Genomic DNA, 57,671 nt, shown 5'->3' with positions numbered 1-57,671 from the left:
GGACGCTTAGGCCTTCCTTGGGGCCGCTCTGTCCCCCGCCTGTCAATCAGGTAAAGCGCTGCTCAAGAAACCTTGCTGACCTGGGAGTTCACCTCCGCCGACCGGTCGTCGCGCCGGTACAGCTCCGTGACAGAAGCCCCGGCGCGCCGGGGCTCAGGCGAGCCGGACCCGCGCCAACTGCCGCGACTGGGCGACCAGTCGGTCCGCGCTGTCCCAGACCTCGGCGTCCTCCTCCAGGAAACCGCCCGCGAGATTGCGGGTGGTGATGGAGACCCGCAGCGGACCCGGCGCCGGACGGCAGCGGACGTGGACCGTCAGCTCGACCGTGGGGACCCAGCCGCGCAGGCCGATCTCGAAGGCGGTGGGCGGCAGCGCGTCCACCGCGAGGAGCAGGGAGAGCGGGTCGGGGTCACGGCCGTCCTTCAGGCCGAACCAGGCCCGCATCTCGCCCTTGCCGGAAGGCTGCCCGAGCGCCCAGCCGAGGGTCGACGGGTCGAGCTTGAGCATCAGACGGTCGGCGATCGCGGAGCTGCCGTCGACCGGCGCCGGTCCGTCCTCGGGTCCGAAGCACTGGTCCATCGGCGGGATCGCGGGCGGCTTCGCCGTCGTGCGGACGTCGTCCGGCAGGGCGTCCAGGTCGCCGTAGGAGGCGAGGACGCGGATCCGCTCGACCTCGGCGCCGTTCTCGTCGTACTGGAAGAGCGAGGCCTGGCCGGTGGAGAGGGTGCGGCCGGTGCGCACGACGTCCGTACGGACGACCGCGGGTCCGGGCTGGGACGCCGTGAGGTAGTGCGCCGAGATCGTGAACGGGTCGCGGTGCGGCAGGGCGTCCGCGAGCGCGCGGCCGAGGACGGCGAGAAGGTAGCCGCCGTTGACGGCGCTGATGATCGTCCAGCCGGCCGAGAGGTCGATGTCGTAGACGCCGGGCGCGCGTCGGGTGAGCGCGGTGTCCCGGTCGAACTCGAACGCGGACGCGCTGTCTGCGGCCGGGGCCGTGACGAGGGCGGTGGAGGCAGATCCGGCCGCCGCGGTAGCTGCTTCTGGCATGCCTGAACCGTACAACAGCCTATTACTAAGCGGTAGCTTTGGATGCTGCGGTCGGATGGCGGCCGCACTACGGCCGGATGAACGTACCGTGCCCGAACATGACCGATTCGGGGTACATCGACGACCGGTTCGGGTGAGCGGTCGGCAATTTCTTGGTAAGTGTCCGAACTCGTCCGTAACCTCGACGCCCGCTTTACCCTCTGCAAGGACATGAGCCTCACCGGGACTCCGTTCCTCTACACCCTGATCGCGCTGTCCGTGGCCGCCGTCGTGCTGCCGCTGCTGTTGTGGTCACGGCTGCGCGGGCCGCGGGTCCTGCGCGCCGCGGCCCGGATGGTGATGCTGCTGTTCGCCCAGGGCACCGCCGTCGCCCTGGTCTTCGTCCTGGTCAACAACGCCAACGGGCTGTACGACACCTGGGACGATCTGCTGGGCACCGGCACCCATGTGCAGCAGGCCGCCGACCTCGGCGCCGACGGCACCGGCGGGATCGCGCTGGACCGGCTGCCCAAGGTGCGCCAGACCTTCACCCAGGCCGAGGGGCCGGGCATGCACGCGGCGGGCGGGGTGCGCGTCACCCAGCTCGAGGGCCGGATCTCCGGCGTCGACGCCGAGGTCTACGTCTGGCTGCCCCCGCAGTACGACGAGCCCGCGTACGCGCACCGCGCCTTCCCCGTGGTGGAGCTGCTGCCGGGCTACCCGGGCTCCGCGAAGTCCTGGTACGGGACGCTGCACGTGCACGAGCAACTGGCGCCGCTGATGCGGGCGGGCAAGATCGCGCCGTTCATCCTGGTCGCGCCGCGCACCACGCTGCTGCCGGGCGTGGACACCGGGTGCGCCAACGTCGCCGGCACCGTCAACGCCGACAGCTGGCTCAGCCTCGACGTGCCGAAGATGGTCAGGGACAACTTCCGGGCCCAGCCCGCGCCCAAGGGCTGGGCGGTCGCCGGGTACTCCGCCGGGGGCCACTGCGCGGCCAAGCTCGCCGTCGCCCACCCGGACCGCTACCGGGCGGCGGTGAGCCTGTCCGGGTACAGCGACCCGATCGTCGAGCACAACTCCCTCGCCGCGCAGAGCCCCGCCCTGCGCCGGGCCAACAACCCCTTCCTGCTGCTGCGCAAGGCCACCGTGCCGCCGCCCGTGGCCCTCTACCTCTCGGGCCAGCCGAAGGACGGCTACGAGGCGGCCCTGGCCCTGCGCCGGGCGGCCAAGGCGCCGACGGCCGTGCACGTCGTCTACATCCCGACCAGCGCGGGCGGCCACACCATGGCGCTGTGGCGGCCGCAGGTCGTGCCGGCGTTCCGATGGCTGACCACCCAGCTGGACCAGCGCCCGGTGGCCGCCGACGGGAAGGGGGACGGCAAGGCGAAGGCGAAGGGAACTACTCCTCGCGCACCGTCGAGCGCCGATTCCAGGCGCGCGGCGCTCGCCAGTGGAACCGCATCGCGAGAAGCCGCAGCACGAACGCGGTGACCGCGGCCACCCCGCTGGCCAGCGGGGTGAGCACGTCGTAGTGGATGCAGAGCACCACCATGGTGGCGCCGACGATCGCCGGGACCGCGTAGAGGTCGCGGTCCCAGCGCAGCAGGGAGGGCACCTCGTTGGCCAGCACGTCGCGCAGCACACCGCCGCCGACGGCGGTGGCGAGGCCCAGCGCGGCCGACGCGGTCAGGTTGAGTCCGTAGTCGTACGCCTTCGTCGTCCCGGTCACGCAGAACAGTCCGAGACCCGCCGCGTCGAAGACGTTGACGCCCGTCTGGATGCGCTCCACCTGGGGGTGCAGGAAGACGACCAGGAGAGCCGCCAGCAGCGGCGTGAGGAAGTACCCCAGGTCCGTGAAGGCGGCGGGCGGCACGGCCCCGATGACCAGGTCCCGGAAGACTCCGCCGCCGAGCGCGGTGACCTCGGCGAGCATGGCGATGCCGAACACGTCGAAGTTCTTGCGGACGGCCAGCAGCGCGCCCGAGATGGCGAAGACGAAGATGCCGATCAAGTCGAGCGTGTGCTGGACGGAGGGGCTGAAGATTTGCTGGAGCACCCCTATATTCTCACCCAGCACGGAGCCCCCGCCTTACATTGCAAGGCGGGGGCTCCGTGTTACTTACTTCTCTTTGGCCGGAGTGTCGTCACCGGACGCGTCCGGCGTGGCCTCGCCGGCCGCCTCGGCGGTCGCGGTCGGCGTCGGCTCGGCGGTCGCGGTCGGCTCGACGGCCGGGGCAGCCGCTTCGGCCGCCACTTCCGCCGCCACCGCGGCCGAGGTCTCCGCCGACTCCGCGAGCACCTCGTCGGCCACCAGCTCCGCGGCCTCCTTCGCGACGGTCAGCAGGACGGTGTCCTGCGGAGCCTGGTCCTCGAAGTTCTCCGGGTGGTGGCAGGCGACCTGCTGGCCGGTCCGCAGCTCGACGAGGGCCGGCTCGGTGGTCTTGCAGACCTGCGTCGCCTTCCAGCACCGGGTGTGGAACCGGCAGCCGCTCGGCGGCGAGATCGGCGAGGGCACGTCACCCTTGAGCAGGATCCGCTCGCTCTTGGCGTTCTTGCGCCGCGGGTCCGGGATCGGCACCGCCGACATCAGCGCCTTGGTGTACGGGTGCATCGGCGACTTGTAGAGCAGGTCGCGGTCGGCCAGCTCCACGATCTTGCCGAGGTACATCACCGCGATGCGGTCCGAGACGTGCCGGACGACCGAGAGGTCGTGCGCGATGATCACATAGGTGAGGCCGAGCTCCTGCTGGAGGTCGTCGAGCAGGTTGACGACCTGTGCCTGGATCGACACGTCCAGCGCCGAGACCGGCTCGTCCGCCACGACCAGCTTCGGGTTCAGCGCGAGCGCGCGGGCGATGCCGATGCGCTGGCGCTGACCGCCGGAGAACTCGTGCGGGTAGCGGTTGTAGTGCTCGGGGTTGAGACCCACGACCGACAGCAGCCGCTGCACTTCCTTCTTGATGCCGCCCTCGGGCTCGACGCCCTGGAGCTTGAAGGGTGCGCCGACGATCGTGCCGATGGTGTGGCGCGGGTTCAGCGACGAGTACGGGTCCTGGAAGATCATCTGCACATCGCGGCGCAGCGGACGCATGCCGCTCACCCCGAGGTGCGTGATGTCCTTGCCCTGGAACTCGACCTTGCCCGCGGTCGGTTCGAGCAGCCGGGTGATCAGCCGGCCCATCGTGGACTTGCCGCAGCCGGACTCGCCGACGACGCCGAGCGTCTCGCCGGAGCGGACCTCGAAGTCGATGCCGTCGACCGCGTGCACCGCCCCGACCTGCCGCTGGAGCAGGCCCTTCTTGATCGGGAAGTGCTTCTGGAGCCCGGTCACCTTCAGCAGGACCTCGCCGGGGGCGGGGTCCTTGGTGAGGGTGGCGCCCTCCACCGTCGGCCCGTCGGCCTGCGCGGGGATCTTCACCGCTTTCTCGTCGTCACTCACAGCTTCGGCGCAATCTCTTCGGTCCAGATACGCTCCCGCTGCTCCGTGCCCAGGTGGCAGGCGGCCCAGTGGCGGCTGCCGACCTCGGCCAGTTCGGGCCGGACGGTGCGGGTGACGTTGTCCTTCGGGAGGTCCGCGTAGGGGCAGCGCGGGTTGAAGGCGCAGCCCGACGGGATGTTGATCAGCGAGGGCGGGGAGCCCTTGACCGGGATCAGGCGCTCCTGCTGCTCACGGTCCAGCCGCGGCATCGAGCCGAGCAGACCCCAGGTGTAGGGGTGCCGGGGCTCGTAGAACACCTTGTCGGCCGGGCCCCGCTCGACGCAGCGGCCGCCGTACATCACCAGGATGTCGTCGGCCAGTTCGGCGACGACGCCCAGGTCGTGGGTGATGACGATGACCGCGGAGCCGAACTCCTTCTGGAGGTCGCGGATGAGGTCGAGGATCTGCGCCTGGACGGTCACGTCCAGGGCGGTCGTCGGCTCGTCCGCGATCAGCAGCTCGGGGTTGTTGACCAGCGACATCGCGATCATCGCGCGCTGCCGCATACCGCCGGAGAACTCGTGCGGGTAGCTGTCGACCCGCTTGTCCGGCTGCGGGATGCCCACGCGGTCGAGCATCTCGACCGCGCGGCGCTTGGCGGTCTTCTTGTCGACGTCGTGGTGGATCCGGTACGCCTCCACGATCTGCTGACCGATCGTGTAGTACGGGTGCAGCGCCGACAGCGGATCCTGGAAGATCATCGCCATCTCGCGGCCGCGCAGCTTGCGCACGTGGTCCGGGTCGGCGGACAGCAGCTCGGTGCCGTCCAGCCAGATCTCGCCCGAGATCTGGGCCTTGCGCTTGCCGTACTGGCCGGCCGTGTGCAGACCCATGATGCCGAGCGAGGTCACCGACTTGCCGGAACCGGACTCGCCCACGATGCCGAGGGTCTTGCCCTTCTCCAGCTGGAAGCTGAGCCCGTCGACGGACTTGACCAGACCGTCGTCGGTCGGGAAGTGCACCTTGAGGTCACGCACTTCGAGGAAGGCGGTCGGCGCGGGCGAGGCGGGGGTGGGCTCGCCCACGGCCGCTCCGCTCTTGCTGAGTTCGGTCATGACAGCCTCACTCGGGGGTCGATCACGGCGTACAGGATGTCCACCACGAGGTTGGCGACGAGCACCGCCAGGGAAGTGATCAGGGTGACGCCCAGGATGATGGGCAGGTCCTGGTTCTTGATGGCGTTGAGCACCGCCTGGCCGAGGCCGGGCAGGTTGAACGCCGTCTCGGTCAGGATCGCACCGCCGATGAGGGCGCCGAGGTCCATGCCGAGCATCGTCAGCAGCGGGGTCATCGTGGAGCGCATCGCGTGCTTGCCGATGACGGTGTGCTCCTTGAGGCCCTTGGCGCGGGCGGTGCGGATGTAGTCCTCGCCCAGGATCTCCAGCATGGTGGCCCGGGTGATGCGGGCGTACATGGCCGCGTACAGGAACGCGAGGGTGACCCACGGCAGGATCATGCCGCCGAACCAGCCGCTGAAACTGTCCTCCAGGGGCACGAACTGACCGTCGAACAGGTCCAGTCCGTACACGAAGATCGACAGGGCGACCATGCCGGTGAAGTAGATGGGGAGGGAGACGCCCGAGAGCGCGACCACCATGGCGCCGCGGTCCCACAGGCTGCCCCGCTTGAGCGCGGAGAGCACACCCGCCGAGACGCCGAAGATCAGCCACAGCACGGCGGCACCGAGCGCGAGCGCCAGGGTCACCGGGAAGCGGTCGGTCAGCACCGGCCAGACGGCCTGCTCACTGCGGAAGGAGTAGCCGAAGCACGGGGCGGCGCAGTGGATGGAATCGCCACCACCCGTGTAGGTCCGGCCGGCGAAGATGCCCTTGAAGAATTCCCAGACCTGGGCGTAGATCGGGTCGCCCAGGCCCAGCTTCTCGCGCACACCCTCGACGGCGGCAGGGTCGGCCTGCTTGCCCACGAAGCTCAAGGCGATGTCTACGCCAGCCCACTTGGGGATGAGGAAGAAGATGCCGAAGACCACCATGACGATGACCACGAGCATCACTAGGGCGGCGAACAACCGCCTGATGAGGTAAGCGAGCACAGCTCTCGGCCCGCCGCGGACCGCGGGCCACCGGAGATCGTCCGATGGCCCGCGATCACGCCGCGCCGGCCTTCACCTGCCTTTCGTGCCGTTCGGCGGGTGTGCCGGGACTACTTCTTCGGGTTCTTCAGACCGAGGTTGACGAAGTCGTACTGACCGCTGTAACCGTCGGTGGTGTAGACGTTCGCCAGGTTGTCCGAGCGCCAGTTGATGAACCGCTCGAAGACGAAGGGCAGGTAGTACGCGCCCTCCATCACCTTGTGGTTGATCTCCGTGGCGATCTTGGTCTTGCCGGCGTCGTCCAGGGTGGTGACGTACGACGAGAACAGACCGTCGATCGTCTTGTCGTTGATGAGCGCGTAGTTGTTGTTACCGCTCTCCGCGATGTACTTGCTGCTCCACAGCGGCAGACCGAAGCCCTGCACGGACGGGAAGTCCGGACCCCAGCCCATGATGATGATGCCGTAGCCCTTCTTCTTCACGTTCGAGGGGCTGCCGATGATGCCGGCGGTCTGCGAGCCGTCGTACTGGTCGATCTCGGCGGTGATGCCGATCTTCTTCAGCGACGCCTGGAGGGACTGGGCGGTGGCCACCTCGACCGGCTTGTTGTTACGCACCGCGATGGTGGTCTTGAAGCCGTTCGGCTGACCGCAGGCCTTCAGGGCCTCCTTGGCCTTGGCCTCGTTGCCGCTCTTGTTGGCGCCGGCGATCTCGTACGGGTCGTACTTCTGACCCTCGGCACCCGGGACGGACGGCGGCAGCATGTTGGTGCCGATGTCGCCACCGGCGACCGGACCGCCGCGGGCGGTCTGGAGCGACACGTGGTCGGCGCCGAGGATGACGGCCTTGCGGCACTCGATGTTGTTGAACGGCGCGACGCTCTGCGGGAAGACCGCGTAACGGACGTAGCCGGAGACCGGGTTGTCCAGGTTGGCCTTGTGCTCCTTCAGGGCGGTGGTGCGGCCCTGCGGGGACATGCCGGTCTGGTTCAGGTCCAGGTCCAGGTCACCGCTCAGCAGACGCTGGTCGAGCTGGTTGGCGTCCGAGAAGAACTGGATGGTGATCTGGTCCGGGTAGGCCTTGCGGATCGGGTCCGAGGCCTGCTTCCAGCTGGTGTTGCGGACCAGCTTGAGGTCCTTGCCGGGGCTGTAGGACGCGAACTTGTACGGGCCCGAGGAGAACGGCTTCAGGCCGTACTTGGACTTGGTGTCCATGTCCTGGCGGACCGGCGAGGCCGAGACCAGGGCGAGCATCTCCTCGAAGTCCGAGTTGGCCTGCGGGAGGTGGAAGACGATGGTCTTGTCGTCCGGCGTGTCGATCGCCTTCAGACCCAGCTTGTCCGCCGAGGTGTCCTTGTAGGGACCCTTGTACTCGCCCTTGGGGTCGAGGACGTCCTTGAGGTACGTCGGACCGCCGGACAGCACGTCCTGCGCCCACACGCGCTCGATGCCGTACTTCACGTCCTTGGACGTGATCGGCTTGCCGTCCTCCCACGTGACGCCGTCACGCAGGGTGTACGTGTAGGTCTTGCCGTCGTCCGTGACCTTCGCGGTCTCGGTGGCGAGGTCCGGAGTGACCTCGGCGCCCGCGGCGCCCGGCTCGGCCTTGTTCGTGACGAGCTGACGGCTGTAGTAGCGGGCGAAGTTCCACATCATGCCGTAGTAGCCACGCGTGGTGTCCCACGAGTCGGCGTCCTGCGCGGCACCGAACTTCAGCGTGCCGCCCTTCTTGGCGGCGGAGGCCTGGGCGACCTTGTTGTTCGCGGCGTCGAAGCCGGCGGCACCGGAGCTCGAGCCCTTGTCGCCGTCGTCTCCACCGCCGCCGCACGCCGCCGTGGTCAGCAGCGCGGCGACCGCGGCAGCAGCGGCAAATGCCTGCTTCCGCCGCCCTGAGGTGCGTTGGGTAGTCACGATCTCGGATCCTCCGGATAGATGAGAGATACCCCGTGTGAAGACCACGGGACGGTTGGGGCGCCGTGTTCCGGCGGTTCTGCGGCTCGCTGATGTCGCGGATCCCCGACGGGGCGGATCAGCGGGAGGCCTTCGGGTCCAGGGCGTCCCGGACGCCGTCACCGAAGAGATTGAAGGCCAGCACGGTGATGAAGATCGCCACACCCGGGACCACCATGTACATCGGGTCCGACTCGTAGTAGTCGATCGCGCTCGAGAGCATCTGTCCCCACGAGGCGGTGGGCGGCTTGACGCCGACGCCCAGGAAGCTGAGCGCCGCCTCGGTGAGGATGTTGGTGGGGATCATCATCGTCGTGTAGACGACGATCGGGGCGACCAGGTTGGGCAGCAGCTCCTTGAACAGGATGTACAGCCGCCCGGCGCCCAGCGATCGGGCGGCCTCCACGTACTCGCGCTCGCGCAGCGAGAGCGTCTGGCCGCGCACCACACGTCCGATGTAGGGCCAGCCGAAGAAGCCGATGACCAGGATCATCACGAAGACACGCACGCTCGAACCGGAGAGGCCGAGCAGGTCGTTCGGCATGACGGAGACCAGCGCGATGATGAAGAGCAGCTGCGGGAAGGCGAGCAGACCGTCCATCACCCGGCTGATGAAGGAGTCGACCCAGCCGCCGAAGAAGCCGGCGAGGATGCCCAGCACCGTGCCGAGGATCACCGCGACGACGGCCGACAGGAAGCCGACCAGCAGCGAGATCCGGGCCCCGTAGAGGATGCGGGCGAAGATGTCGCGGCCGTTGACCGGCTCGACACCGAGCAGGTGGTCGCCGCTGAGACCGCCCAGGGAGCCCGTGGGCGTTCCGAAGAGCGGGTCGATGAGGTTCTCGTGGTACTCGTTCGGGTCCTGCCCGAGCAGCCCGGTGATGACCGGCGCGAGAAGCGCGACCACGACCAGGACGAGCACGACGACGCCGCCCGTCAGGGCGAGCTTGTCCCGCTTGAGGCGCTCCCAGGCGATCCGGCCCAGGGAACGGCCCTGAACGGCCTTGGCGCCGCTGGTGGCGACCGACGCTTCCTCGGCCGCGCTCGGGGCCGCTTCCGCGGTCGGCTCGTGCAATGGTGCCGTCATCTGGCAGGGACCCCTCTCAACCGGCGGTAGCCGGCCCGCACTTGCCGCTGTAGCGGCGTGATCAGTCCGTAATACGCAGGGGATAAGTCCCCTGGAGCCGGAGTCTTCAACGCTTTGGCGATCTGTTGCCAGACTTGGCAGTGAATGGATGCGTAAACGTGATCCGGGTAGAGGGGTTCCGTTATCCGGACGGCGGGTAACGCCCCCCGGACACTGCCTTATTGGGGCAGATCGGACAAAAACGGTCTATATCGTCGCCATCTACGCGCGAAGACATTCGGTCCCCACCTCGCGGCGGGACCCGCTGCGGACGTCAGTAGCGTCCGGTGGGCGGATAGCCGTAGCCGCCGGCCGGAGCCTGCGCCGGAGCCGGGGCATGGGCCTCGCGGTCGTAGAAGGGCCGGGCGGTGGCGCGCATCCACATCACGACGGGGTCGTACTCGTCCGTCATGGCGACCGTCGACACCGGCAGCCCGTCCGGCACGGCCCCGATGGACTGCTGCATCATGGCCCGTACGGCGTCCACGGCCGACGGGGAGGAGTCGTACACGTCGAGCCCGATGGCCAGATAGGGCGCGCCCAGCGCCGGCTGCACCCAGGCGCGGCGCAACGCGCGCACCGCCGGGGTACGGTGGGCGTTCTGCGCGAGCAGGGCGTAGAACTGCGGAATCTCGATGCCCGGTTCGGACAGCCGCAGTGGCCCGGCCGGCTGGCGCTCCAGTCCGGTGGCGATGCGGCGCAGATCCAGCCACGGGATGCCCACCCCGCCGCCGGGGGCGTGCGGGTTCAGCCAGAGGCCGTAGTGGTCGGGGTAGAGGGTGCGGGCCACGTCCAGCCCGTCCACCACCTCGTAGGACCTGTTCCAGCCACTCGCGCTGAGCTCCTGGGCGGAGGTGACGCAGGGCGCGTAGCCGTGCCCTTCGACCTCCATGTTCCCGTACTGGGCGTCAGGAGAGCCGGCCTGGCCGTGCCACAGCAGCATCCAGACCTGGCCGGAGGAGGGGGTCGCGAGCGCGCGCAGGAGCGCCTCGTAGGCGTCGTAGCGCCCGGGCGTGACCTGGCGCAGCATGTGCTCGACCGAGCCGGTCGCGGCAGTGCCAGCGCTCACTTTTTATCGCCCCTTCGAGAAGTTGCCCCGCGTCGGAGTCCAGCTTAGGCGCTCCGCTGGTCGAGCCGTTGAGAGCTCGGGGCTTGCCGTGCTCTTCGGACTGCGGATCGTGCGCCGCCGGCCCCGCCCCGCGACGGGCCGTGCGGGGACCGGGCCCCGGGCGGGCCGCCCTAGCGTGAGTAGAAGGGGCGGACCCGCTCCCTCATCCAGTCGCCCACCGGGTCCTGGGTCACGTCCAGGAGGATCAGGTTGACCGGCCAGGGGGCCGAGGTCCTGCCCAGCGCCCTGCCCAGGGCCTCCAGGGGAAGGGCCCTCAGGTCGCCTTCCGGCCGGGAGAGTTCCACGCCCACGAACATCACCGGGTCCGCCGTCTCGATGACGGCCAGGCAGCGGCGGGCCGTGCGGACCACGCCCGTGGCCTCGAACTCCGCCGAGGCCGCGGCCAGGAAGTCCACCGGGTCGTCCTGCCAGTCGGGCTCGTACAGCCGGACCCGGCCGCCCGCCGCGCCGCCGTCCAGCGGGGTGCGGCCGGCCCGGCAGAGCTCGGCCACGGCGGGCGGGGGCAGCGGGACGCCGACCACGCCGTCCGGATTCACCAGGATGCCCACCTGCGGGGGCAGCCCCCGGGCGAACTCGACGGCCGGCGCGATCGTGAACGACATGTGCGAGCCGACGACCTGCCGGAACTGCTCCTCGGAGCTGAAGACCGGCACGTACACCTGGCCCTCGATCTCCATCGTGGGCAAGTCGAGGGGGCCGCTGTGCGGGCCGCCGCCGCCGGGCAGCGGCACCCAGACGAAGCTGCGTCCGAGCACCTCGACGATCCGGCCGCCGGCCCCCGGCACGCCGAGGGAGACGGAGAGCACCTCCTCCAGCTCGTTGCCGGGCCATCCGCCGTGCGGATGGGGGTGCGCCTGCGCCGGAAAGTCCGCGGAGAAGTCCGTCGGAAAGTTCGCCGGGGGGAAATCCATCTGCCTACCGCCTGCTGAGAACCACTCACTTCGCTGTGCCGGAAAGGCTAGCGGGTACCGGGGGTCGCGCCGGAGCCCTCAGTCCCTGAACCCGATGCGCCGCAGCGTGTCGGCCGCCGCGCGGTCGAGCAGCACCGCCGAGCCGCAGCCCGCGGGCAGCCGGCCCTTCTCCACCGAGCGCGCGAGCCGGGCGGCCGCGTGGCGGTGACGCAGGAACGCGTACCGGGAGACGCCCCGGCCGCGCTCGCGCTGCCCTTCCAGCGCCGTGTCCGCGCCGACGTCCAGCAGCAGCAGGTGGAGGGTGCCGCCGCGGCGGCGGGCCTCGCGGGCCAGCCAGTCGCGGACCCAGGCCTGCGTGCCGCAGTCGTGCACGACGACGCCCTCGCCGCCGCGCAGCGCCCGGCGCAGTCCGGCGTAGTGGGCGAGCCGGACGAGGGGGCGGTAGAGGCCGTAGGGCAGGAAACGCGGGGTACGGGCGTCCCAGCGGTCCCGGGTGTCCTGGGAGTCGATGCGGACGCCCCGCACGGTCCGCCGCATGAGCGTGGACTTGCCGCTGCCGGGCAGGCCGGTGACCACGACCAGGTCCCGGGGGCCGAAGAGCAGGCCGTGCGGGCTGCGGCCGGCCCGCTCGCGCAGGTCGCGGACGACGGGCGCCGGCCGGGGGCCGCGCGCCTCCCGGGCCGGGGCGACGGGCTGCGCGGGCAGCGCGAGCCCCGAGCCGGTCGCGAATGCCGTGGACCTCGCCCTGGTCGTCCTGTTCACCGTGATCGTCCTCCCCTGGGGTCAGATGGTGTCCTCATCCCCACCGAGCGTAAAGAGAAGGTAATGCGCCGCGCCCGGCGATTTCGTGCGCGTACCGACACAAGCCGGTTACAGATGCGGCCTGCCGTGATCGGGGCGAGCCGTGCAATGATGGCCGCGCCAACTGCATACCGGCCGTTTGAATCCGCGCGGGAGAGTCCTCAGCAGCAGCTTCGCTGGGGCGCCGAAGGAGCAAGTCCCTCCCTTGAATCTCTCAGGCCCCGTTACCGCGCGGGCGAGGCACATCTGAAAAGCGGGCCGCTGTCTCCAGCGGTCCCACCCAAGGTGCAAGTCATGGTCGATCCCCTCGCGGATCGTCATGGCGAACCTCTCAGGTTCCGATGACAGATGGGGAGGAACGACCTCGCCTTCCCCCGTGCCTGCCCGCCCCGCTGCGCGCGCACCGGGGGGATCCCGTCGCCTTGGGAGACGAACGCCCGATGAGCAGTACCGACCCCGCATCCGACCAGAACGCCGGGCAGCGCCACACCGCCCTCGACGCGGTGCACCGCGCGCTCGGCGCGACGATGACCGACTTCGCCGGCTGGGACATGCCCCTGCGCTACGGCTCCGAACGCGACGAGCACCACGCCGTCCGCACCCGGGCCGGGCTCTTCGACCTGTCGCACATGGGTGAGATCACCGTCACCGGCCCGCAGGCCGCCGCCCTCCTCGACTTCGCCCTGGTGGGCAACATCGGGGCGGTCAAGGCCGGCCGCGCCCGCTACACGATGATCTGCCGCGCGGACGGCGGCATCCTGGACGACCTGATCGTCTACCGGCTCGCCGAGACCGAGTTCATGGTGGTGGCCAACGCCTCCAACGCGCAGGTCGTGCTGGACGCGCTGACCGAGCGCGCCGACGGCTTCGACGCCGAGGTCCGCGACGACCGCGACGCCTACGCGCTGATCGCCGTGCAGGGCCCCGAGTCCCCCGGCATCCTCGCGGCCGTCACCGACGCCGACCTGGACGGCCTGAAGTACTACGCGGGCCTGCCCGGCACCGTCGCCGGCGTCCCGGCCCTCATCGCGCGCACCGGCTACACCGGCGAGGACGGCTTCGAGCTGTTCGTGCGGCCGGAGCACGCCGTCGAGCTGTGGCAGGCGCTGACCAAGGCCGGCGAGGGCGCCGGGCTGGTGCCCTGCGGCCTGTCCTGCCGGGACACGCTCCGCCTGGAGGCGGGCATGCCGCTGTACGGGCACGAGCTGAGCACCTCCCTCACCCCGTTCGACGCGGGACTGGGCCGGGTGGTGAAGTTCGAGAAGGAAGGCGACTTCGTCGGGCGCACGGCGCTGGAGGCCGCCGCCGGGCGCGCCGCGTCGCAGCCCCCGCGCGTCCTCGTCGGCCTGGTCGCCGAGGGCCGCCGGGTCCCGCGCGCCGGGTTCGCCGTCGTCGCGGGCGGCGAGGTGATCGGCGAGGTCACCTCCGGCGCCCCCTCCCCCACCCTCGGCAAGCCGATCGCGATGGCGTACGTCGACGCCGCCCACGCCGCGCCGGGCACCACGGGCGTCGGCGTGGACATCCGGGGCAGCCACGAGCCGTACGAGGTCGTGGCGCTGCCGTTCTACAAGCGCCAGAAGTAGACACTGGGCGCGTCGACGCCCGCCCGCGCGTGACGCTGCGCACACTTCCGCCGCTCACGTGCGTTTCCGCAGTCCCCTATTCACCAGCACCCTCCCGCGTACAGGAGAATTCAAGCCATGAGCAACCCCCAGCAGCTGCGCTACAGCAAGGAGCACGAGTGGCTGTCGGTCGCCGAGGACGGCGTCTCGACGGTCGGCATCACGGAGCACGCGGCCAACGCGCTCGGTGACGTGGTCTTCGTACAGCTCCCGGAGGTCGGTGACACGGTGACCGCGGGCGAGACCTGCGGCGAGCTGGAGTCGACCAAGTCGGTCAGCGAGCTGTACGCGCCGGTCTCCGGCGAGATCGTCGAGGTCAACCAGGACGTCGTCGACGACCCGGCGCTGGTGAACTCCGCTCCCTTCGAGGGCGGATGGCTGTTCAAGGTACGCACGGCGGGCGAGCAGGACGACCTGCTCTCCGCCGACGAGTACACCGCCTTCACCGCCGGCTGAGGAGTCGTAGACGCATGTCCGTCCTGAACACGCCCCTGCACGAGCTCGACCCGGAGATCGCCGCCGCGGTCGACGCCGAGCTGAACCGTCAGCAGTCCACGCTCGAGATGATCGCCTCGGAGAACTTCGCTCCGCTCGCGGTGATGGAGGCGCAGGGCTCGGTCCTGACCAACAAGTACGCCGAGGGCTACCCGGGCCGCCGCTACTACGGCGGCTGCGAGCACGTCGACGTGGCCGAGCAGATCGCGATCGACCGGATCAAGGAGCTGTTCGGCGCCGAGTACGCCAACGTGCAGCCCCACTCGGGCGCCTCCGCCAACCAGGCCGCCCTGTTCGCCATGGCCCGGCCCGGCGACACGATCCTCGGCCTGGACCTGGCGCACGGCGGTCACCTGACCCACGGCATGCGGCTGAACTTCTCCGGCAAGCAGTTCGACGTGGTCGCCTACCACGTGGACGACGCCGGTCTGGTCGACATGGCCGAGGTCGAGCGCCTCGCCAAGGAGCACCGCCCGAAGGTGATCATCGCCGGCTGGTCGGCGTACCCGCGGCAGCTGGACTTCGCGGAGTTCCGCCGCATCGCGGACGAGGTCGAGGCCTTCCTGTGGGTGGACATGGCGCACTTCGCGGGCCTGGTCGCGGCCGGTCTCCACCCGAACCCGGTGGAGTACGCGGACGTGGTCACGTCCACCACCCACAAGACGCTGGGCGGACCCCGCGGCGGCGTCATCCTCGCGAAGAAGGAGTTCGCGAAGAAGCTGAACTCCTCCGTCTTCCCGGGCTTCCAGGGCGGCCCCCTGGAGCACGTGATCGCGGCCAAGGCGGTCTCCTTCAAGGTCGCCGCGAGCGAGGAGTTCAAGGAGCGTCAGGCCCGCACGGTCGAGGGCGCGAAGATCCTCGCCGAGCGCCTGACCGCGCCGGACGCCCGCGCGGCCGGGGTGAACGTCCTGTCCGGCGGCACCGACGTGCACCTGATCCTGGTCGACCTGCGCGAGTCCGAGCTGGACGGCCAGCAGGCCGAGGACCGGCTCCACGAGGTCGGCATCACGGTCAACCGCAACGCGGTCCCGAACGACCCGCGCCCGCCGATGGTCACCTCCGGACTGCGCATCGGCACGCCCGCCCTCGCGACCCGCGGCTTCACCGCCGAGGACTTCGCCGAGGTCGCGGACGTGATCGCCGAGACGCTGAAGGCGCCGTCCCCGTTCGCGGAGGCCGACGCGGCGGCGCTGAAGGCCCGGGTCACGGCCCTGGCCGACAAGCACCCGCTGTATCCGGGTCTGAGCAAGTAGTTCCCTTTCCCGGGTGCCGCGCACACTGAGAGGTGTGCGCGGCACCCCGCACCACCCTGCATTGAGGAGTTCCCCCGTGGCCATCTCGGTCTTCGACCTGTTCTCGATCGGTATCGGCCCGTCCAGCTCCCACACGGTCGGCCCGATGCGCGCGGCCCGCATGTTCGCGCGGCGGCTGCGGGGCGAGGGCCTGCTGGACTCCGTCGCGTCGGTGCGCTGCGAGCTGTACGGCTCGCTGGGCGCCACCGGCCACGGCCACGGCACGCCGAAGGCGGTGCTGCTGGGCCTGGAGGGCTCCTCGCCGCGCACGGTGGACGTGGAGGGCGCGGACGACCGGGTGGCGCAGATCAAGGACTCCGGCCGGCTGCGGCTGCTGGGCTCGCACGAGGTGCCGTTCTCCTTCGACGACGACCTGGTCCTGCACCGCCGCAAGGCCCTGCCGTACCACGCCAACGGCATGACGATATGGGCCCACGACGCCCAGGGCGCGGAGCTGCTGGCGAAGACGTACTACTCGGTCGGCGGCGGCTTCGTCGTGGACGAGGACGCGGTCGGCGCGGACCGCATCAAGCTCGACGACACGGTCCTGAAGTACCCCTTCCGCACGGGCGACGAGCTGCTGCGCCTGGCGAAGGAGACCGGCCTGTCGATCTCCTCGCTGATGCTGGAGAACGAGCGCGCCTGGCGCACCGAGGACGAGATCCGGGACGGGCTGCTGGAGATCTGGCGCGTGATGCAGGCCTGCGTGGCCCGGGGCATGTCCCGCGAGGGCATCCTGCCGGGCGGCCTGCGGGTCCGTCGCCGGGCCGCCATGACGGCGCGTCAGCTCCGGGCGGAGGGCGACCCGCTGGCGCTCTCCATGGAGTGGATCACGCTGTACGCGATGGCGGTGAACGAGGAGAACGCGGCCGGCGGCAGGGTGGTGACCGCCCCCACGAACGGCGCGGCCGGCATCATCCCGGCGGTCCTGCACTACTACGTGAACTTCGTGCCCGGCGCCGACGAGGACGGCGTGGTCCGCTTCCTGCTCGCGGCCGGCGCGATCGGCATGCTCTTCAAGGAGAACGCCTCGATCTCCGGCGCCGAGGTCGGCTGCCAGGGCGAGGTCGGCTCGGCCTGCTCGATGGCGGCGGGCGCGCTGGCCGAGGTCCTCGGCGGTTCCCCCGAGCAGGTCGAGAACGCGGCCGAGATCGGCATGGAGCACAACCTCGGCCTGACCTGCGACCCCGTGGGCGGCCTGGTCCAGATCCCGTGCATCGAGCGCAACGGCATGGCCTCGGTGAAGGCGGTCACGGCGGCCCGGATGGCTATGCGCGGCGACGGTTCGCACAAGGTGTCCCTGGACAAGGTCATCAAGACGATGAAGGACACGGGCGCGGACATGAGCGTCAAGTACAAGGAGACGGCCCGGGGCGGGCTGGCGGTGAACATCATCGAGTGCTGACCCGGCAGCGGCGGGTCGCGGGACCAGGGGAGGTTCGCCGGATGAGCGGGTCGGTCAGCGCTGTCAGCAGCAGCGGAACGTACTCCTTCACCAAGCCAAACCGGGAGAGCGTCACGCTCGTCGCCGGGCTGGGGGTGGCGGGGGACGTGCACGCCGGGGCCACGGTGAAACACCGGTTCCGGATGGAGAAGGACCCCTCGCAGCCGAATCTGCGGCAGGTGCACCTGATACACGAGGAACTGTTCGACGAGGTGCGGACGGCCGGGTTCGAGGTGGCCGCCGGCCAGCTCGGGGAGAACGTGACCACGCGCGGGATCGACCTGCTCGGGCTGCCCACCGGGACGCTGCTGCGGCTCGGCGGACAGGCCGTGGTCGAGGTGACCGGGCTGCGGAATCCCTGCAAGCAGATCGACGGCTTCCGCAAGGGCCTCATGAAGCAGGTCGTCGGACGCGGTCCGGACGGCCGGCCGTCCTTCAGGTCCGGGATCATGGGCGTGGTGCTCAGCGGCGGCGTGGTGCGGCCCGGGGACCCGATCACGGTCGAGCTGCCGGACGGGCCGCACCACCCGCTGCGGATCGTCTAGGGCGGGTCCTAGCCGCGGAAGGCCGCCGGGCGTTCCGGGCTCGCCCCGGCCAGGGCCTCGGCGACCGCCTCGGCGCCGGCCCGCAGCCCGTAGACGGGGGTGTCGGGCTGCTGGCGCCAGGAGTCGTCGATGCCGCCCGCGTCGACGGTGTCGAACCCGAGCTCGTCGATCAGGGCGCGGACCTTCGCCTTCGCCGCCTCGTCGTCGCCGGCCACCGGGAGCGCCATGCGGTCGGGGTCGCCCGCGGCGCGCGGGCGCTCCAGGATGTCCTGGGCGTAGGTGCCGTTGAAGGCCTTGATCACGGGGTGGCCGAGGTGGCGTTCCGTCCAGCGGCTCTCGGTGAGGCCCTGGTCCTCGATCTCCGCGATCCGGCCGTCCCGCTGCTGCGGGTAGTAGTTGTTGGTGTCGATGACGGCCACTCCGTCGGCCGCGCCGTCCAGGACGCCGGCCGGCAGGCTCGGGATCGCCTTGAGCGGGATCGTGACCACCACGACCTCGGCACCGCGCGCCGCCCCCTCGACGGTGACGGGGGTCGCTCCCGTCTCCTCGGCGAGTTCCCCGAGCGTCGCCGGCCCGCGGGAGTTCGCGACGGAGACGTCGTGTCCGAGTGCGCTGAGGCGCCGGGTGAGGTTGCCGCCGATGTTGCCCGCGCCGATGATGCCGATCTTCATGAGAGGCCTTGCCTTCCGGGACCTGGACGAATCTTGTTCGATGCACATGCATGCATCTGTCGAGGCCAACCCCGTGCGGCGGCGGGCTATTCCGGCTCCGCGGCGCACTTCGCGGAATTCTCCGCGGGCGCGACCCGTCACCGGCCGCCGAACGGATCCTCCGGCTCCGCCGTGAGGACGGCCGCCGCAGCCTCCGGGTACCCGTCCTCGACGGCCCGGACCAGCGCCTCGCGGGCCTCGTCGGCGGTGTCGGGCTCCGCCACGCGCAGGCAGGTCGGGGCCAGGAGCTCGACCGGGCCCGTGCGCAGCACCGGGACGAACTCCGTGGAGAGGTCGGCCGGCACGGGATTGCGCGCGGCGGCGACCACGGCCGCGTGAAAGGCGACGTCGGCGTCGACGAAGACCTCGTCGTTCCCCGCCGAGGCGGCCCTGCGCCCCTGCAGCGCCGGCCGCATCGCGGTGACGTGCTCGGGCGGGTCGGCAAGTGCGTCGACCTGCCGCCGGCGCTGGAACGGCACGGCGGCCGCTGGACCGTGCGCATCGAGCGCCGGTCATGAGGAGGGGGCGCCCCGCAACGCGAGGCGCCCCCTTTCCGCTCGTCTCACTTGTTCAGGTGCGCCCAGAACTCGTCGAACGAGAGGAGCTTGTCACCGTCGAGGTCGCGGCTCTTGATGATGACCTCGGCGACCGACTCGGTGACGTTCCAGTCACCCCCCTGGGCCAGGGCGGTCCTGAACTCGGCCGCGGTGACGTAGCCGTCACCGTCCGTGTCGATCCGCTGGAACTCCTTGCGCGCTTCTTCGATGTCGGCCACCGATCCGCCCCTCTTCGTCATGCCTTGCGGTCATACTCGCTGTTCTACTGACGCAGGTCAGGTTAACGGCCCTGGTGAGCGCGGAGTGAGGCGACCACCCAGGAGAACTCCTCCTCGTACGAGGGCCGGCATCCGACGCCGTTCACGATCGCCGACAGGTGGCGGTACCGGGCGACCCGTACGTTCGAGGCGGCGGTCAGCCGGTCCAGGACGGCGGTCCGGTCGGCGTCGCCCAGCAGGTCCCGCAGCAGGGTCTCGGCCGCCGGGTCGCCGGGGGCGACGCCCTGCCGCAGCGCCTCGCCGCCCAGGTGCACGAGACGGCTCATGAACCACAGGGACGTGCCCGCGGGGACGTCCGGCCCGCGGTCCGCCGCGTTGAACTCGACCATCGTCCGCATCAGCGCCCGGAACTCCGGGTCCTGGATCAGCTCGGCGAGCTCCACCCAGGCGTCGACCTGCTCGGGAGCGGGATCGTCCGGCAGGTCCGCCGCGGCGAACCGCAGCCGGGTGCGGATGTCGGGGTCTGCGGTGTCGAGACCGTCGAAGATCTCCGCCAGGAAGTCGTCGAGGAGCCGCTTGCGTTCGGCCGCCGACAGCCGGGCCAGTCTGTTCATCAGGGTCATCTCCTCCGCGGTCGAACCGCGTCGCGCCACGGACGACAGCACGGCCCGGGTCACCTTCAGCGAGGCGATCTGCGCGTCCAGCGCCGCCACGTGCGCCGCCGCGACCTCCGCGACGGTGCGCTCCCCGGCCAGCACCCGGCGCACGTCGGCCAGACCGAGGCCCAGTTCGCGCAGGGTGCGGATCAGTTCGAGACGGGCGGCGGACCCGGCGTCGTAGAGGCGGTAGCCGCCGGCCGAGCGGGTCACCGGGGCCAGGACGCCCTCGTCGGACCAGTAGCGGATGGTGCGCACGGTCAGTCCGGTGGAGCGGGCCAGCTCTCCGATGGTGAAAAGTCCGGTGCCGTCGTCGATCATGTGTGTGAGTGTGGGCCTTCCAGTGGGTGGAGACTCAAGGAGCGCGAAGGGAACCGGTGCGGTGGGGGACCTGCGGGACATTCTCGACGCGGCCGCGCGCGGCGTCTTCCCTCCCCCCGACGGCCGCACGACCGTCCTGCCCCAGCCCTCCCCCCGGGACGCGGGCGTCCTCTCCTTCACCGCGCACTCGGTGGTCTTCACCGACGAGGACCCCGCGTGGGTGCACGAGACGCTCGGCGCCGCCGACTGCGACGCTCTCGCCGCGTCGATGAGCCCCCGCTTCCTGACGGCCCTGCTGGACCGCACGGGCCGGGTCGCGGAGACGGTCGACGCGCTGGTCGTCGGCTCCCCGCTGCCGGGCCCGCCGCCGCTCGCCCTGACGGAGATCGCGGATCCGGACCATCCCCGGGTGGTCAGTTCGCGCAGACGGCGCGACGACGTGCGGGTGTGGGCCGCGCAGGGGGGCGTGGTCGTCCTCGGGCGCGGGGTCGCGGGGCGGCTGGAGGTCGCCGTGGAGGTCGAGGAGGGCGTACGCCACCGGGGGCTGGGCCGGGCCCTCGTGGGCGCGGCACGGCACCTGGGCGGGGGCGAGCCGGTGTGGGCGCAGATCTCGCCGGGGAACGCCCGCAGCACACGGGCGTTCCAGGCGGCGGGCTATCTCCCGGTCGGGGCGGAGGCGCTGCTCACCGTCCGGCGGGAGCCGGGCGCCGGGGCGGTCGGCGCCACGGCACATGGTTCAGGTCGCCCGCACGGCCGCTGAGCGGCTCGGTCTCCGTGGCCCCGCCGACGGGTGCCGGAGCACCGGCGGACGCGGTCTAGCGGAAGATGCCGGTGTGGCCGAGCGAGTAGCGGCCCGGCTGCGGGTAGACGGCCAGGCCGTGCGGGCCCCTGCCGACCTTGATGCGGGCGAGCTGCTCCCCGGTGCGGGTGTCGATGGCGTACACCTCGGAGTTGTACCGCCCGGACAGCCACAGCACCTTGCCGTCCGCCGAGACGCCGCCCATGTCGGGGCTGCCGCCGTGCGGGAGGCGCCACTTCGCGGTGAGCGCGTTCTTGTGGAAGTCGAAGACGGAGACGGTGCCCTCGCCGCGGTTGGAGACGTACATCTCGCGGGAGTCGCGGCCGATGTAGAGCCCGTGGCAGCCCTTGCCGGTGTGCAGGAACTCCGGCTTGCCGAAGGTGTCGCCGTCGACGATCCACATCCCGTCGGCCATCATGTCCGCGATGTAGAACCGCTTCCCGTCGGGCGAGACCTTCACGTCCTGCGGCATGGCGCCCTTGAAGGGCAGTCTCTGCTGTCCGACGACCTTCATCTTCCGGGTGTCGACCTTCAGCAGTTCACCGCTGAACTCGCAGGACACGATGAAGTACTTGCCGTCGAGGGAGAAGTCGGCGTGGTTGACGCCGTAGCAGGTGACCGGTTCCGTCCTGATCCGCCGCATGGTGTGCGGGTCGCGGAAGACGAGTTCGCGGTCGAGGGAGGCCATGACGACGGCGTACTTGCCGTCGGGCGTGAAGTAGAGGTTGTACGGGTCGTGCACCTCGACGGGCTTGCCCGCCCTGCCGGTCTTCGGGTCGATGGGGGTGAGGGTGTGCCCCCGGTTGTTGTTGACCCACAGCGTCTTCATGTCCCAGGAGGGGACGACGTGCTGCGGCTGCCGCCCCACCCGGAGGGTCTCGATCACCTCGTACGTCTTCGGGTCGATGACCGAGACGGTGTCGGACTCGGTGTTGGGGACGTAGACCCGGGACGGGAAGTCCTTGACCACCGGGGAGAGCCTGCCGGGGCGGTCGGCGGCGTAGACGTCCTTCGGGTCGAGCACCGGCGGCATGCCGGGCAGGCCGTCCACGACGGGCTTGCGGGCCTTCTTCGCCGGTGCGGGAGCGGCCGCCTTCGTGGCGCCGCCCCCTCCTTCCCTGGCCGTTCCGCCCCCGGCGCCGGTGCCGCAGGCGGCGAGAACGGTGAGCGCGGCACACGCGAGCAGGGCGCTTTTCACGAGGTTGCGGTGCATCAGCCGATCAGCTCCGTGGTGGTGACCGCGCGCAGCCCGCGGCGGTCGAGTTCGTCGAGTACGGCGGGGAGTGCGGCGACCGTGTCCGCGTACCCGAGGTGCAGGCTCACGACGGATCCGTCCCGGACCCCGCCGAGGATGTTGCGGGCGACGGCGGTGGCACCGGGCGAGGTGAAGTCGAGGGAGTCGACGTCGTAGGAGAGGACGTGCGGATAGCCCGCGTGGCGGGCCAGCCGTTCCACGAGCGGGGAGGCGCGGGTGGCGCGGGAGGGCCGGAACCAGGTGCCGATGGATCCGGTGAGCCTGCGCAGCCGCTCGGCGCAGCCGGTGATCTCGGCCGCCGCCTCGGCCTCCGGCATGGCGTTGATGTCCAGGTGGCGCTGGGTGTGGTTGCCGAGGTCGTGGCCGCCGTCGAGGATCCGGCGGGCGAGGTCGGGGTGTGCGTCGAGCCAGGACCCGACGGCCAGCACGGTGACGCGCGCGCCGTGCCGCTCGGCCTCCCCGAGCACGGCCCGGGCGACGGAGGGCTCGCCCTGCCCGTGGAAGGTGAGCGCGACCCGGGAACGACCGCGCGGACCGTGACTGATCTGAGCGGGCTGGCGGGGGAAGGCCCGGGGCGCGGGGGCGGCGAGGGGACGGGCGGTGGCCCCGGGGGTGCGGGTGGGGGACGCGGAGCCCGGGGAGGCGGAGGCGGGGGCGTGCGGGGCGACGGCGCCGGAGGAGGACGTGAAGGGCGAGCACGCGGCCGCGAACGCACCCCCGGCGACGAGCCCGGTGCCCGCCCGCAGCACGGAACGACGGTCGGATGTGGTCACCCGCACCATTTAAGGCCGGACGTGGGGCAATTCCGGCCATTGACGCATCCTGGCCCGCCAACCGGGGGCACGCGCTCCCGGCCCGCCCCGGGGATCCCTCCCCGGGCGCCCGGCCGGCCTGCCGTCGCGCGCTAGCGGTCGGCGACCCGCATCTCGAACCACGTCGTCTTGCCCCGGGGCAGCAGATCCACGCCCCAGCGGTCGGAGAGCTTGTCGACGAGGAACAGCCCCCGGCCGCTGACGTCCAGCTCCTGGACCGGCATCAGACAGGGCAGCCCCCGGGAGGGATCGCGGACCTCGACCCGGATCCAGCCGCGCCGGCGTCGCATCCGCAGACCGAAGACCCGGGCGCCGGTGTGCCGTACGGCGTTGCCGACGAGCTCGGAGACGAGAAGGACCGTGTCCTCGGTCATCTTGGGGGTCAGCCCCCACTGGCGCAGGACGACGACCTGGGCCAGCCGGCGGGCCGTGGCGGCGGACTCGGGGCGGGACGGGAGCGGAACCTCGCCGTCCGTCGGGTTGCCGAACAACTCCAGCGCTTTCAACGCCCGTTCGTCCTCGACCGCAGGCGACCAGCGCGCCGCGATCGCACGGCCCGGTCCCCGCGGCTGTTCGATGCCCTCCAGCCCCGCCATGCCCCCATCATGGCCGCCCGGAGCCCCCTCCGGGGCCGTTCCGACGGAATGCACCCCCCGGAATCGACCGTTCCGGATCACGCCTTCGGCATATGCCAGGGACAGGTCAAAGGCCGACAAACCGGGACTGACCTGCGACGACAACGCACCGCAGGGCAATCGCCGGGTCCACTCGACAAGGCAGGCTTAAGGCTGCCTTAAGGCTCCCATAAACCGCCCCATCGAGGGACCCGGGATGAGACACCCCGTCAATTGCAAGTGATTCCGGGGAGTCGGAAGGAGACCTCTCTCACAGGAACTTGGCCTTGCCGGGGCCTTCCTCGACGAAGCTGCGCATGCCGGTCTCGCGGTCGGCGGTCGCGAACAGACCCGCGAACCAGTTCCGTTCGATCGCCAGGCCCGTCTCGATGTCGGTCTCCAGACCGGCGTCGATCGACTCCTTCGCGGCGCGCAGCGCGAGCGCCGGCCCCTGCGCCAGCTTGGCAGCCCAGCGGTGCGCCTCCGTGTACACGTCGGCCGCCGGGACGACCCGGTCCACCAGGCCGAGGGTCAGCGCCTCGTCGGCCTTGACCATCCGGCCGGTGAAGATCAGGTCCTTCGCCTTGGAGGGGCCGACCAGCCGGGAGAGACGCTGGGTGCCGCCGGCGCCGGGGATCAGCCCGAGCAGGATCTCCGGCTGGCCCAGCTTGGCGTTGTCCCCGGCGATCCTGAAGTCCGCGCACAGCGCGAGCTCGCAGCCGCCGCCCAGCGCGTATCCGGTCACGGCCGCGACGACGGGCTTGGGGATGCGGGCCACCGCCGTGAAGGAGTCCTGGAGGGCGCGGGCGCGCAGGACCATCGCGGTGTGGTCCATCTCCTGCATCTCCTTGATGTCCGCGCCCGCGGCGAACACCTTCTCCCCGCCGTACACGACGACCGCGCGCACGTCGTCACGACGGGTCGCCTCCTCGGCGAGCTCCTTGAGCCGGTCCTGGGTGGCCACGTCCAGCGCGTTCATGGGCGGACGGTCGAGACGCAGCGTGCCGACGCCGTCGGCGACTTCGAGATTCACGGTCATGCCAGCAGGTTAACGCTGACTAACGGGAGCGGGGCCGGTGCGGTCGGTCACATCGGGCCGGGGGTCCGGGGGTCGCCCCCGGGCAGGCACAGCACGCTGACCCACAGGGGTGGGGACGGCGAGGGGCCCGGTGCCGTGTGTCGCGGCGCCGGGCCCCTCGTGCGGTCGTCGAGCGGGTGTTACTTCGTCCACTCCGCCCACGGGATGTTCCAGCCGTTGAGGCCGTTGGCCGGGTCGACCGTCGGGTCGGTGGAGTTCTTCACGACCACCACGTCGCCGACCATCGAGTGGTTGAAGAACCACGCGGCCGGCACGCCGCTGTCGTAGCCGCCGCGCACGTCCCGCAGGCCGATGCAGCCGTGGCTGGCGTTGTAGTTGCCGAAGGCGTCGCCGCCCCAGTAGTTGCCGTGCACGAAGGTGCCGGAGTCGGTGAGGCGGATGGCGTGCGGCACGTCCTTGATGTCGTACTCGCCGTCGTAGCCGACCGTGTCGCCGTTCATCCGCGTCACGGTGAACTTCTCGCTCATCACCATCTGGCCGTTCCAGGTGGCGTAGCCGGGCTTGCCGGTGGTGACCGGGATGGTCTTGACGACCTTGCCCTCCTGCGTGATCTTCATCGTGTGCTTCTTGGCGTCCACGACGGACACCTGGTCACGGCCGATGGTGAAGGAGACCGTCTTGGCCTGCTTGCCGTAGACGCCCTTGCGGCCCTCGACGCCGTCGAGGTTCAGCTTCACGGTGACCTTGGTGCCGGCCTTCCAGTACTTCTCGGGACGGAAGTCGAGACGGTCGTTGCCGAACCAGTGGCCCTGGACGTCGACGGCCGGCACCGTCGTGACGGTGATGGCCTTCTCCACGTCGTCCGGGTGGGTGATGCCCCGGGTGAACCGCACCGAGAACGGCATGCCGACGCCGACCGTGGAACCGTCCTCGGGCGTGAAGTTGCCGGTGAAGGTGTTCTGCGGGCTCAGCGTGGTGAAGGACGAGTCCTCGGCGGCCGTACGGCCCTCGGAGTCCTTCGCGACCGCGTGCACCTGGTACTTGGTGGACCCGGCGAGGTGCGTGGCGGGCGTCCAGCCGGCGCCGTCCGCGGAGATCTCGCCGGCGACCGCGGTGCCCTTGTCGTCCTTGACGACGACCTCGGTCAGCTTGCCCTTGGCGGCCGTGACCTTCAGGGCGCCGCTGGTGTCGACGTCCTTGGCGCCGGTCTTCGGGGCGATGGTCACGACCGCCTCGGACTGCTTGCTCTCCGCCGCGGCTGTGGCGTCCTTGCCGCCGGAGCCGTTCTTCGCACCGGACCCGGAGTCCGAGCCCCCGCCCCCGCAGGCCGTGACGGCCAGCAGCAGGCCGCCGACGATCAGCGCCAGCCGCTTGTCGCGGCCGCGCGCACGTCCGCCAACCGACGCCCCCGATATCGGTCGCACGTTCACAGTCGTTCTCCCCACTCCCCCGGGCCCTCCCCGGGCCCGCACCGCGACGCGTCCCCCGCGTTCGCCGCATATTAACCACAAGGTCAACGGGCTGGACGGGCCGAGATTGTCACCGTTCAGTCCCAACTAGGACCGTGCGAACGCGGGGAAGGTTGCACCGGGGAGCGAGGTCATTTCAGGACGCCGCCGGCGATCCACTCCTTCCAGCTCATGTTCCAGCCGCCGAGCCCGTTGTCCGGGGCGACCTGCTTGTCCTTGCTGTGCACGACCTCGATGACGTCGCCGACGAGCGAACGGTCGAAGAACCAGCCTGCGGGCGTGTCCGACGAGCCGCCCTTGACGTCCCTGAGGCCCACGCAGCCGTGGCTCACGTTGGCCCGGCCGAAGACGTCCTCGGCCCAGTAGTTGCCGTGCAGGAAGGTGCCGGAGCTCGTCAGCCGCATGGCGTGCGGCACGTCCGGGATGTCGTACTCGCCCTTGCCGTTCGCCTTCTTGAAGCCGACCGTGGCGCCGTTCATCCGGGTCAGCTCCAGCATCTCGGTCACCACCATCTTCCCGTTGTAGGTGGTGTTCTTCGGGGCCCCGGCCGTGATCGGCACGGTGGCCAGCAGTTCGTCGTCGCGCCGCACCTCCATGGTGTGCTTCGCCGCGTCCACCAGGGACACCTGGCTGCGGCCGACGGTGAAGGAGAACGACTTGTCCTGGAGCCCGTAGACGCCGGGCGCCCCCTCGACGTCCCGCAGCGCGAGCGTGACGGTGACCCGGGTGCCGGGCTTCCAGTACTCCTCGGGCCGGAAGTCGAGCCGGGTGTCGCCGAACCAGTGCGGCCGGACGTCCACCACGGGTTCTGCCGTGACCCGCACGGCGCGCTGGACCGCGGCGCGGTTGTCGATCTCCCGGTTGAACTCCAGCGAGACGATCATCCCGGTGCCCACGGTGGAGCGGTTCTCCGGGGTGACATAGCCGATGAAGCGCTCCTCGGGGACGTAGGTGGTGAAGGTGGTGTGCCGGGCCGAGCGGTTGCCCTCGGCGTCCAGCGCCACCGCGTCGACGGTGTAGCGGGCGGCGAGCCCGAGCCGGTCGTCGTCCGGCCGCCAGCTCGATCCGTCCGCGGCGATCCGGCCCGCGACCGGCGTCTCCTGGGCGTCCTGCGACCTGACGACCTTCACCGACTCCAGCCGCCCGCCCGGCACCCGCACCAGCAGCGGCTCCTCCGGCCGCACCCCCTTCGTCCCGTCCGCCGGGGTGACGCGGATGACGTCCTCGGGGGCCGGGGGTTTGCCGAGCACCCGGTCGAGTCCGCTCCGGCTGTCCTCGCCGGTGCATCCGGCGGCCCCGGCCAGTAGTCCTGCCCATGTCAGTACGGCGGCCAGTGCGACCCCCGCGCGCCGTGCGCGCCCTTGTACGTGCCTCACATCGTGCCCAACGATCGGGCACGCTCCGGGGAAACGTGAGTGCGAGGGCCGCTCTGGGCAGAAATGGGAGGAGGACGACGCGACGGGGAGCCGCGGCCGGGACACCGCGCGCTCTTTTCCCACGTCGTTCCACGAGCCGCGGGAGGCTGAACGGTGTCCAGCGCAGCCGAGCAGGAGGCGGTGGCGGAGCGCGCCACGCCGGACACCGTCGTGAACGGTGCGTCACGCAAGGTGCCGGGACCACCCGTGTGGCCGGGCGCGTCCACACCACTGGGCGCCCGGTTCCGGGTCGGCCCGGACGGGGTCGCGGGAACCAACTTCGCCCTGTGGGCGGGTGGGGCGGAGGCGGTCGACCTGTGTCTGTTCGACGAGGCCGGCCGGGAGACCCGGGCCCGCCTCACCGAGCTCACGCACGAGATCTGGCACGGCTTCGTGCCGGGGATCATGCCGGGCCAGCGCTACGGCTACCGGGTGCACGGCCGCTGGGACCCGTGGACCGGCGGCCGCTGGAACCCGGCGAAGCTGCTCCTGGACCCGTACGCCCGGGCGGTGGACGGCGAGTTCAGCCTGCCGCCGGAGGTCTACGGGCATGTCCGCGACTGGCCCCAGCAGCAGGTCGCCGACACCGTGCGCGACGAACGGGACTCGGCGCCGCACGTCCCCAAGGGCGTCGTCGTGCACGATGACGACGACTGGGCCGACGACCGCCGCCCCAAGACGCCCTGGGCGGACTCGGTGATCTACGAGCTGCATGTGCGCGGCTTCACCCGGCTGCACCCCGGGATCCCCGAGGAACTGCGCGGCACCTACGCCGGTCTGGCGCACCCGGCGGCCGTGGAACACCTGGTGAAGCTGGGCGTCACGGCGGTGGAGCTGCTGCCGGTCCACCAGTTCGCGCACGAGGACCATCTGCTGCGCAGGGGGCTGAAGAACTACTGGGGCTACAACTCCATCGGCTACTTCGCCCCGCACGCCGCGTACGCCTCCGCCGGGACGACGGGCGGGCAGGTGGGCGAGTTCAAGCGGATGGTGCGCGCCCTGCACGCGGCCGGCATCGAGGTGATCCTCGACGTCGTCTACAACCACACGGCGGAGGCCGGCGAACTGGGGCCGACGCTGTCGCTGAAGGGCATCGACAACCGGGGCTACTACCGGGTGCAGTCGGACGCGCGCCGGTACGCCGACTACACCGGCTGCGGGAACACCCTGCACGTCGTCCAGCCGCACGTGCTGAGGCTGATCACCGACTCGCTGCGCTACTGGGTGACGGAGATGGGCGTCGACGGCTTCCGCTTCGACCTGGCGGCGGCGCTGGCCCGCTCCATGCACGACGTCGACATGCTGTCCCCGTTTCTCGCGGTGATCGCGCAGGACCCGGTGCTGCGCCGGGTCAAGCTGATCGCCGAGCCCTGGGACGTGGGGTCGGGCGGCTACCAGGTGGGCGCCTTCCCGCCCCTGTGGACGGAGTGGAACGACCGCTACCGCGACGCCGTACGGGATTTCTGGCGGCACGCGCTGCCGGACGTGCGGGAGATGGGCTACCGGCTGTCGGGGTCGAGCGACCTGTACGCGTGGGGCGGACGCCGGCCCTACGCGTCGGTCAACTTCGTGACCGCGCACGACGGTTTCACCCTGCGCGACCTGGTGTCGTACGACCGCAAGCACAACGAGGCCAACGGCGAGGGCAACCGGGACGGCACGAACGACAACCGCTCCTGGAACGGCGGCACGGAGGGCGAGACGGCCGACGAGCGGGTGCTGGCCCTGCGGCGCAGGCAGCTGCGGAACCTGCTCACGACGCTGCTGCTGTCGACGGGCGTGCCGATGCTGGTCGCGGGCGACGAGCTGGGGCGCACCCAGCGGGGCAACAACAACGCCTACTGCCAGGACAACGAGATCAGCTGGGTGGACTGGGGGCTGCTCGAGGAGCCGGGGTGGCGGGCCCTGTTCGACCTCACGGCACGGCTGATCGCGCTGCGCCACCGCCACCCCGTGCTGCGCCGCCGCGCCTTCTTCTCCGGGCGGGCGCACTCGGCGGACGGGCTGCGCGACCTCGCCTGGTTCACCGAGCGGGGCACGGAGATGACCGAAGGCGACTGGTACGCGCCCGCGGCGACGCTCGGGATGTACCTGTCCGGACGGGACATTCCCGGCCGGGACGAGCGGGGCGTGCCGATCGTCGACGACAGCTTCCTCGCCGTGCTGCACGCCGGGGACCGGCCGGTGAGCTTCGTCCTGCCGGGGGCGCCGTGGGCGGAGCGGTACGAGGTGGTCGTCGACACGTCGAGCGAGGAACAGGGGGAGGCGCCGGGGGTGACACACCCGGCGGGGATGCCGGTGACCGTGCCGGGGCGGGCGGTCCTGCTGCTGCGGGTGGTGGGGTGGGACAACGTTTCAGGCCCGTGAACTCCCCCGCGGATTCCTGGTCCTGAGGCCGGGCGGCTGATCACACTGAGGTCACGCCCTGTCTCCTCCTCCGCCCCCCCTTCGCCCACTCCCCCGCTGCGAGGATCCCGCATGCCCGAAATATCCCGTCGTGCGTTCGGCGGACTGGTCGGCGGCGGCGCGGTCACGGCCGTCGCCGCCGGTACCGGCGCCGCCGAGGCAGCCCCCGCCGAGCGCCCGTTCCGCGCCCGGACCTCCGCCGCGTCGGGCCGCCGCCCCAACCTCCTGGTCGTCCTCGGCGACGACCTGGGCTGGGCCGACCTGTCCTCCTACGGCGCCCCGCACATCCGAACGCCGCACCTGGACCGGCTGGCCCGCCAGGGGGTGCGCTTCACCGACGCCTACTCGGGCTCGGCGACCTGCTCCCCCACCCGGTTCAGCCTGTACACCGGGCGGTACCCCGGACGGACGAAGGGCGGGCTGGCCGAGCCGATCGCCGGCCGGACGCAGGGCCTGGACCCGAACCACCCCACCCTCGCCTCCCTGCTGAAGAAGGCGGGCTACTCGACCGCGCTGATCGGCAAGTGGCACTGCGGCTGGCTGCCGGACTACAGCCCCACCAGGTCCGGCTGGGACGAGTTCTTCGGCAACCACGGAGGGGTGCTGGAGTACTTCTCCAAGCTGGGCCAGCTCGGCGAGTACGACCTCTACGAGGGGGACGCCGAGTACAAGGACCTGCGCTACTACACCGAGGTCCTCACCGAGCGGGCGGTCGAGTACGTCGGCCGGGACCACGACCGGCCGTGGCTGCTGAACCTCAACTTCACCACCCCGCACTGGCCCTGGCTGGCGGAGGACGACGCCGGGACGGGCGCCGAGATCGAGGCGCGGATCCGGGCCGCGAAGACCCAGGCCGAGGTCGGCAGGGCCCTCAACCACTACGACGGCGGCTCGGTCGAGAAGTACGCGCAGATGGTCGAGAGCCTGGACGCGGCGGTCGGCGAGGTCATCGCCGCGCTGCGCCGCTCCGGCCAGGAGGAGAACACCCTGGTGCTGTTCGCCAGCGACAACGGCGGTGAGCGCTACTCCTACAACTGGCCGCTCAGCGGACAGAAGTTCGTGCTGCTGGAGGGCGGGATCCGGGTCCCGACGATCGTCCGCTGGCCCGCCCGCATCGACGGCCACCAGGTCAGTCACGCGCCGAACGTCTCCCCCGACTGGACGGCGACCCTGCTGGAACTGGCGGGCGCCCGCCCCGATCCGGCGTACCCGCTGGACGGCAGGAGCCTCGCCGGCTACCTGCTGCGCGGCGAGCGGCCGCCGGAGCACGACCTGTTCTGGCGGGTCCGGGCCAACCGGGCGCTGCGCCGCGGGGACTGGAAGTACTACCAGGACGCCGCGAAGACCGACCACCTCTACCACCTGGCCGCCGACTCCCGCGAACAGGCCGACCTGTCCACGGACCGGCCCGAGCTGCTCGCCGAGCTGAAGGCGGCCTGGGAGCGGACCGCGGCCGGACTGCTGCCGTACACCGACTGAGCGAAGACCCCGCTCCCGTACCCGGCCTGCCCGGGATACCCCGTCCGGATCCCCCGTCCGGATCCTTCCTCTGATCCCCCGTCCGGATCCTTCCTCTGATCCCCCGTCGAGCCGGTACGACCCCTCGAACACGCAGGTCGTAGGACCGGCGACCGAGCCCGGTCCGGCCAAAACTCGGTGGGCGTCGCCGGTGCCGGTCCGTAGGCTCGCGGTGATGCCCAGAACACCTGCAACCGCTTCCCAGGACCGCTCCGCCGTACGCTCCCTGCTGCGTCTGTGGCCGTACGTCCGCCCCGTGCGGACACGGCTGTTCGCGGCCGCCTTCGTCGCCGTGCTCGCCTCCTGTACGGGGCTGGTCATCCCGCTCGTCCTGAAGTGGATGGTGGACGGTCCCGTGGCCGGCCGGGACACGTCCGGGGTCTGGCTGGGCGCGCTCTGCCTGCTGCTGCTCGGGCTCGCGGAGGCGCTGCTGTTCGGGCTGCGGCGCTGGCTGGTGGCGCGTCCGCTGTCGCATGTCGAGGCGGAGATGCGGGCGGATCTCTACGGGCGGCTCCAGCGGCTGCCGGTGGCCTTCCACGACCGGTGGGCCTCGGGGCAGTTGCTGTCCCGGGCGACCTCCGACCTGGGACTGCTGCGCATGTTCCTCGCCTTCCCACTGACGTTCCTGCTGGTCAACTCGGTGACGATCCTCCTCGGGGTGGTCATCATGCTGCTCCAGGACTGGACGCTCGGGCTGGTCATCCTCGGGCCGGCCGTCCCCGTCGTCGTGATGTGCGTGTACTTCGAGAACCGGTACGCCGACGTGGCGCGGCGCGCCCAGGACCAGGCCGGGGACCTGACGACGGTGGTCGAGGAGAGCGTCCTCGGGATCAGGATCATCAAGGGCTTCGGGCAGCACCGGAGCCAGGCGCGGGCCTTCCGTGCACTGTCGTCGAAGCTGCGCGGCACGGAGCTGCACAAGGCACGGCTGCTGGCCACGATCTGGGCCGTCATCGTGACGCTCCCGGAGGTGGCGATCGGCGCGGCCCTGGTGCTCGGTTCGGTGCAGGTGGCGGACGGCGAGCTGTCCGCGGGCACCCTGGTCGCCTTCCTGTCCACGGCGCTCGCGCTGCGCTGGCCGGTGGACTCGATCGGGTTCCTGCTGGCGATGAGCCAGGAGGCGGCGACGGCGACGGAGCGCTACTTCGAGGTGATGGACGAGGCGCCCGAGGAGCCCGGCGGCCGCGAGGGGCGGACCGTCACGTCCGAGGGCGGTCTCCGGTTCCACGGCGTCACCTTCCGCTATCCCGACGCCGCCCCCGGCTCCCCGCCCACCCTCGACGGCGTCGACCTGCACATCCGGCCGGGCGAGTCCATGGCGCTGGTCGGCGCGACCGGCAGCGGGAAGACCACGCTCACGGCGCTCGTCCCCCGGCTGCACGAGGTGACCGCAGGCCGCATCACGCTGGACGGCGAGGACATCACCGCGATGTCCCGCGAGGAGCTGCGCTCGCGGGTCGCCGTCGCCTTCGAGGAGCCGACGCTGTTCTCCGCGAGCGTCGGGGAGAACGTGCTCATGGGCGCCACGGACGGGGCGGGCGCCGCCGAGCTGGAGCGGGCGCTGGGCGTGGCGCAGGCGGACTTCGCGCACGCCCTGCCGCAGGGCGTCGGGACCCGGGTCGGGGAGCAGGGGCTCAGTCTGTCCGGCGGGCAGCGCCAGCGCCTCGCACTGGCCAGAGCGGTCGTCGGACAGCCCGGGTTCCTCGTCCTGGACGACCCGCTGTCCGCGCTGGACGTGCACACCGAGGCCGCCGTCGAGGCGGCGCTGCGGCAGGTCCTCGCCGACACCACCGCGCTGATCGTGGCGCACCGGCCGTCCACCGTGCTCCTCGCCGACCGCGTCGCCCTGCTGTCCGGCGGGCGGGTCACCGCCGTGGGCACCCACCACGAACTGCTGCGCAGCAGCGCCGAGTACGCCCACCTCATGTCCGGAGAGCCGACCGGAGAGCTGTTCGGAGAGCCGACGGCAACGCCGTCCGGGACACCGTCCGCAGCCCGCTCCGGGGAACAGGAGGCCGACCGCCGATGACCGCCCCCACCACCGCTTCCCCCGTCACCGACGACGACCCCGGGATCCCGAAGCGGGCCGCCGACGACCCCTTCGACAAGGACGTCCTGCCCACCCCGCCCGGCGCCACGGGCGCGCTGCTGCGTTCCCTGCTGGGGCCCATGCGGGCGCGGGTCGCCCTCACCTCGCTCCTGCTGCTGCTCCAGCAGGCGGCCGTGCAGGCCGGCCCGCTGCTGGTGGCGTACGCCATCGACCGCGCCGTGCCGGCCTTCCGGGCCGACGACCGCGGGCCGCTGATCGCGGTGGGCGTCGGCTACCTGCTGTGCGCGCTGGTCTCCGGCGGACTGCAGTACGCGTTCCTGATCGCCTCCGCGCGCGTCAACCAGGACGCGCTGCTCGATCTGCGCGGCCGGATCTTCCGGCACGCGCAGGCGCTCAGCCTCGACTTCCACGAGCGCTACACGTCGGGCCGGCTGATCTCCCGTTCGACCACGGACGTGGAGTCGCTGCGCGAACTCCTCAGCGAGGGTCTCCAGGAACTCGTGACGGTGATCCTCTCCTTCCTCTACATCTCGGCGATGCTGCTCTGGCTCGACCTGGGGCTCGGCGCCGTCGCCGTGGCCTCCTTCGTGCCGCTGTACCTCCTCGTCAGGATCTACCAGCGGCGCGCCGGGGAGGTGTTCCGGGCCCGCTCCACCGCGATCGCGACCGTGATCGTGAAGTTCGTCGAGACGATGAACGGCATCCGGCCGGTGCGCGCGTTCCGCCGCGAGGCCGTCAACGACGCCGACTTCCGCGTCCTGAACCGGCGGCACGAACGGTTCAACGGCAACGCGCTCCTGGAGATGGCCCGGTACGTCGTCGGATCACGGCTGGTCGCCAACACGGCGGTCGCGGTGATCGTGCTGTGGGGCGCCACCCGGGTGGCCGACGGTTCGCTCGAACTGGGGGTGCTCGCGGCGGCGGTGCTGTACCTGCGGCGGCTGTACGACCCGATCGACCGGCTCGCCATGTTCCTCAACTCCTACCAGTCGGCGGCCGCCTCGCTGGAGAAGATCGCGGGGCTGCTCGCGCAGACGCCGTCCGTGCCCGAGCCGTCGGCGCCGCGGGAACTCCCCGCGCGGGAGGGCGGACTGCCCGGCCGGGAGGTCGTCTTCGAGCGGGTCTCGTTCGGCTACCGCACGGGAGGTGAGATCCTCCCCCGCTTCGACCTGACCCTGCCCGCGGGACAGACCGTCGCGGTGGTCGGCTCCACCGGGGCGGGCAAGTCCACGCTGGCGAAGCTGCTCGCCAGGTTCTACGACCCGTCCGACGGGCGGGTGCTGCTGGACGGGGTCGACCTGCGCGAGCTGGCCGTGCCCGAACTGCGGCGCGGGGTGGTCATGGTGACGCAGGAGGCGTTCCTGTTCTCCGGCACGGTCGCCGAGAACATCGCCATCGGGCGGCCGGACGCGAGCCGGGAGGACATCGAGCGGGCGGCGAAGGCGATCGGCGCGCACGAGTTCATCAGCGCCCTGCCCGACGGCTACGACACGGACGTCCGCAAGCGGGGTGGCCGCATCTCCGCCGGACAGCGGCAACTCGTCGCTTTCGCACGGGCGTTGCTGGCCGACCCGGCGGTGCTGATCCTCGACGAGGCGACCAGCTCGCTGGACATCCCGGGCGAGCGGGCCGTGCAGGCGGCGATGGCGACGGTGCTGAAGGGCCGTACGGCGGTCGTGATCGCGCACCGGCTGTCGACCGTGGAGATCGCCGACCGGGTCCTGGTCATGGAGCACGGCCGGATCGTCGAGGACGGCAGCCCGGCCGGGCTGATCGCGGGCACCGGCCGGTTCGCGGACCTGCACCGGGCCTGGCGGGACAGTCTGGCGTGAGCGTCCAGAGGGGATCACGGGGGCCGGAAGGACGAGCGGATGATCGACGCGTACGAGGATCCCGGCACGCCGGACCGCCGCGGCGGCTGGGCGTACCTGGCGTGGCTGGTGCGCTGCCAGCCGGGGCGGGCGCTGGCCGGGGCGGTGCTGGCCAGCGTCTGGATGGTGCTGATGGCGGTGGCGCCGTACCTGCTGTCGAAGGCGGTGGACGACGGCCTCGAACCCGGTGACACGACGGCGCTGGCCGGCTGGACGGCGGCCCTGTTCGCGGTGGGCGCGTTCAACGCCTGGGTGAGCGTCATGCGGCACCGCACGATGACCCGGGTGCGCATGGACGCGTACGTCCGCACCACGAAGGTGGTCGTCGGGCACACGGTCCGGCTCGGCGCCGCGCTGCCGCGCCGGGCGGGGGCCGCGGAGGTCGTCACCATCGGGGTGAGCGACGTGCACACGATCGCGGGCGCGCTGACGGTGATCGGGCCGGGCGTCGGCTCGGTCGTCGTCTACGTCTTCGTCGCCGGGCTGCTGCTGTCGGTGTCGTCTCTGCTGGCGGCGGTCGTGCTGCTGGGGATGCCGGTGGTCGCGGTGCTGGTCGGGCCCCTGATGGCGCGGTTGCAGGGCACGGAGACCGAGTACCGGGAGCGGCAGGGCGTGCTCACCGCGCGGATCGGCGATCTCGCGGGCGGGCTGCGGGTGCTCAACGGGCTCGGTGGCAAGGAGCTGTTCGCCGCCTCCTTCGACCGTGACTCGCAGCGGCTGCGGGCGCAGGGCTACCGGGTCGGCGCGGTCACCAGCTGGATGCAGGCGCTCGGGGTGGGCCTGCCGACGCTGTTCCTCGCCGTGGTCACCTGGCTGGCGGCCCGGCTGGCCGCCCAGGGGCACATGACGGTCGGTGAGTTGGTGTCGGTGTACGGCTATGTCGCGGTCCTGATCGGTCCGGTGGCGTTCCTCGTCGACATGGGCTACCAGCTCAGCCGGGGTGTGGTGGCCGCCCGGCGCGTCGTACGGCTGCTGCGGCTGGAGCCGGATCCGGACACCGGAACCGGCCCGGGCGCGGGGCCCGGTGCAGCCGACGCGCCCGTCGAACCGTCGGTGCTGCACGACCCCGTCTCGGGGGTGCGGGTGGCGCCGGGCCGGCTGACCGCGCTGGTCGGCGCGCGGCACACGGAGGTGACCGCCGTCGTGGACCGGCTCGGCCGGTACGGTCCCACGGACGCCACCTGGGGCGGGGTGCGGCTGGACGCCGTCCCGCTGGACCAGGTCAGGGAGCGGATCCTGGTCGCCGACAACGAGGCCGACCTGTTCGCCGGGAGTCTGCGCGAGGTGGTGGGCGGACGGCGTGAGCCCTCCTCCGCGGACGTCGGACGGGCGCTGCGGGCGGCCGCGGCCGACGACATCGTGCAGGGCCTGCCGGAGGGGATCGAGTCATCCGTGACCGCGCAGGGCCGCAGCCTGTCCGGAGGTCAGCGGCAACGGGTCCGGCTGGTGCGGGCGTTGCTCGCCGATCCCGGGATCCTGCTGGCCGTCGAGCCGACGTCGGCGCTCGACGCGCACACCGAGGCTGCGGTCGCCCGGCGCCTGCGCGCGGCACGGACCGGCCGGACCACGGTGGTGACCACCACCTCCCCCCTGCTCCTCGCCCAGGCGGACACCGTCCAGTACCTGGTCGACGGCAAGGTGGCGGCGACCGGCCACCACCACGAGCTGCTGGACCGGGAGCCGGGATACCGGGCCCTGGTGGCACGGGACACCGACGACGCCGACGACGCCCCCTGCGGCGTCGCCGCGGACCCGGCTTCGGCCGGCGGCACGGACACCGAGACGGAGACGCAGACGCAGACAGAACCGCAGACGGAGACGGCCAAGAGCACGGACAGGAGCACGGGAGCCGCCGCTGCCGCCGGTACCGGGGCCGACGCCGGGGAGGCCGTGCGATGACGGCGGTCGACGAGAGCCGGGGACGGTTGCCGGTGGCCGAGCCCGGTGACGTGCGCCGGGCTGCGGTCCGGCTGCTGCGGGCCGACCGGCGGGCCTTCACCGGCGCCCTCGCCCTGAACGTGCTCGCCGCCGCGGCCGGTCTGGCCGGTCCGTGGCTGCTGGGCCGGATCATCGACGAGGTGCGGGCCGGGCACGGCACCGGGGCCGTGGACCGGCTGGCGGCGGCCCTCCTGGCCTGCGCGCTCGCGCAGCTGCTGCTGGCCCGCTGGGCCCGGTACGCGGGGCACCGCTTCGGCGAGCGGACGCTGGCGCGGGTGCGGGAGGAGTTCGTCGGGCGGGCGCTCGCGCTGCCCGCGTCGGTCGTGGAGCGGGCCGGCGCCGGCGATCTGACCACACGCGGCACCGCCGACGTGGCGGCGGTGGGCACGACCCTGCGCGACGCCGGCCCCGAGCTGCTGGTCTGCACGGTGCAGGCGGTGTTCACACTCGGCGCGGTGTTCGTGATCGACCCGCTGCTCGGGGCGATCGGGGTACTGGGGCTGACCCCGATCTGGTGCGCGCTGCGCTGGTATCTGCGGCGGGCGCGCGCGGCCTACCTCGCCGAGGGCGCGGCCACCTCCGAGGTCGCCGAGATCGTCGCCGCCACCGCGTCCGGGGCCCGCACGGTCGAGGCGTTCCGGCTCCGGGAGCGGCGGACGGCTGCGAGCCGGGACGCGCTGGAGATCTCCCGCCGCACCCGCTTCCGCACCCTCTACCTGCGGTCGGTGTTCTTCCCGGTGATCGAGGTGTCGTACTCGCTGCCGGTGGCCGGCGTGCTGCTGCTGGGCGGCGCGCTGCACGCGCGGGGCGCGGTGAGTCTGGGCGCGGTGGTGGCGGCCGCGCTGTATCTGCGGCAGTTCACCGAACCGCTCGACCAGATCCTGATGCGCGTCGAACAACTCCAGAGCAGCGGCGCCTCGTTCGCCCGGGTGGAGGGCCTGGCCAGGGCACCGCGCGCCGAGCCGGACGCCGGGGCGCCCGTTCCGGCGCACGACCGGATCGACGTGACGGGCGTGCGGTACGCCTACGAGCGCGGCGGCGAGGTGCTGCGCGGGGTCGACCTGACGGTGCGGCCCGGGGAGCGGCTCGCGGTCGTCGGCCCGTCGGGCGCGGGCAAGACCACGCTGAGCAGGCTGCTCGCGGGCGTGGACGCGCCGAGCGCGGGCACGGTGACGGTCGGCGGGGTGCCGGTCGCGGAGCTGGCTCCCGAGACGCTGCGCCGGCAGGTCGTGCTGGTCACCCAGGAGCACCACGTCTTCCTCGGCACGGTCCGCGACAACCTCCTGATCGCCGAACCGGCGGCGGACGACGACCGGTTGTGGGAGGCGCTGGCGGCGGTCGGCGCCGCCGACTGGGTCCGGGAGCTGCCGGGCGGCCTCGACGCCGCGGTCGGCGCGGGCGGCGCCCGCACGGACGGCTCGCAGGCCCAGCAGCTCGCCCTGGCCCGGGTGGTGCTGGCCGATCCGCACACGCTGATCCTGGACGAGGCGACGGCGCTGCTGGATCCGGCGACCGCCCGGCACACCGAGCGGGCACTGGCCGCGGTGCTCCGGGGGCGGACCGTCATCGCCATCGCCCACCGCCTGCACACCGCGCACGACGCGGACCGGGTCGCCGTGATGGAGAACGGCCGTCTCACCGAACTCGGCACGCACGAGGCGCTGGTGACGGCGGGCGGGGCCTACGCGGCACTCTGGCGCACCTGGCACGGCGATCCCGCCGGTTCCTGACCCGCCGTTCGGGGGGCGGACCGTCATGTCGGGCGGATCGCCGGGTCCGGGGGCGGCGGACCGCCGTGTCGGGCGGCCGGACGCGCATGCCCGGTGGGCGGATCGGCGTGCCCGTGGACCGACGGACATGTCCGGTGGGCCACTCGACCGCATATCGAACATGAACTACCGGACAACGAACTGTTTCCGGCCAACTTCCTGACGCGCTCCTGACAGATAGCGCAATCCACTGCCACTCTTCCCTCTGCTGGTTCACAGCAACCCCACAGCTAAGCCCGCTCCACGTTCCGCCTTTGTTCTGCGTACCGCCTTTGTCGTGCCCGCACGGCTCACCCGCCGTCGGGTCTCCCCTGGCCGCGTGACCCGTGGCCGCGCAGAAGGAGTCAGTGTTGAGCAGCAGTCCCTCTCGCAGACGCACCCCCCACAGCACCTCCCGTCGTGCCGCGGCCGTCGCCCTCGTCGGCGTCTCCGCGCTCATCGCCGCCGCCGTGCAGTCCGGGGCCGCGACCGCCGCCCCGGCGAAGGCGCCGCAGGCGGCCGGTCAGGCCGCCCCGGGCGCCGAGTCGGTGCGCCTCACCCCCGCCCAGCGCGCCGCGCTGATACGCGACGCGGACGCCGGCAAGGCGGCCACCGCCAAGGAGCTGGGCCTCGGCGCCAAGGAGGCGCTCGTCGTCCGTGACGTCGTCAAGGACGCCGACGGCACCCTGCACACCCGCTACGAGCGCACCTACGGCGGACTGCCGGTGCTCGGCGGCGACCTGGTCGTCGAGACCGCCGCGTCCGGCGCCACCGAGGCCGTCACCAAGGCCACCCGGGCGGCCATCAAGGTCGCCTCGCTCTCGCCCGTCGTCAGCGCGGCCAAGGCGCAGAAGCAGGCGCTGAGCCTCGCCACGGCGGCCGGCGCCGAGCAGGCGGACACCGACCGTGCCCCGCGCAAGGTGATCTGGGCGGCGAACGGCACCCCGGTCCTGGCGTACGAGACGGTCGTCGGCGGGCTCCAGGAGGACGGGACCCCGAACGAGCTGCACGTCGTCACCGACGCCACCACCGGTGCGAAGCTGTACGAGTACCAGGGCATCGAGACCGGCACCGGCAACACGATGTACAGCGGCCAGGTGACCCTCGGCACCACGCAGTCGGGGTCGACGTACAACCTGACCGACGGCGCGCGCGGCGGCCACAAGACGTACAACCTCAACCGGGGCACCTCCGGCACCGGCACGCTCTTCTCGGGCTCCGACGACGTCTGGGGCAACGGCGCCGCGTCGAACCTGGAGACCGCGGGCGCCGACGCGCACTACGGCGCGGCCCTGACCTGGGACTACTACAAGAACGTGCACGGGCGCAGCGGCATCAGGGGCGACGGGGTCGGCGCGTACTCGCGCGTGCACTACGGCAACGCGTACGTGAACGCGTTCTGGTCCGACAGCTGCTTCTGCATGACGTACGGCGACGGCTCGGGCAACACCCACCCGCTGACGTCCATCGACGTGGCCGGGCACGAGATGACGCACGGCGTCACGTCCAACACCGCGGGCCTCAACTACAGCGGTGAGTCCGGCGGCCTCAACGAGGCGACCTCGGACATCTTCGGCACCTCGGTCGAGTTCTACGCACAGAACTCCTCGGACGTCGGTGACTACCTCATCGGCGAGGAGATCGACATCAACGGCGACGGCTCGCCGCTGCGCTACATGGACAAGCCGAGCAAGGACGGCGCGTCGAAGGACAGCTGGTACTCGGGGATCGGATCGGTCGACGTCCACTACTCGTCCGGCCCGGCGAACCACTTCTTCTACCTCCTGTCGGAGGGCAGCGGCACCAAGACCATCAACGGCGTCACCTACAACTCGGCCACCGCGGACGGCCTTCCGGTCACCGGCATCGGCCGCGACAAGGCCGAGAAGATCTGGTTCCGCGCGCTGACGACGAAGTTCACCACGACCACCAACTACGCGGCGGCCCGCACCGGCACGCTGGCGGCGGCCGGTGAGCTGTACGGCACCACCTCCACCGAGTACAAGGCGGTGCAGGACGCGTGGGCCGGTGTCGCGGTCGGCGCCCGTTCCGGCGGCGGGGGCGGCGGTGGCACCTCCTTCGAGAACACCGCCGACGTATCGATTCCGGACAACGGAGCGGCGGTCACCTCCTCGGTCACCGTCTCCGGCCGGACCGGCAACGCGCCCTCGAACCTCGCGGTGGCGGTCGACATCGTCCACACCTACATCGGCGACCTCCAGGTGCAGTTGCTCGCGCCCGACGGCACGGCCTACACGCTGAAGGCGTACGGCACCGGCGGCAGCTCGGACAACATCAACACCACGTACACCGTGAACGCTTCCTCCGAGGTCGCCAACGGTGTCTGGAAGTTGCGGGTCCAGGACAACGCGGCTCAGGACACCGGCTACATCAACAGCTGGAAACTGACCTTCCCGTAGGCCACAGGCCCCGCAGGGGCCGGGCACAGCTGACCGACGGGTCTCGCACAGGACGCCGTCCCGGAGTCTCGACTCCTCCGGGGCGGCGTCCCCTTTTTGCCGTCGCCTTACCTACGCCCTGTTGGCCTTTGACCCCGGTCAAGTCCGTTTACATTCCGGCAATGTTCATCCGGCCGTTCATTTTCAGCCAACATCACTTCGGGGTCATGACATGTACGCGCCTGGATGCCAGTCTTCGTGTCACCCGCCGCACAACTTCACAGCAGTCACGGACAGCCACCCCACGCTGCCCGGGCACCCCCACATCCAAGGAGCTTGTGTGACCTCCCTCTACGCGCGTCACCAGCGCACCACTCTGGCCATCGCCACCGCCGTGGCGGCCGGAGCCCTGGTCACCACCGGCCTCACCGCCGGTACCGCCGCCGCCCAGACCCCGGCGGACGCCGCCGCCGCGACACCCCTCGCCGCCCCCACCGCGCTGGCCCCGGCCGCCCGCACCGCGCTCATCCAGGACAAGCAGGCCGACGCGCCGGAGACCGCGCAGGAGATAGGCCTGGGCGCCAAGGAGAAGCTGGTCGTGCGCGACGTCGTGAAGGACGCGGACGGCACGGTCCACACGCGTTACGAGCGGACCTACGCGGGTCTGCCGGTCCTCGGCGGCGACCTGGTCGTCCACGAGTCGGCCGCCGGGGTGAACAAGGGCGTCACCAAGGCGACGAACACCACCATCAAGGTCGCCTCGCTGACCCCCGTCGTCACCGCCGCCAAGGCCGAGAAGCAGGCCCTGACCCTCGCCAAGGACGCCGGCTCCGCCAGCACCGAGGCCAGCGACGCACCCCGCAAGGTGATCTGGGCCGGCAACGGCAGCAAGCCGGTCCTCGCCTACGAGACGGTCGTCGGCGGGCTCCAGGACGACGGCACCCCGAACGAGCTGCACGTCATCACCGACGCGGCCACCGGCAAGAAGCTGTACGAGTACCAGGGCATCGAGACCGGCACCGGCAAGAGCCTCTACTCGGGCACGGTGACCCTCGGCACGACCCTCTCGGGCTCGACGTACCAGCTGTACGACACCACGCGCGGCGGCCACAAGACGTACAACAAGGCGCACGCCACGTCCTCCTCGGCGGGCACGCTGTTCACCGACGCGGACGACACGTGGGGCACCGGCGCCGCCTCCAGCTCGACCACGGACCAGACCGCCGCCGTCGACGCCGCCTACGGCGCGCAGGCGACGTGGGACTTCTACAAGTCGACGTTCGGCCGCAGCGGCATCAAGAACAACGGCGTCGCCGCGTACTCCCGCGTCCACTACGGCAACGCGTATGTGAACGCCTTCTGGGACGACAGCTGCTTCTGCATGACGTACGGCGACGGCTCGGGCAACACCCACCCGCTGACCTCGCTGGACGTGGCCGGCCACGAGATGAGCCACGGCGTCACCTCCAACACCGCGGGCCTGAACTACTCGGGCGAGTCCGGCGGCCTCAACGAGGCGACCTCCGACATCTTCGGCACCGCCGTCGAGTTCTACGCGGCGAACAGCTCGGACGTCGGCGACTACCTCATCGGCGAGAAGATCAACATCAACGGCGACGGCACCCCGCTGCGCTACATGGACCAGCCGAGCAAGGACGGCGGCTCGGCCAACTACTGGTCGTCCTCGCTGAAGAACCTGGACGTGCACTACTCGTCCGGCCCGGCGAACCACTTCTTCTTCCTGCTGAGCGAGGGCAGCGGCAGCCGGACCATCAACGGGGTGAGCTACAACTCCCCGACCTACAACAGCTCCACCCTCACCGGCATCGGACGCGCCAAGGCCGTCCAGATCTGGTACAAGGCGCTGACGACCTACATGACCTCGACGACCACCTACTCGGGCGCCCGCACGGCGACCCTGAGCGCGGCGTCGGCGCTGTACGGCTCGACCAGCACCGAGTACAAGGCGGTCGCGGCGGCCTGGACCGCCGTCAACGTCGCCTGATCCAGCAGTAGTTGATGTGAGGCGGTACCCGGGAGGAAGGCATTCCGGGTACCGCCCTACTCTTGGCTCCCATGTCCTCGAAGGCCTTCACGTACGACGAAGTCGGCGCGACCCGCGACCGCCCCGGCCACTGCCCCCCGGGCTTCCGCCCCCTCCATGTCCGCACCCGCCTCGGCGAGGGCCACGACGTCTTCCGCCGGGCCGCCGAAGCGGTCATGACCTGGGAGATGCACCGCGCCCTCGGCGTGGGCATGGACACGACCGCGGAACGGGCGGCCCCGGGCGTCGACGTCACGGTCATCCTGGGCGGCCTCGTCAAAGCCCCCTGCCGCGTGGTCTGGACGGCGGAGGAACACCGCCGGGCCGGCTGGGCGTACGGCACCCTCCCCGGCCACCCCGAATGCGGCGAGGAATCCTTCGTCGTCGACCGCACCGGGGACGGCACGGTCTGGCTGACCGTGTCCGCCTTCAGCCGCGGCGCGAAGTGGTACGCGAAAGCGGGCGGCCCGGCGGTCCGAGGATTCCAGCAGGCGTACGCGCGGCGCTGCGGGACGGTCCTGCGGGAGCTGTCCGGCGGCGACAAGACGTAGCCGTGGGCGCGGCGCCGAACGTCCCGCGGCGCCGGGTCAGGGCCGGGTCACGGCGCCGCACCCTCCCCCCTCTTCCGGCGCGGCCCTCTTCCGGTGCGGCCCGTGTCAGCCCTGCTCAGGCGTGGCGAGAGGCCTGGTCTCGACCGGGTCGCCGGGCTGCCACTCCTCGGAACTCCACTCCGGCGTGGGCGACGGACGCGGAGGCGCGGGCGGCGGGTCGGACCCCCGGTTGGGATTCTGCTCCACGGAACCCGAACCACCCGAGCCAGCCGAACCACCCGAGCCACCTGTCGTGCCGGACCCGCTCGACCTGCCGGAGCCGCCGCCCCCCTGATCCGACGACTCCTTCGCGGCCCGAGGAGCCGAGCTCTTCGACGGCGAGGGAGCGGCCGACCGGGTCACCGGGCGACTCGGCGCGGGGCTCGGCGACGCGTCCGCGCCCGCCGGACTCACCGACGCGGACACGGCGCTCACGGGCGAACGCTCCCCGTCCGCCGGCTCGTCGGCACCGGCGCCTCCACCGGCCGCGCATCCCACCAGACACAGGCCGGCCAGCACGACGACGGCCCCCAGGGCAGCCGCCTCACGAGAGCGCGGGCCGACCCTCCCGGGTCTCCCTCCGCCCACTCGCCTCATTCTGTTCTTCCCCTGCACGGAAGCCCCCCGCTCGAACGATCACGCTGGGGCAAGTACTAAAGGATCTCCGAACGGAAGCACAAGATCTCCCCACAGCTCGTTCATATGAAGTGAACATGATCACGTGACAATTCCGCTCGCACCGCCCTCGGCCGGTCACCCGATCTCCACCACCCGGGCCCAGGCCGGAGGCGTGTCCGGTACGTAGTCGGGGTCGTCCTCGTCGTACGACGACGGGCCCCGGGGGAACAGGCCCACGACCGTGCGGCAGGGCGGACGGGTGCTCGGCCAGGGGGTCTGACCGTCGGTCAGGGCGACGATGACGTCGGGCCGGGGCCGCGCGCGCAGCGCCTTGGTGAAGCCCGCGCGCAGGTCCGTGCCGCCCCCGCCCATCAGGGGAATGCCCTCGCCCCGGCACAGCGGGTGCACGACACGGGCCGCCGCGTCGCACGGCACCACGGTGACGAGATCGCGCCGGCCGCCCACGGCTGAGGAGATCGCGGCGACCTCCAGGATCGCGCTGCCCAGTTCGGCGTCGCTGACCGATCCGGAGGTGTCGATGACCACGCTCACCCGGGGCGGTCTGCGGCGCAGGCTCGGCAGGACCGCGCCCGGGACGCTCGCCGAGCGGCGGGACGGACGGCCGTAGGAGTAGTCCTCCCCCGCGCCCGGGGCCGAGGCCGCCGAGCGGACCGCCGCGCCCAGCAACTGCCGCCACGGCTGCGGCGGATGGAAGGCCTCGTCCGCCCACCGCCGCCACCCCGCCGGGGCGGTCCCGCGGCGGCCGGCGATGCCCTGTGCCACGCGGAACCGGACGCCGTCCTTCTCCTGTTCGCTCAGGCCGTGCGCGCCGTCCGGGCCGAGGTCCCACTCCCGTTCCCGTCCGTCGGCGCCGCTGCCGCAGTCCAGCCAGACCAGGTTCTGGGTGTGCGGACCGAGCCGGAACTGACGCAGGTAGTCCTCCATCAGCTCGCCCGGCGGCAGCCCGAGGGAACCCGGCGTGACGGCGCCCTCGGGCTGGACCAGCCCGTCCCCGAAGGCGTCGTCGTTGATCTCGCAGTCGGCGGCGATGTTCATCCGCAGCCGCTCCCCCGCGCCGGTCAGTCCCCGTTCCCGGGCGACCCGTTCACTGCGCCCGTGGTGGTCGCGCAGCAGGTGCGACACCTCGTGCACCCACACCCCGGCCAGGTCCTCCACCGGCATGCGGTCCACGAACGCCGGTGAGACGTAACACCGCCAGTGCCGGTCCACGGCCATCGTCGGCACCCATCGCGACTCCACGGGGTGCAGGGCGAAGAGGGCCGTCGCCAGGTAGGGCCGGGCCCGGGCGGCCTGCAGCCGGGCGGCGAAGAGCTTGTCCAGGTCCAGGGGCCTCGCCGCCGCGGCGGCCGGTGACCGGGCGGCGACGCCCTGCGGATCGTCGGGACCCTGCGGATCGACCGACCCCTGCGGATCGTCGGGGCTCATCGACCCACCGGGCCCCGCCGGATCGGCGCGCTTCGTCGGCTCGGCGGAACTCGCCGGGTCTGCGGGGCCCGTCGGGGCGGCGGGGATCACCGGGTCGGCGGGGCTCGTCGGGGCGGCGGGGATCACCGGCCGCTGCGGCCTCACCGGACCGTCGGGCCTCACCGGACCGTCGGGCCTCACCGGACCGTCGGGCCTCACCGGACCGACAGGGCTCGCAGGCCCCGCGGGCCTGCTCGGGTCGGCGGGCCTCATCGGCTCGCCTTCGCCGTGGCCGTGGTCCGCGCCGTCGCGCGGTCCGCCGCCCGGTCGGCCCGCCGGGACAGGGTCACCACTCCGGCCAGCTTCTCGATCGACTCCGGTACGTCCCAGTCCTCCTGGCGCAGCGAGGCGAGCGTCGTCGCGGGGACGACCACCAGGTCCGGGGCGCCGGTCTCCAGCGCCTTCACGAGGAGTGCCCACGCCGCGTCCCAGCGGGACCGGTCGGGGCGGACGCGGACCGCTGCCACGACGCCGTCCAGCACGGCCTGCCGCAGATCGCCGCGCTCGGGCAGCTCGGCGCCCGCCGGGTCGGCGAGCAGCGTCTCGGGGTCCGGGAGGTCCATCCGGTCCAGGCTCGCCAGCAGTTCCAGTCCAGGACCGTCGCCGACCGTGCCCCGGACCAGCAGGGAGAGTACGTCGCGGGAGGAGCCGGCCGCGGTCGCGAAGGCGATCAGACTCAGGGTCATGTCCCAGCTGCGCGGCGACGGCCAGGCGCCGCCCCGGCGCGCTTCGCTGCTGGGCAGCTGGTGCACCAGCTTGGGGCGGGCGGCGAGCAGTCCGCACACGGCGCGCCGCGCGCGGTCCACGGCCTCCGGCAGCTTCGCGGGATCGAGCCGGGGCAGGGTCGCCCGGGGCCAGGTGCCGCCGAGTCCGCGGACGACGACCTCGTGGTCGTGGGCCCACTGGAGGTGGACGAACCGGTTGGCCAGCGGCGGGCTCAGCTCCCAGCCGTCGGCCGCCGAGCCGCGCGGGTTGGCGGCGGCCACGATCCGCACCCCGGGCGGCAGCGTCAGCGCGCCGACCCGGCGCTCCAGCACGAGCCTGAGCAGGGCCGCCTGCACGGCCGGCGGCGCGGTGGACAACTCGTCGAGGAACAGCAGCCCCTTGCCGGCCTTGACGAGCCGCACCGCCCAGTCCGGTGGAGCCATGGGGACGCCCTGCTCGGCGGGATCGTCCCCGACGACCGGCAGCCCCGAGAAGTCGGACGGCTCGTGCACGCTCGCGATGACAGTGGTCAGCGGAAGGCCTAGGGAGACGGCGAGCTGGGTCAGCGCGGCGGTCTTGCCGATCCCCGGCTCACCCCAGAGCAGCACGGGGAGGTCGGCCGCCACGGCCAGCATCAGGGCTTCCAGTTGGCTGTCGGGGCGCGGTTCGGTGCTGGAGTCGCGCAGCAGGGCCGACAAGGCTGCCGCGACGTCGAGTTGCGAGGAGGGCGAGTCGGGGGCGAACGGGTCGGAGGAGGCGTCGACGAGGGCGGGCGGAGCGCATGTGGGCATGAGAGATCACCTTGGGGAGTCGAAGGGGTCGGCGGGTCCGGGCGGACCGGCGCGGTCGCGAAGGGGTTCAGCGGCCGAGGGTGTGGCGGGGGTGGGACCGGTGGGCGGGACGACGGGACAGCCCGGGCAGCACCCGGCCGGGGCCGGGCCCCGCCAGCCCGGCCCGGAAGAGTCCGTAGGTGATGCGCCGCCGCGCGGCCGCCTCGAGTTCGTCCCGCAGCGGCCCCTCGCGCAGGGTCGCCTCGGGCCCGAGCAGCCCCTCGACGACGGCCAGGGCGCCGTCGACATCGCCGTGGACCAGACGCTCCCGCACGCCGGAGAGGCAGTCGGGACGCTTGTGGGCCTCGTCGATGGCGCGCAGGCAGGGCAGCGGTGTGCCGGTCAGGGCGACCAGCAGTTCCTCGCGCCGGATCTCGTCCGGGCCGTGGTCGAGCGCGGCCAGCACCCCGTCGACCAGCCCGATCCGGTGCCGCTGCCCTCGGCACTCCACGAGGTGCGGCCGTCCGGCCGGGTCGGGGGCCGGGGACGGCGCCTGACCGGCCGGGTGCGGCAGCCGATCCGGCAGCAACGCCGAGGCGACGAGCGGGTGCAGGCGGTCGGCGTCGATCGCCCCGGCCCGGAGCAGCTCCAGGTCGGGCGGCACCCAGGTCGCCGCGTCGGGCAGCACCGGCAGGGCGGTCCCGCCGCCGCGCCGGGACACGGCGGTGACCCGCGCGACGCGAGCCCCGGACGCGACAGACTCCCCGGACGTATCCGGACCGACGCCGGCGCGGGCGCCGAAGCCGAAGCCGACGCCGACGCCGACGCCGAGCACCAGTCGACGCCTGCCTCCGAGCCGCACCAGGACGGCTGAGTCGGACGGGTCGTCCGCGATCACGCCGTCGGCCCGGAGCAGGATCCCGGCCTCGTCCGCCCACCGGTCGACGGCACAGTGCCGCCCGTCGGGCAGGGGGAGGCCGGGGCCGAGCGGGTCGTCGCGCGCACCACCCCCGCCCCGCGTCCGCAGTTCGTCCGCCCGGCGCGCGTCCCAGAGGTGCCGGTGCAGGTCGAACCGGAACCGCCGGCTGGGACGGGGGTGTGGATGCGCGCGGTCACCGTGGGACCCGTCCCACAGCCCGAGGCTGAACCGCTGCCCGGCGTCCGCCCAGGCGGGCGGGGTCCGCACCACCAGGTGCACCGGCCACCGGGTGTCGTCCCGTCGGCCCGCGACGCCGGGATAGCGGGCCAGGGAGACGGTCAGCCCGGGCCGCAGCAGCCCGTCCGGAGCGACCCTGGGCATATGCCATCGCAGCAGGTCGGGCGCCAGGTGCCGCAGATCGGCCCGGAGCCGGGAGACGAACGCGCGACCGTGGGCGCGCGCGACGGCGCGCAGGTCGAGATCGACGTCGATACCCGCGGCGGCACAGGCCCCCGCCCAGTCCCCGGCACGGCGGCGGACGGTCGCGGTCTCGATCATGGAGGCCGGCACGGCGAACTCGCGCACGCGCAGCCAGAGGGAAAGTCGGGAATCCTCGTTCGCGATCTGAGGGAGCATCAGCACTCACCTTGCGCGGACGGGTCCCCCGATCTGTCTACAGAAGAAGTAGTCATCGCGGGGAGCATAGCCCCCGCCCTCCGGTCTGCCCACCGAATATCCGCAGCCGTGTCCGACCGCGGACGTCCGGTGCGCCGGACCCGGCCGGGTCACCCGGCGTTCTCCCCCGCACGTCCGGGGATCGCGCGAGGACCGGCCGGGCGGCCGCGCCCGGGCAGCTCAGGTGCGGGACACCACGCCGCAGCCCACGGGGCGGTTCTCGTCGAGGTTCTGGCTGCGGTCGTACGGGTCCGTGGTCGGCCCGGTGGCAGGCACGCCCGTCGGCTCGGTCGTCGAGAACTCGGGGTGCAGAAAGCCGTCGTAGACGTCGCAGGCGGAGTTGCCGATCTCCTCGTCGTATCGCGTGACGCTGATCTTCCCCGGGGTGACGATGTACTCGGCCGGGTCGGAGAGTTCGACGTCGAGCACGCGGCGGACGATGGTGCGCTCCACCTCGGTCGTGGCGTCCTCGCCGACGCGCACCACCGGGTACACGAAGGTGTAGTCGGCGTGCACGGCGACGGAGGCGTGCCGACCCGCCTCGAACGTCATCCGTCCCCGGGTCTTGACCACGTCACCGACGAGCCGGATCTCGGCGGGGTCGAAGCGGCTGAACATCCACAGCGGGTCGTGGTCCTCGTCCGGCTTGCTCAGCGCGGTGTTCAGCAGCCCGTGCACGTCCGTCTGCAGCGGGTCGATCACCGCGAGCGCGGTCTCGGGACGTCCGCCGGACAGGGTGGCCGGGTCGAGGTTGGCGTCGATCAGGAGCTTCCTGGTCTGTTCCAGCGCCCCTGCCACCTGCGCCTTGGACAGCGACCCGATCGGGGTCGCCTTCGGCAGCACGATGCCGGCCTCGCCGTCGGCCCACTGCAGGGCCGGTGAGCCCGCGAACGGCCGGGCGAGGGTGGGCCGTTCGGGATCCACCGAGTCGGGCGCGGAAGTCGGGGCCGCGGTCTCGGCGGGCAGCGGGGACGGGGCGACGGCGGCTCCCGACCGACCGGTCCCGAAGGGATCGCCGGGCAGCAGCGACGGCCGCATCGCCACGACGGCCAGAGCGACCGCGACGGGCAGACCGAGGAAGACCCACCGCCGGCGCCTGCTCCGGATCGCCCGTTCCTCCCTCTCGAGCAGGGAGGCGGTGGTCCGCCATCCCCCGGGCTTCGCCCCGCGCGCGTCCTGCTCCCGCAGCCGCCCGGCGACCATCCGGGCCCGCGCGGACGGCTCCTTCGGGGCGGAGGAAGAAGTTCCGGCTTCGCTCTCCTGGACGAACTTCGCCCATTCCGCGTCGGATAGGGAGCTGCCGGGCTCGTCAGGCGCCCCGCCTCTGCCTCCCTCCCCCTTCTCGGAACCGGATCTGTGCTCTTCGGACGGTCTCTCGGCCACGCGCTCGTCGGCCTCTCTCTGCGTCGGTCACCGAGCCGCAAATCCTATGTCAGCACTGCTCAGAGAGGGTGACGATGCGATCTCGAACTGTCAGCCCGCCCCACCCGGACGACCGGCGCGCGAGCGACCGCCCCCGGAACCGGAAAACCCGCCCGAGGCGACGGCGGCAGCGCGCCGGCGCCTCGGGCGGGCGGGGAGCGGCGGCTACCTCAGCAGCACGCCCGCCCCCTCCACCGCTTCCTCCGACGGCACCTCCAGCAGGCCCAACTCCGCACCGGAGGCCAGGAGCCGGTGGGCCGGGAGGATACGGACCGTGTAGCCGTAGGGGCCGGTGCGGTCGAGGGCGAGGGGGCCCTCGTAGAGCCAGCGGCCGTCCAGGTCCGGGCCGCCGGACGGCTTCAGCGGGACCGTCGCCGCGTCCGTGATGCGGTCCTCCTCGTCCACCCGGCCCGAGACGGCCTGCACCTCGACGTCGTCGGGGGTGAGGTCGCCGAGGCCGACGCGGACCCGCAGCGCGAGGGTGGTGCCGAGCTCGGCGGTGGTGGTGGCCACCGATGTCTCGACGTGGTCCACCTGCACCGCGTGCCAGGCCGAGCGCACCCGCTGTTTCCACCGGGCGAGTTCGCGCGCGGTGTCCGGACTCATCGTCCGGTGCGCGTGGGCGGCCGGGGTGTAGAGCCGTTCGACGTACTCGCGGACCATGCGTCCCGCCAGCACCTTCGGGCCGAGCAGGGTGAGGGTCTGGCGGACCATCTCGATCCAGCGGTCGGGCAGGCCCGCCTGGCCGCGTTCGTAGAAGCGGGGGGTGATCCGCTGTTCGAGGAGGTCGTAGAGGGCCGCCGCCTCGATGTCGTCGCGGTGGTCGGGGTCGGTGCCGGCGCCGTCGGCGGTGGGGATCGCCCAGCCGAAGTCGGGCTGGAACCACTCGTCCCACCAGCCGTCCAGGACGGAGAGGTTGAGGCAGCCGTTGAGCGCCGCCTTCATGCCGGACGTACCGCAGGCCTCCAGGGGCCGCAGCGGGTTGTTGAGCCAGATGTCGCAGCCCGGGTACAGCTTCTGCGCCATCGCCATGCCGTAGTCGGGCAGGAAGACGAGACGGTGCCGGACGCGGGGGTCGTCGGCGAACCGGACCAGTTCCTGGACCAGCCGTTTGCCGCCGTCGTCCGCCGGGTGCGCCTTGCCCGCGACGACGATCTGGATCGGCCGCTCCGCGTGCAGCAGGAGGTCCATCAGACGGTCGCGGTCCCGCAGCATCAGCGTCAGGCGCTTGTACGAGGGGACCCGGCGCGCGAAGCCGATGGTGAGGACGTCCGGGTCCAGGACCCCGTCGATCCAGCCCAGCTCGGCCGTGCCCGCTCCCCGTTGACGCCAGGAGGCGCGCAGCCGTTCCCGCACCTCGACCACCAGTTGCTCGCGCAGATCGCGGCGCAGCTCCCAGATGTCCTGGTCGGGGATGTCGGCGACGGCGTCCCAGCGGTCGGAGCCGCCGCCGCTCAGGGCGTCCTCGGCCCGCCCGGAGCCGAACTGGCGGGCGCCGAGCCGCAGGACCTCCGGGGCCACCCAGGTCGGGGCGTGCACCCCGTTGGTGACGGAGGTGATGGGCACCTCCTCCGGGTCGAAGCCGGGCCACAGGCCGGAGAACATCTCCCTGCTCACCTGGCCGTGCAGCAGGGACACGCCGTTCGCGCGCTGTGCCAGCCGCAGGCCCATCACGGCCATGTTGAAGAGGTTCGGCTCACCGCCCGGGTAGGTCTCCATGCCCAGCCGCAGGATGCGGTCGACGGGGATGCGCGGGAGTTCGGCCTGGGGGCCGAAGTGGCGGGCCACCAGCTCACGGTCGAAGCGGTCGATGCCGGCGGGCACGGGGGTGTGGGTGGTGAACACCGTGCCGGCCCGGACGGCTTCGAGGGCGGAGTCGAAGTCCAGTCCGGCGTCGGCGAGTTCGGCGATCCGCTCCAGGCCGAGGAAGCCCGCGTGGCCCTCGTTGGTGTGGAAGACCTCGGGCGGGGCGTGGCCGGTCAGCCTGCAGTACGCGCGTACCGCCCGGACACCTCCTATGCCCAGCAGCATCTCCTGGAGCAGCCGGTGCTCGCTGCCCCCGCCGTAGAGCCGGTCGGTCACCCCGCGTTCGCCGAGGTCGTTCTCCTCGACGTCCGAGTCGAGCATCAGCAGCGGCACCCGGCCGACCTGGGCGAGCCACACCCGGGCGTGCAGTTGCTTGCCGGCGGGGAGGGCGAGCGAGATCTGCGCGGGGGTGCCGTCGTCCTCCTTCAGGAGGGTCACCGGCAGCTCGTTGGGGTCGAGGACCGGATAGTGCTCCTGCTGCCAGCCGTCCCGGGAGAGCGACTGGCGGAAGTAGCCGTGCCGGTAGAGCAGCCCGACGCCGATCAGCGGGACGCCCAGGTCGCTGGCCGCCTTCAGGTGGTCGCCGGCCAGGATGCCGAGACCGCCGGAGTACTGGGGCAGCGCGGCCGTGACGCCGAACTCGGGCGAGAAGTAGGCGACGGCGGCGGGCAGTCCCGCGGTGCGGGGCTGCGCCTGGTACCAGCGGTCGCCGGTCAGGTAGTCGTGCAGGTCGTCGGCTGCGGCCCGCAGCCTGCGCAGGAAGCGGCGGTCCCCGGCGAGCTCGGTGAGGCGTGCCGTGCGCACGCCGCCGAGGAGTCTCACCGGATCGCCGTCGGAGACGGCCCAGCGCTCGGGGTCGACGGACTGGAAGAGGTCGCGGGTCTCCGCGTGCCAGGACCAGCGCAGGTTGCGGGCCAGATCGCTGAGTGGCCGGAGGGGTTCGGGGAGGAGGGGTCGGACGGTGAATCGACGGATCGCCTTCACATTCCACCTCGGCGTGCGTGAGGAAGAGACGCACGGCGGTGTGCGTCCACGTCGCCTACGACGGTACCGGCGCCGACGCGGGCCTCGCTGAGGGCTGGCCGCCCGCGGACCCTCGCTTTTCGGCCCATCCCGCGACAACGGGCCGAAACGCTGTTTCGTCCCGGTAGGCCACCTTGTGGCCTTTCGCCCCGCACGAGAGGCTGCCCCGTGGCGTACCCGGCGAAGTCGGACGAGTCGGATCGGCCGGCGGACCCGTCGTGCGCCGGGTCGAGGAGGGGAGCGCGAACCATGGCACGGACGCGAAGGCGGCGTCTGCGCCGGGTGGGGGGCCTGGCCGCGGTCGTCACGACCGTGGTCCTCGCGGCCGTCATCCCGCCCGCGCACGCCGTACCGGAGGGGAAGATACTCGGCGCCGGTCTGCCCGGTTCCGTCGGCGGAAGCTATCTGGTGACGCTGCGGGAGGGCACCGACGCGTCGTCGGGGGCCGGGCGCACGCTCGTCGGCTCGTACGGGGCGACCGTCGGCCGGACCTACGACACGGTCCTCAACGGGTTCGCCGTCGAGGCCGACGAGCGACAGGCCCGGCGCCTCGCGGCCGACCCGCGGGTGGCCTCGGTGGTCCAGGACACCCGGGTGGGCCTGGAGGCGGCGGGGGGCGCGAAGAATCCGCCGTCCTGGGGGCTGGACCGCGTCGACCAGCCGGGCCGGCCGCTGGACGACGGCTACAACTGGCCGAAGTCGGCGGGCGCCGGAGTCACGGTGTACGTGATCGACACCGGCGTCCGGATCACGCACGCGGACTTCGGCGGCCGGGCGGGCGACGGCTGGGACTTCGTCGGAGGTGACCGCGTCGCGGCCGACGGCAACGGCCATGGCACGCATGTCGCCGGCATCGTCGCGGGCGCCCGCTTCGGCGTCGCCAAGAAGGCCCGGGTCGTCGCGGTGCGGGTGCTCGACGACACCGGGGCGGGGACCACCGCGCAGGCCATCGCGGGCATCGACTGGGTCACCCGGCACGCGCACCGGCCCGCGGTCGCCAACCTCAGCCTGGGCGGCGGCTACAGCGCGGCGCTGGACGCGGCGGTCCGCGACTCCATCCGATCCGGCGTCACCTACACGGTCGCGGCGGGCAACCTGGGACGGCCGGCCGCCCTGCACTCACCGGCCGACGTACGGGAGGCCGTGACGGTCGGCGCCACCGACGGCCGGGACGTCAGGGCAGGCTTCTCCGACTACGGTTCGGCCCTCGACCTGTTCGCTCCGGGAGTGTCGATCACCTCCGCCTCGAACCGGAGCGACACCGGCCGGGCGACCCGCTCCGGTACGTCGACGGCGGCGCCGCACGCGGCGGGGGCGGCCGCGCTCCTGCTGGCCGACCACCCGAAAGCCACGCCCGCTCAGGTCGCGCGGGCGTTGGTCACGGCGGCGGCGAACGGCAAGGTTTCCGGCCGGGGACCCGGTTCGCCGGACAAACTGCTCCAGGTCCCCCCGTTCACCTGACGGGGCTCCGCGGCCGGCTCCGTTCCCCTCGAACGGGGCCGGTCTTGTGCGTTGACAAACACACGGGTAGTTAACAACGTGCCGGATTGCTCACCCGAATAGGGTGGAAGGCTCCTCCGGTACTCCCCCGCAGGACCCCCTCCCCACCACATCCATCCGCCTACCCCCCGTTGATGCGGACAGGAGCGGTCATGCCAGCAAGGCACCACCCGTCATCACCCCCGACGCCTCGCACCAAGAACAACAAGAGCGCCAGGAACGGCAAGAACGGCAAGAGCACCGACAGCCCGGCCGACGCCGGGAAGGACACGACCGTCCCGGTGCTCACCCCCGCACCCGACCCGCCGGCCCCGGAGCGATCCTCCCCGGGCGGCGACGCCACCGCCGTCGGGCGCATACCCGTTCTGGACGTCCGCCCGTTCGTCCAGCGGGGCCGCCGGCCCGCCAAGGCGGTCACGGGTGAGACGTTCGAGGTCTCGGCGACCGTGTTCCGGGAAGGACACGACGCCGTCGCCGCCAACGTCGTCCTGCGGGATCCGGACGGCAGGCCCGGCCCCTGGACTCCGATGCGTGAACTCGCCCCGGGCACCGACCGCTGGGGCGCGGACGTCACACCGGACGCGACGGGCCACTGGACGTACACCGTGGAGGCCTGGAGCGACCCGGTCACCACCTGGCGGCACCACGCCCGCATCAAGATCCCCGCGGGGATGGACACCGAGCTGGTCCTCGAAGAGGGCGCGCGCCTGCACGAACGGGCGGCCGACGGAGTGCCGGAGGGCCCCGACCGCGCCGTGGTGCTGACGGCGGCCGAGGCGCTGCGCGACGAGAGCCGCCCGGCGGTCTCCCGGCTGGCGGCGGCGCTGACGCCGGAGGTCGACGCGGTGCTCGGCCGGTATCCGCTGCGGGAGCTGGTCACCGCGTCCGAGCCGCTGCCGTTGCAGGTCGAGCGGGAACGCGCCCTGTACGGCGCCTGGTACGAGTTCTTCCCGCGCTCCGAGGGAACCGCGGACCGCCCGCACGGCACCTTCCGCACCGCCGCGCGCCGGCTGCCCGCGATCGCCGCGATGGGCTTCGACGTCGTCTACCTCCCGCCCATCCACCCCATCGGCACGACCTTCCGCAAGGGCCGCAACAACGCGTTGAACGCCGCGTCGGGCGACGTCGGGGTGCCCTGGGCGATCGGTTCACCGGAGGGCGGCCACGACGCGGTCCACCCGGACCTGGGGACCATCGAGGACTTCGCCTGGTTCGTGGAGCGGGCGGGTGAGCTCGGCCTGGAGATCGCCCTCGACTTCGCCCTCCAGTGCTCCCCCGACCACCCCTGGGTGCAGAAACACCCCGAGTGGTTCCATCACCGGCCGGACGGCACCATCGCCTACGCCGAGAACCCGCCGAAGAAGTACCAGGACATCTACCCGATCGCCTTCGACGCCGATCTGGACGGTCTCGTGGCCGAGACGGTGCGGGTCCTGCGGCACTGGATGTCGTACGGCGTGCGGATCTTCCGGGTCGACAACCCGCACACCAAACCGGTCGTGTTCTGGGAGCGGGTCATCGCGGACATCAACCGCACCGACCCCGACGTGATCTTCCTCGCCGAGGCCTTCACCCGTCCCGCGATGATGCACACGCTGGGCCAGATCGGCTTCCAGCAGTCGTACACGTACTTCACCTGGCGCAACACCAAGCAGGAACTGACGGAGTACCTCACCGAGCTCTCGGGGGACGCCGCCTCCTACATGCGGCCCAATCTCTTCGCCAACACCCCCGACATCCTGCACGCGTATCTCCAGCACGGCGGCAGGCCCGCCTTCGAGATCCGCGCCGTCCTGGCCGCCACCCTCTCGCCGACCTGGGGCGTCTACAGCGGCTACGAACTCTGCGAGAACACCCCCCTGCGCGAGGGCGGCGAGGAGTACCTCGACTCGGAGAAGTACCAGCTCACACCCCGTGACTGGGCGGCCGCCGAGCAGGAGGGGCGCAGCATCGCCCCGCTGCTCACGCGGCTCAACGAGATCCGGCGGGCGCACCCGGCCCTGCACCGGCTCCGCGATCTGCACTTCCATCCCACCGACAAGGAAGCGGTGATCGCCTACTCGAAGAGGAGCTCGAAGAAGAGCGGTTCGAACACGGTTCTGGTGGTCGTCAACCTCGACCCCCACCACACCCAGGAGGCGACGGTGTCGTTGGACATGCCGCAACTCGGCCTGGACTGGCACGAGTCGGTGCCGGTGCGCGACGAGCTCACCGGCGAGACCTACCACTGGGGCAGGGCCAACTACGTGCGCCTCGAACCGGGCACCAGGCCCGCGCACGTACTCACCGTCCTGCGACCGTCCAACCCGCAGATCGGAGGGTCACCCACACCATGATCGTCAACGAGCCCGTTCCGGACACCTTCGAGGACACTCCCGCCAAGGACCGCGACCCCGAGTGGTTCAAACGCGCCGTGTTCTACGAAGTCCTCGTCCGCTCCTTCCAGGA

General features: G+C 72.0%; 43 protein-coding genes and 1 riboswitch. Of the genes, 18 read left to right on the top strand and 25 right to left on the bottom strand.

Annotated elements, in window-relative coordinates; all coding sequences use genetic code 11:
• Positions 1-153: 153 nt before the first annotated feature.
• A complete protein-coding gene (locus tag J2X68_RS20945) occupies positions 154-1,047 on the bottom strand; it encodes a thioesterase family protein (protein WP_310434069.1) in 894 nt (297 codons plus the stop codon).
• A 210-nt stretch (positions 1,048-1,257) separates the two neighbouring features.
• Between J2X68_RS20945 and J2X68_RS20940 the strand changes: the two genes are divergently transcribed.
• Positions 1,258-2,520 (top strand): alpha/beta hydrolase-fold protein, encoded by a 1,263-nt coding sequence (locus J2X68_RS20940; RefSeq protein WP_310434068.1) that lies wholly within the window; start codon positions 1,258-1,260, stop codon positions 2,518-2,520.
• Here J2X68_RS20940 and J2X68_RS20935 read toward each other — a convergent pair.
• The 9 genes from J2X68_RS20935 to J2X68_RS20895 form a co-directional block, all read right to left on the bottom strand.
• Positions 2,429-3,085: a trimeric intracellular cation channel family protein gene (locus tag J2X68_RS20935; protein WP_079073735.1), complete on the bottom strand. Its 657-nt coding sequence runs from the start codon at positions 3,083-3,085 to the stop codon at positions 2,429-2,431. The genes J2X68_RS20940 and J2X68_RS20935 overlap by 92 nt on opposite strands.
• 63 nt (positions 3,086-3,148) lie before the next feature.
• Entirely contained in the window at positions 3,149-4,468 is a 1,320-nt protein-coding gene (locus J2X68_RS20930; protein WP_310434067.1) for a dipeptide ABC transporter ATP-binding protein, read from the bottom strand.
• A complete protein-coding gene (locus tag J2X68_RS20925; protein ID WP_062641882.1) occupies positions 4,465-5,562 on the bottom strand; it encodes an ABC transporter ATP-binding protein in 1,098 nt (365 codons plus the stop codon). The genes J2X68_RS20930 and J2X68_RS20925 overlap by 4 nt, the downstream gene beginning before the upstream one ends.
• Positions 5,559-6,557 (bottom strand): ABC transporter permease, encoded by a 999-nt coding sequence (locus J2X68_RS20920; RefSeq protein ID WP_310434066.1) that lies wholly within the window; start codon positions 6,555-6,557, stop codon positions 5,559-5,561. Before J2X68_RS20920 ends, J2X68_RS20925 begins: the two co-directional genes overlap by 4 nt.
• 110 nt (positions 6,558-6,667) lie before the next feature.
• Positions 6,668-8,467 carry an ABC transporter substrate-binding protein gene (locus J2X68_RS20915; RefSeq protein WP_062641885.1) on the bottom strand — a complete coding sequence of 600 codons (1,800 nt, stop codon included), beginning with the start codon at positions 8,465-8,467 and terminating at the stop codon, positions 6,668-6,670.
• Positions 8,468-8,585: 118 nt separating this feature from the next.
• On the bottom strand, positions 8,586-9,593 hold the full coding sequence (locus J2X68_RS20910) for an ABC transporter permease (protein WP_310434065.1): 1,008 nt from the start codon (positions 9,591-9,593) through the stop codon (positions 8,586-8,588).
• 313 nt (positions 9,594-9,906) lie between these two features.
• Positions 9,907-10,662, bottom strand: coding sequence for an enhanced serine sensitivity protein SseB C-terminal domain-containing protein (locus tag J2X68_RS20905; RefSeq protein WP_310434223.1), 756 nt, complete (start codon positions 10,660-10,662; stop codon positions 9,907-9,909).
• A 209-nt stretch (positions 10,663-10,871) separates the two neighbouring features.
• Entirely contained in the window at positions 10,872-11,672 is an 801-nt protein-coding gene (locus J2X68_RS20900; protein ID WP_310434064.1) for an enhanced serine sensitivity protein SseB, read from the bottom strand.
• A gap of 78 nt (positions 11,673-11,750) precedes the next feature.
• Positions 11,751-12,440 (bottom strand): AAA family ATPase, encoded by a 690-nt coding sequence (locus J2X68_RS20895; protein ID WP_310434222.1) that lies wholly within the window; start codon positions 12,438-12,440, stop codon positions 11,751-11,753.
• A 173-nt stretch (positions 12,441-12,613) separates the two neighbouring features.
• Positions 12,614-12,713, top strand: a riboswitch (glycine riboswitch).
• 200 nt (positions 12,714-12,913) lie between these two features.
• On the opposite strand from J2X68_RS20895, the gene gcvT reads away from it, so the two are divergent.
• The 5 genes from gcvT (at position 12,914) to J2X68_RS20870 (ending at position 17,871) form a co-directional block, all read left to right on the top strand.
• Positions 12,914-14,056 (top strand): glycine cleavage system aminomethyltransferase GcvT, encoded by a 1,143-nt coding sequence (gene gcvT, locus J2X68_RS20890; RefSeq protein WP_310434063.1) that lies wholly within the window; start codon positions 12,914-12,916, stop codon positions 14,054-14,056.
• A gap of 117 nt (positions 14,057-14,173) precedes the next feature.
• Positions 14,174-14,551, top strand: coding sequence for a glycine cleavage system protein GcvH (gene gcvH / locus J2X68_RS20885; RefSeq protein ID WP_310434062.1), 378 nt, complete (start codon positions 14,174-14,176; stop codon positions 14,549-14,551).
• A gap of 14 nt (positions 14,552-14,565) precedes the next feature.
• Positions 14,566-15,843 (top strand): serine hydroxymethyltransferase, encoded by a 1,278-nt coding sequence (gene glyA, locus J2X68_RS20880; protein WP_310434061.1) that lies wholly within the window; start codon positions 14,566-14,568, stop codon positions 15,841-15,843.
• Between the two features lie 76 nt (positions 15,844-15,919).
• On the top strand, positions 15,920-17,287 hold the full coding sequence (locus J2X68_RS20875) for an L-serine ammonia-lyase (protein ID WP_310434060.1): 1,368 nt from the start codon (positions 15,920-15,922) through the stop codon (positions 17,285-17,287).
• Positions 17,288-17,328: 41 nt separating this feature from the next.
• A complete protein-coding gene (locus tag J2X68_RS20870; protein WP_310434059.1) occupies positions 17,329-17,871 on the top strand; it encodes an MOSC domain-containing protein in 543 nt (180 codons plus the stop codon).
• 8 nt (positions 17,872-17,879) lie between these two features.
• On the opposite strand, the gene J2X68_RS20865 is transcribed toward J2X68_RS20870, so the two are convergent.
• From J2X68_RS20865 to J2X68_RS20850, 4 genes are all read right to left on the bottom strand, one after another.
• Entirely contained in the window at positions 17,880-18,542 is a 663-nt protein-coding gene (locus J2X68_RS20865; protein WP_310434058.1) for an NAD(P)-binding domain-containing protein, read from the bottom strand.
• 137 nt (positions 18,543-18,679) lie between these two features.
• Complete coding sequence (locus tag J2X68_RS20860; RefSeq protein WP_310434057.1) at positions 18,680-19,060, bottom strand: FCD domain-containing protein; 381 nt, start codon at positions 19,058-19,060, stop codon at positions 18,680-18,682.
• Between the two features lie 83 nt (positions 19,061-19,143).
• Positions 19,144-19,356 carry an EF-hand domain-containing protein gene (locus tag J2X68_RS20855; protein ID WP_310434221.1) on the bottom strand — a complete coding sequence of 71 codons (213 nt, stop codon included), beginning with the start codon at positions 19,354-19,356 and terminating at the stop codon, positions 19,144-19,146.
• A gap of 62 nt (positions 19,357-19,418) precedes the next feature.
• Positions 19,419-20,333, bottom strand: coding sequence for a MerR family transcriptional regulator (locus J2X68_RS20850; protein WP_310434056.1), 915 nt, complete (start codon positions 20,331-20,333; stop codon positions 19,419-19,421).
• Positions 20,334-20,394: 61 nt separating this feature from the next.
• Between J2X68_RS20850 and J2X68_RS20845 the strand changes: the two genes are divergently transcribed.
• Entirely contained in the window at positions 20,395-21,093 is a 699-nt protein-coding gene (locus J2X68_RS20845) for a GNAT family N-acetyltransferase (RefSeq protein WP_310434055.1), read from the top strand.
• Between the two features lie 55 nt (positions 21,094-21,148).
• On the opposite strand, the gene J2X68_RS20840 is transcribed toward J2X68_RS20845, so the two are convergent.
• The 6 genes from J2X68_RS20840 to J2X68_RS20815 all read right to left on the bottom strand — a co-directional run bounded on the left by J2X68_RS20840 (position 21,149) and on the right by J2X68_RS20815 (position 27,697).
• Positions 21,149-22,345 carry a YncE family protein gene (locus tag J2X68_RS20840; RefSeq protein ID WP_310434054.1) on the bottom strand — a complete coding sequence of 399 codons (1,197 nt, stop codon included), beginning with the start codon at positions 22,343-22,345 and terminating at the stop codon, positions 21,149-21,151.
• On the bottom strand, positions 22,345-23,169 hold the full coding sequence (locus tag J2X68_RS20835; RefSeq protein ID WP_310434053.1) for a polysaccharide deacetylase family protein: 825 nt from the start codon (positions 23,167-23,169) through the stop codon (positions 22,345-22,347). Before J2X68_RS20835 ends, J2X68_RS20840 begins: the two co-directional genes overlap by 1 nt.
• 122 nt (positions 23,170-23,291) lie before the next feature.
• On the bottom strand, positions 23,292-23,795 hold the full coding sequence (locus J2X68_RS20830) for an ATP-binding protein (protein ID WP_310434052.1): 504 nt from the start codon (positions 23,793-23,795) through the stop codon (positions 23,292-23,294).
• Between the two features lie 289 nt (positions 23,796-24,084).
• Complete coding sequence (locus tag J2X68_RS20825) at positions 24,085-24,852, bottom strand: enoyl-CoA hydratase-related protein (protein ID WP_310434051.1); 768 nt, start codon at positions 24,850-24,852, stop codon at positions 24,085-24,087.
• Positions 24,853-25,031: 179 nt separating this feature from the next.
• Positions 25,032-26,282 (bottom strand): Ig-like domain-containing protein, encoded by a 1,251-nt coding sequence (locus J2X68_RS20820; protein ID WP_310434050.1) that lies wholly within the window; start codon positions 26,280-26,282, stop codon positions 25,032-25,034.
• 170 nt (positions 26,283-26,452) lie between these two features.
• The gene (locus tag J2X68_RS20815; protein WP_310434049.1) at positions 26,453-27,697 is read right to left on the bottom strand and encodes an Ig-like domain-containing protein; all 1,245 of its coding nucleotides are present in this window, start codon (positions 27,695-27,697) and stop codon (positions 26,453-26,455) included.
• 153 nt (positions 27,698-27,850) lie between these two features.
• Here J2X68_RS20815 and glgX point away from each other — a divergent pair, with 153 nt between their 5' ends.
• The 9 genes from glgX to J2X68_RS20770 all read left to right on the top strand — a co-directional run bounded on the left by glgX (position 27,851) and on the right by J2X68_RS20770 (position 44,261).
• Positions 27,851-30,103 carry a glycogen debranching protein GlgX gene (gene glgX / locus J2X68_RS20810; RefSeq protein WP_310434048.1) on the top strand — a complete coding sequence of 751 codons (2,253 nt, stop codon included), beginning with the start codon at positions 27,851-27,853 and terminating at the stop codon, positions 30,101-30,103.
• A 111-nt stretch (positions 30,104-30,214) separates the two neighbouring features.
• The gene (locus J2X68_RS20805; RefSeq protein WP_310434047.1) at positions 30,215-31,621 is read left to right on the top strand and encodes a sulfatase-like hydrolase/transferase; all 1,407 of its coding nucleotides are present in this window, start codon (positions 30,215-30,217) and stop codon (positions 31,619-31,621) included.
• A 214-nt stretch (positions 31,622-31,835) separates the two neighbouring features.
• Entirely contained in the window at positions 31,836-33,689 is a 1,854-nt protein-coding gene (locus J2X68_RS20800; RefSeq protein ID WP_310434046.1) for an ABC transporter ATP-binding protein, read from the top strand.
• The gene (locus J2X68_RS20795; RefSeq protein ID WP_310434045.1) at positions 33,686-35,542 is read left to right on the top strand and encodes an ABC transporter ATP-binding protein; all 1,857 of its coding nucleotides are present in this window, start codon (positions 33,686-33,688) and stop codon (positions 35,540-35,542) included. Before J2X68_RS20800 ends, J2X68_RS20795 begins: the two co-directional genes overlap by 4 nt.
• A 39-nt stretch (positions 35,543-35,581) precedes the next feature.
• Positions 35,582-37,480, top strand: coding sequence for an ABC transporter ATP-binding protein (locus tag J2X68_RS20790; RefSeq protein ID WP_310434044.1), 1,899 nt, complete (start codon positions 35,582-35,584; stop codon positions 37,478-37,480).
• Positions 37,477-39,249, top strand: a complete 1,773-nt coding sequence (locus J2X68_RS20785) for an ABC transporter ATP-binding protein (protein WP_310434043.1) — start codon at positions 37,477-37,479, stop codon at positions 39,247-39,249. The genes J2X68_RS20790 and J2X68_RS20785 overlap by 4 nt, the downstream gene beginning before the upstream one ends.
• A 386-nt stretch (positions 39,250-39,635) precedes the next feature.
• Positions 39,636-41,687 (top strand): M4 family metallopeptidase, encoded by a 2,052-nt coding sequence (locus J2X68_RS20780; RefSeq protein WP_399040419.1) that lies wholly within the window; start codon positions 39,636-39,638, stop codon positions 41,685-41,687.
• 319 nt (positions 41,688-42,006) lie between these two features.
• Positions 42,007-43,671 (top strand): M4 family metallopeptidase, encoded by a 1,665-nt coding sequence (locus tag J2X68_RS20775; protein WP_310434041.1) that lies wholly within the window; start codon positions 42,007-42,009, stop codon positions 43,669-43,671.
• A gap of 71 nt (positions 43,672-43,742) precedes the next feature.
• A complete protein-coding gene (locus J2X68_RS20770; RefSeq protein ID WP_310434040.1) occupies positions 43,743-44,261 on the top strand; it encodes a DUF1990 domain-containing protein in 519 nt (172 codons plus the stop codon).
• A gap of 792 nt (positions 44,262-45,053) precedes the next feature.
• Here the strand turns inward: J2X68_RS20770 and J2X68_RS20765 are convergent.
• From J2X68_RS20765 to J2X68_RS20745, 5 genes are all read right to left on the bottom strand, one after another.
• On the bottom strand, positions 45,054-46,364 hold the full coding sequence (locus J2X68_RS20765; RefSeq protein WP_310434039.1) for a DUF2201 family putative metallopeptidase: 1,311 nt from the start codon (positions 46,362-46,364) through the stop codon (positions 45,054-45,056).
• 248 nt (positions 46,365-46,612) lie between these two features.
• A complete protein-coding gene (locus tag J2X68_RS20760) occupies positions 46,613-47,899 on the bottom strand; it encodes a MoxR family ATPase (protein WP_310434038.1) in 1,287 nt (428 codons plus the stop codon).
• A 67-nt stretch (positions 47,900-47,966) separates the two neighbouring features.
• The gene (locus J2X68_RS20755) at positions 47,967-49,433 is read right to left on the bottom strand and encodes a hypothetical protein (RefSeq protein WP_310434037.1); all 1,467 of its coding nucleotides are present in this window, start codon (positions 49,431-49,433) and stop codon (positions 47,967-47,969) included.
• 219 nt (positions 49,434-49,652) lie between these two features.
• The gene (locus J2X68_RS20750) at positions 49,653-50,675 is read right to left on the bottom strand and encodes a hypothetical protein (protein WP_399040416.1); all 1,023 of its coding nucleotides are present in this window, start codon (positions 50,673-50,675) and stop codon (positions 49,653-49,655) included.
• Between the two features lie 384 nt (positions 50,676-51,059).
• The gene (locus J2X68_RS20745) at positions 51,060-53,684 is read right to left on the bottom strand and encodes a glycosyltransferase family 1 protein (RefSeq protein WP_310434035.1); all 2,625 of its coding nucleotides are present in this window, start codon (positions 53,682-53,684) and stop codon (positions 51,060-51,062) included.
• 288 nt (positions 53,685-53,972) lie between these two features.
• Here J2X68_RS20745 and J2X68_RS20740 point away from each other — a divergent pair, with 288 nt between their 5' ends.
• Positions 53,973-55,184 carry a S8 family peptidase gene (locus J2X68_RS20740; protein WP_310434034.1) on the top strand — a complete coding sequence of 404 codons (1,212 nt, stop codon included), beginning with the start codon at positions 53,973-53,975 and terminating at the stop codon, positions 55,182-55,184.
• 191 nt (positions 55,185-55,375) lie between these two features.
• The gene (locus tag J2X68_RS20735) at positions 55,376-57,559 is read left to right on the top strand and encodes an alpha-1,4-glucan--maltose-1-phosphate maltosyltransferase (protein ID WP_310434033.1); all 2,184 of its coding nucleotides are present in this window, start codon (positions 55,376-55,378) and stop codon (positions 57,557-57,559) included.
• The last annotated feature ends 112 nt before the right edge of the window (positions 57,560-57,671 follow it).

Origin of the sequence: Streptomyces sp. 3330 (assembly GCF_031456635.1) — a bacterium.
Lineage (GTDB): Bacteria > Actinomycetota > Actinomycetes > Streptomycetales > Streptomycetaceae > Streptomyces.
Note: the sequence above shows the minus strand (reverse complement) of the source record. Positions and strands in the feature narration are given on the sequence as shown.

Excerpts from the sequence above, each read along its gene's own strand:
- J2X68_RS20835 (WP_310434053.1), bottom strand. The coding sequence starts at position 23,169 with ATGGTGCGGGTGACCACATCCGACCGTCGTTCCGTGCTGCGGGCGGGC.
- J2X68_RS20760 (WP_310434038.1), bottom strand. The coding sequence starts at position 47,899 with ATGCCCACATGCGCTCCGCCCGCCCTCGTCGACGCCTCCTCCGACCCG.
- J2X68_RS20765 (WP_310434039.1), bottom strand. The coding sequence starts at position 46,364 with ATGAGCCCCGACGATCCGCAGGGGTCGGTCGATCCGCAGGGTCCCGAC.
- J2X68_RS20740 (WP_310434034.1), top strand. The coding sequence starts at position 53,973 with ATGGCACGGACGCGAAGGCGGCGTCTGCGCCGGGTGGGGGGCCTGGCC.
- J2X68_RS20825 (WP_310434051.1), bottom strand. The coding sequence starts at position 24,852 with ATGACCGTGAATCTCGAAGTCGCCGACGGCGTCGGCACGCTGCGTCTC.
- J2X68_RS20945 (WP_310434069.1), bottom strand. The coding sequence starts at position 1,047 with ATGCCAGAAGCAGCTACCGCGGCGGCCGGATCTGCCTCCACCGCCCTC.
- J2X68_RS20790 (WP_310434044.1), top strand. The coding sequence starts at position 35,582 with ATGATCGACGCGTACGAGGATCCCGGCACGCCGGACCGCCGCGGCGGC.
- J2X68_RS20800 (WP_310434046.1), top strand. The coding sequence starts at position 31,836 with ATGCCCAGAACACCTGCAACCGCTTCCCAGGACCGCTCCGCCGTACGC.
- glyA (WP_310434061.1), top strand. The coding sequence starts at position 14,566 with ATGTCCGTCCTGAACACGCCCCTGCACGAGCTCGACCCGGAGATCGCC.
- J2X68_RS20735 (WP_310434033.1), top strand. The coding sequence starts at position 55,376 with ATGCCAGCAAGGCACCACCCGTCATCACCCCCGACGCCTCGCACCAAG.
- J2X68_RS20865 (WP_310434058.1), bottom strand. The coding sequence starts at position 18,542 with ATGAAGATCGGCATCATCGGCGCGGGCAACATCGGCGGCAACCTCACC.
- J2X68_RS20850 (WP_310434056.1), bottom strand. The coding sequence starts at position 20,333 with ATGATCGACGACGGCACCGGACTTTTCACCATCGGAGAGCTGGCCCGC.
- J2X68_RS20750 (WP_399040416.1), bottom strand. The coding sequence starts at position 50,675 with ATGGTCGCCGGGCGGCTGCGGGAGCAGGACGCGCGCGGGGCGAAGCCC.
- J2X68_RS20925 (WP_062641882.1), bottom strand. The coding sequence starts at position 5,562 with ATGACCGAACTCAGCAAGAGCGGAGCGGCCGTGGGCGAGCCCACCCCC.
- J2X68_RS20805 (WP_310434047.1), top strand. The coding sequence starts at position 30,215 with ATGCCCGAAATATCCCGTCGTGCGTTCGGCGGACTGGTCGGCGGCGGC.
- J2X68_RS20910 (WP_310434065.1), bottom strand. The coding sequence starts at position 9,593 with ATGACGGCACCATTGCACGAGCCGACCGCGGAAGCGGCCCCGAGCGCG.
- J2X68_RS20900 (WP_310434064.1), bottom strand. The coding sequence starts at position 11,672 with ATGGATTTCCCCCCGGCGAACTTTCCGACGGACTTCTCCGCGGACTTT.
- J2X68_RS20905 (WP_310434223.1), bottom strand. The coding sequence starts at position 10,662 with ATGCTGCGCCAGGTCACGCCCGGGCGCTACGACGCCTACGAGGCGCTC.
- J2X68_RS20755 (WP_310434037.1), bottom strand. The coding sequence starts at position 49,433 with ATGCTCCCTCAGATCGCGAACGAGGATTCCCGACTTTCCCTCTGGCTG.
- gcvT (WP_310434063.1), top strand. The coding sequence starts at position 12,914 with ATGAGCAGTACCGACCCCGCATCCGACCAGAACGCCGGGCAGCGCCAC.
- J2X68_RS20840 (WP_310434054.1), bottom strand. The coding sequence starts at position 22,345 with ATGCACCGCAACCTCGTGAAAAGCGCCCTGCTCGCGTGTGCCGCGCTC.
- J2X68_RS20940 (WP_310434068.1), top strand. The coding sequence starts at position 1,258 with ATGAGCCTCACCGGGACTCCGTTCCTCTACACCCTGATCGCGCTGTCC.
- J2X68_RS20870 (WP_310434059.1), top strand. The coding sequence starts at position 17,329 with ATGAGCGGGTCGGTCAGCGCTGTCAGCAGCAGCGGAACGTACTCCTTC.
- gcvH (WP_310434062.1), top strand. The coding sequence starts at position 14,174 with ATGAGCAACCCCCAGCAGCTGCGCTACAGCAAGGAGCACGAGTGGCTG.
- J2X68_RS20770 (WP_310434040.1), top strand. The coding sequence starts at position 43,743 with ATGTCCTCGAAGGCCTTCACGTACGACGAAGTCGGCGCGACCCGCGAC.
- J2X68_RS20795 (WP_310434045.1), top strand. The coding sequence starts at position 33,686 with ATGACCGCCCCCACCACCGCTTCCCCCGTCACCGACGACGACCCCGGG.
- J2X68_RS20830 (WP_310434052.1), bottom strand. The coding sequence starts at position 23,795 with ATGGCGGGGCTGGAGGGCATCGAACAGCCGCGGGGACCGGGCCGTGCG.
- J2X68_RS20785 (WP_310434043.1), top strand. The coding sequence starts at position 37,477 with ATGACGGCGGTCGACGAGAGCCGGGGACGGTTGCCGGTGGCCGAGCCC.